Origin of the sequence: Muribaculum gordoncarteri, assembly GCF_004803695.1 — a bacterium.
Classification (GTDB): domain Bacteria; phylum Bacteroidota; class Bacteroidia; order Bacteroidales; family Muribaculaceae; genus Muribaculum; species Muribaculum gordoncarteri.
In genome coordinates, this window is sequence record NZ_CP039393.1 from 576,715 (window position 1) to 634,385 (window position 57,671).

Consider the following 57,671-nt stretch of genomic DNA (forward strand, 5'->3'; position numbering starts at 1 on the left):
TTCACAAGGAATATTTTACGAAGAATCCTGCATTTCCAGCAATATTAAAAGGAGCATCGATTCAACGTTACTACTATACTTTTAATATGAGTCAGGGTGTCATTGAATATGTGGATGAACCAAAATACTTATCTAGATTTGGCACTTCCGAGAAATCTCAACATCATACAAGTCCTCGTATAGTAATGCAAGGTATGACAGGTGCAAACGATAAAGTTAGACTCGTTAGTGCACTTGTGCCGAGTGGATATTACCTTGCTCATTCATGTAACTATATAGTCCCATGTGATGAGATTGATTTAGTTGCATTGCTAGCGATATTAAATTCAAAGGCAATGAATTGGTATTTCAGATGTTTCAGTACTAATAGCAACGTCAATAGTTATGAGGTTGAAAATCTCCCAATACCTAGATTAGATAGAAGACAAGAGGAATTACTCCATGATTTAGTAACCAATGTTACTGAAGAAAAACAAAAAAATCCCACAGTTGATACTTCATCCAACGAGTCATTAATAGATATCATTGTATATCATCTCTACAATTTGATCTACGATGAAGTCCTCATCATTGATCCACAAACACCAATCTCTCGTGAAGAGTATGAATTGTTTAATATAGACACTTATGGACAATCGTGATTATATGAAAGCATTTGGCGAATGGCTATGTTCCATCGCTCCGAACTCATTGGTTAAATCTCTGACACATGACTCTATAAGGTATATGTACGAGCGAGATTATGTAATTGTTACTAATTTATGCAATGGCTTTTGGAAAATTCCCACTATATCAATTAAGACAATAGATGGAGCAAAAGAACGCTATAAAGAAGTCAATAAGGCGTTGTTAGAAATCTCCCCTCTAGCCGAAGATGAGAAGGAAAAGGTATCAGTCCAAATCGATCTCAATGCTGAAGAACAAAAGAGGATATGGATAAATATTCTTCAAGTAAAATGTATAACAATAACTGAGTAATAAATTATATGTGTCCATATTGTAATGCAAACGCTGAAATGATACCGGTATCTACCGTCTGGTGGATTGTAGTAATATCTGTTTTAGCAACCTTCATAATTTCGTGGTTTCTATTCCATCACCTGTGGTTTAAGAAAACTTCATATCCGAAGTTTTGCAAACGTATAGAAAATGCAATAGAGTTTTTGGGGTATTGGTTGCAGCGTCTTTGGTATGCGATTCTATTTGTCGGTAGTTCAATCTATCTATTTATACATTTTGAAGAGTGCAGAGATTTGACTTTCACACCTAAATTTAATGGATTTAACGTCATCTTTGTGTTTTGGCTGATTCTTTTAATTCTTCCCCTTTTTGAGAAATTCGAGGGGTTCGGTGTAAATCTTAAATTGAATCGTCAGAATAAAATTTCAACAGATGCAGCCTCAAAAGCCATGGACTCTACAGATATAATGAGTGTTGAGGAATTAGATCAGATGCATCGGGAAGGAGGTAACAATGAATAATAATTATATACTTCTTGATGGCGTTATTAGGCAGGGGCTTGATTTAATGCGTCGAGGTAACAGTTTGCAGGAGAACCAATTTAGGTATTGGTTGGATTATTCTAGAAATACCTTAAGTATGATATCTAATAATCCATTTCTAATGACAAACTATATGAATGTCATTATAGCTGCATTGAGGCCCGGACTTCAGACGTATCAAAGGTTAAGTATGTGTCTACGTTATTTAATTGGTATCCAATCGGTAGTTTAGTTAGAACATGTCAACACTGAGCGAACTATATATCACAATGGAGAATCTGCGTAAGCTTAATCTCCCTATTGATGAGCGGCTTAAACAGGAAGCCGCGAAACTTGAAGAGGATCTCATTCGCACCGAGATTCTCCCGACTCTCACCGAAAAGATTGAACCGGCTTTAGCGCAAGTTCAGCGTGAACTGGTCTTAGTCGTTGACTATGTTCCCGGAACTCCTCTTAAAGTTAGCCTATCACGCAAGCGCAACATCTCCGATGTCCTCCCCGATGCTGTGGAAATTTCACCCAAAATACCTCATATAGTTACAGCTACGGGCATAAACAGAAGCGCAAGCACTCCTTTTCGTGTTGAATTTGCAGATGGCTATATATGCACCGGAAATGGCAAAGATACGTTCATTGATGCATTGAAGCATATGAAGCTACCTCGTGTAGCGACATTTGAGAATCGTATTTTTGCAGGTTTTCCCCTTGTAGGTCGAAAACAGCGTGTTACGGAAGATAATTACAAGTGGCAAGAAAATGTAGACGGTTGGTGGATTTATGTCAACATGAGCAACGATACTAAGATTGAAATGATTCGTCAAGTCGCAGACTATCTTGGCATAAGCGTAAAAGTTATGAATCAAGGACAATCGACATCTACGAGTCCAGTTGAGACAATGAAAGGAAAGCGTGCTATGTTCTCGCTGAATGGTGGTGTACCGATGAATAAACGAGCAACGGTTCTTACCGTTGTAAAGAATTATGTTTCAGAACATCCTCAGGCCACCTTCTCAAAAATTAAAGAGGTGTTTCCTGATTTACTACAAGGAAGCTATGGCGTTGTAAGACCCTTAGTAGAAATTCAAAACCGAATTGATGCGGGACAAGATGCAGAGCATCGTTATTACCTTGAACCGGAAAACATCCTGAAAAGTGCAGATGGGATAGTTTTTGCTGTAAGTCATCAGTGGGGTAATCAGTTCCCAGCTTTTCAGAAACACGTAAAGAATACACTTAATTGGGATATTGAAGAAATTTAAATATGGCCATCCTCTCCGATATAATTGGTCCATTAGGCCAAATGAGTGCTGCTCTCTTCCAGCAATTGGGAGATGAGCTATTAAGGGCTATTTATAAACCGATAAATATTGAATCTCGAGGAACAAAAGAAGGACAAGTCAAAACAGTAAAAGGAAGTCCCGATACTGTCTTTACGATGTCTGATGGAAAGGTTTTAATTGAATATACAACACAATCAAATCGTCCAAAGAACCAGTTTGTTGCTAAATTAAAAAACGATATTGATTCTTGTATTAATATCAAGAAAACAAGAATCCCTATTGATGAAATAAAAGAGATTGTATTGGTTTCTAATCAACGAATTGCGATAGATATTCAAGACAATCTAAGAACATACCTTTGGAAACAATATCCCGATATAAAATTAACGATATTCTCAATTGATGATATCGCTACTAAACTGCGGCAAGTCCCAAGAATACTGCAAGAGTATTTAGGGATTGTAACATTCCCCAATTTAGTAGAAATTGATTCTTTTATTAAGCGTTTCTCCTCTACAAAGTTTTCATACTTAACACCAATTAATAATCCATATTTTGAGATTGACGCACAGCCAATTTCAAAAGGATTAGAATTACTGAAAGCCAATGATTTTCTCATAATTTCTGGAGAGCCTGGGATGGGTAAAACACGCTATGCAATTGAAATTGCGAAAGCCTTTTCAGATATGACTGGGACGGAAGCTTTTGTTATTGAGGAAAAGAATCGTAATATAAGAGAAACGCTGGATAATGTTGATAAAAATGTCTCATACTTGTTCATTATAGATGATGCAAATAGAACTGCCATTTGGGATGAGGCAATCGAGTTTTATGAGCATACCCTCAATAGTAATGTTAAATTTATTGCGACAGTTCGCAGTTATGCTCTTGATTCCGTAATTACAAAATGTTCTAATTTGGTAAAAGTTGAGCAAATTGCAATGTCAGAATCTCCGGAAGATCTTGCATCAAAAATTCTTACATCGTTTGGTATTACTAATGCACTGTGGCACAAACGCATTAATAATATCACTGGTAAGAATATCAGATTAGCAGTGATGTGTGCTCAAATTGCTTTGGCTGGAAAAAAGTATAACGATTTAATTAATGTGGAAGGGGTTTATGACGCATATTACAAACCTTTCTTTGAGCGTTTAATTTCGGATTGTACGGATTGTAAGCTAATCAAGGTAGTTGCAATTATTTCTTTTTACAAAGTTGTTGATTTAGAGGAGACTTCATTATTAGATCAAATTGAACACGTTTTTGGTCTTGAATCGTCAGAGTTTAAATCTATATGTCGTAAGCTTGATGATTTGGAATGTATTAGTATAACAGATGATGATATTGCTACTATAGAGGATCAAAATTTTGGAACTTATGCATTCTATAAATGTTTCTATGTCCTTAAAGAACTAAGTTTGTCGAATCTAATTGAGAACCTGCATAATCGAAGAGAACGATTGAGAGATAGTATATTTTCCGTATGGAATTGTTTCCATAAAAAGGAGGTGATAGATTTCTCGCGAAGTTCTATCTCCGATGCATGGAAAAGTCTGTCTGTTTCTATCAAAGAAGAACGAGAAAAATGCGAGTTCTTAGAAGTATTTAGTGGTGCGATTCCTGCATTGACTTTTCTTTACATTAAGAATTTAATTAAAGAAAATAAATTTGATGATTTTAGTCATTCTTATGTAAATTCTGATATAATTCTTTCCATACTTTCTAATTTCTCTCATTCAGAGGAATCTGATACCGCCACGGCATTAGCTCTCATAGTTGAGTTTTTGAAAAGCCATCCTAATAAAATGGAAAGTGCCGTAAAAATAATATCAGAACATTGGATATATGATGATATTGACTATGCCAATTCATACAAACGTGAAACGAATATCATTGAAGTTCTCATAGATTTATCAAAGGAGAGTGAAACTGGCTTCATATTAGCTAGCTGCGTATTGCCATCATTTCTTAAGTTTTCATACCAATATTCACGCATAAAAGGAAGGAACTTCGTAATCGGACGTTATGCAGTAGTTATCACTGATGAACTGAAGACCAATCGTAAAAGAATATGGGAATGGATTAATAGCAATATCGTTAATTTAAATCAGTCAGTATTATTAAGTGATCTTTATGAAGATTTCTATGAAGTAAAATCTATTGCCCGAAAGCTAATAAGTGCTGAATTGGATTTTATAAACGATTGTGTTAGCAAACTTAATATCACAGAAGATTTCAATGTGTGTAAGAATCTGGAAACTCTTCGTCAGAGAATAAAAGCTATTATGGGGAAAGACCTACTTCAGATAGATTGGTCTAAGGCAAATAGGCATTATCTTCTGGACTGTCAGATAAGCAAGGTTAGAAAACAGAGATGTAATAGATTATATGATTTTGAACGAGAAAATATTGCTCAAATAATAAAAACAAAATCAGTCACCGAACTCATAAATTTTTGTAAAGATATTGCACATATCTCACATTACAAAAATATCGGAGATGACGTTAGGATATCATATGTAATTGAATGTGCTTTTGAACTAAGTCAGGAAAGTGGATTTGAACTTTGGCAATACTGTATTGATCAAGGATTGTATTTTATACCAACTCGAATTATTTCAACGTATTATAGTAAGGGACATGATTTAGCAGAGCTTGTTGGATTTATTGGGTCTCAAAGGCTTAATCTAAAATCAGACTTATTGTTGGCTTATATCGTTATTATTGATAATGCATCATCTCTGGTTTCTGCATCGGATTTTTGTAAAGCTATACGTCATCACTCTTTAGAGTGGTTTACCATAGATGGTTTATGTAATAGATATTTTTCCGCTGAGAGTTTTGATAATGGATGTCGCTCCATAATGGCTGCTCTGATATACAGAATTCGCAATGCTATGTCTATTGCTGGATCAGAAGAGTTTTTGTTGAAATTTTGCAAACGACATCAATCAAAAACAGATCTTGTCAAATATGCATACATCAGTGCTATTAAAAGTCAAGATAAATTTGATTATAACCATAAATTACTTAAGTATTTATTGCAAATATCACCGCAGTTTTGGGTCGAATGTTGTAAAGCCTTTCCAACATTTGTCACTAAGTATCAAATCCATCCCTATGAGTTTATATGGGATATTGAGAACTATTCCATAGTTATTGAGTCGACACTACAGTATTATGGTGCTATGGCCTATTTTCCATATAGCGAAAAAGAGAATTTATATTCGTTCTTTTGTAATCTAAAGGATGATACTGCTGCAAATTTCATAGATGATATGATATATAAATACTGCCAAAACAGTAATATTTCCAGTATTATTTTTGAGATAATATCGTCATATATGGGTTCTTTTAGAATCCGTCATTACATTACATTCATTTCTTCCAATACCAACCTCACCGATTTTCGGCAATTAGATTTATTCCCTCATTCAATGACTGGCGGAGATAGTTTTGCACCTGCCATAAAATGTAGGATTGAGTTTCTGGAATCGCTAATTGTAGAGATAAGAAAATTGAAAGATAAAATAAATTATCTTGAGCATATTCAATATCTTACAGAGGAAAAAGAGTCATTGGTACGAGAGTATGAATTCGAACTAAAACGCGGTCACAAACATAAACTATACGATTTGTAAATGGATAACGGACAGATAATATTATTCCAGACGCAGGGCGGAGAGACGAAGATTGAGGTTCGGCTCTCAAATGAGACTGTGTGGCTCACTGCAGACCAGATGGCGGAGTTGTTTCAGCGCGACCGCTCAACTATACAACGTCATATCAAAAGAATCTACGATGAAGGTGAGTTAACCGCCGATTCAACTTGTGCATTTTTTGCACAAGTTCAAACGGAAGGGAAACGGCAGGTTGAGCGTAAGATTCCCATTTATAATCTTGACATGATTATCAGCGTGGGTTATCGTGTCAACTCTCATCGTGGTGTGCAGTTCCGGCAGTGGGCTACTCAGGTGCTGAAGGAATATATGATAAAGGGGTTTGCGCTGAATGATGACCTGCTGAAAAATGCCGGACAAGGAAATTATTTTGATGAGCTGCTGGCGAGAATCCGAGATATACGCAGCTCTGAAAAGGTGTTCTATCGCAAGGTACTTGAAATTTACGCCCTCAGCATCGACTATGACCCTCGCACCGCCATCACCCAACAGTTCTTCAAGACTGTTCAGAACAAAATGCACTTTGCCGCACACGGACATACTGCCGCAGAGGTTATCTATGACCGTGCCAATGCCGAAAAGGATTTCATGGGTTTGACAACATGGCGAGGTGCCATGCCTACCAAACATGAGGCTGAGATTGCGAAGAATTATCTCGCAGAAGAGGAGGTAGATATGCTGAACCGAATCGTCAACCTATATCTTGACTTTGCCGAACTTCAGGCCAAGAGCCATGTGCCGATGTATATGAAAGACTGGATTCAGAAGCTCGACGATTTCCTGAAGCTGTCGGGTAAGGAATTACTGAACCATGCCGGATGCGTCTCGGCCGAAGTTGCCAAGCTGAAAGCCAATGAGGAATACGACAAATTCCGTGAGCGTACCCAGTATCAACTATCCCCGGTCGAAATCCACTTCCTCGAAGCCTTTGAAGCCGAACAAAAGCGACTCCGCTCCAAGAAATAAACAAAAGAAAAATGAATACATCTAAAGATATATCGCAATTGATTGCCCATGCGAACGAAGACGATTTGCGCGATATTGTTTCAGGATGGGCCAACAAACATTCTGATTTCAAGGATTATATCCGAAATTGCCTCTGCCCTTCGGTAGAAAATGTGGATTTCGCCCGCAAACTCAGTCAGGCCGTAAACCGCGAGACAAAAGAGTTCTTCTCGCGCCATGAAGTGAGAGAAGCGACTGACTGGAGCAATGTCTATAATGACTTGATAAAGCCATGGAGCGAAAACGCAGACTCGCTGTCTACCGAGAAGCTATATGACCTGTGTGACGTAATAGTCAAAGAGGTCGGTATGCAGGTGACTGATGAGGATTTTTACGGTGATGATTGGTATGGCGATGATTTTTCCGGCAGTATTCAGGATATAATGGATGTATTGGGAAACATTGTCGGACTTCTTATGATTCGCGAGGATGTCAGCCACGATATTCTGAATTCTTTAGAAAAACTCATTAAAGCTGCTAAAAAGAAGGATGTGATAGACGACTACATTGGTTCGCCATACGATTTTATTCTTGAACTTATCGCACTCAGACGCGACAACGATGAAGTTACGTGTGGAATATACGATGCTCTGATTGACGAGAATCTGGGTGATGAGGCAGGGACGTGGGTGTGCCGTAAAATTGATTTTATCCGTTCAATGGGTCTTGCAGATGAAGCTCGCCAATATATGGAGGATGAAATACAGTATCCTGAAGTCTGCCTGAAATATTATAATGAGTTGCTTGATGCCGACAACTGGCTTGAGGCTATCCTCCTGCTCGACAGGGCGCAGGCAATCAAGGACAATGGCTCTTACTTCTATTCGCCAAAGACTCCGAACTGGCTTGAACTTAAACAGCAACTTCTTGTGGAACATGGCACATTGGAAGAACGTATAGATAATCTCAAACGCCTGTTCTATAACAGCTACAACGATAAAGCAAAATTCTATCATCAACTCAAGGAACTTGTTGACGGGGACAAATGGAACGCATTCTACCATAATCTGCTCTCAAAGGCAACCGGTTATAATGTCATTGATGAAATCGCCCCATTCCTCATAGAGGAAGGTGAGTTTGACTGGTTATTCCGTCTCGTGTCGGAAGCAACGGCAAAGGATTCGACTGATTATCGGACTCCGTTAAAGTACGCCGGATCATTGCGTCAAACTCATTTTGAAGAAATGCAGGCGATCCTAATCCGTACAGTCCGTGCATACGCTGCCGACCGTTTCCCCCCAAAGAAAAAAGTCAATTCTTCCAAGTACTCATATTTCAGAGCAGACCTGGAATCGTTGTCAGAACTTGGGTATTCAAAAACGCAAAAGGAAATTGTCGAATTTCTATTGCAGGAATATAGGTTCCGTCCATCTCTCACTAAAGAATTGAAGTCTATAAAACTGGAAACAGACAATGAGTAAGAAGTCGATACGATTTTTCAATGATCGCGAGGTGAGGGCGGTTTGGGATGACGAGAATAACTGCTGGTGGTTCTCGGCTACGGATGTGGTGCGCGCTATCAATAATGAGCCGGACTATACAAAGGCCGGCAACTATTGGCGTTGGCTTAAACGTAAGCTGAAACAGGAAGGTGTTCAACTCGTGAGTCCCACTCACGGGTTCAAATTCGAGGCCCCGGATGGCAAACAGCGTATTGCTGATGTTCTGAATAGCGATGGCGTTATCCTTCTTGCCAAGCATTATCCCAATAACCGGGCGAGCGGGTTTCTCGACTGGTTTACCTATAGTGATAATACCATTGACGGTCAGAGCCGAAAGAAAGCATACACTTTGTTTGAAAGCGGACTGCTGAACTCTCTTGAACCGGGCAGTATGAAATGCCTGCAACAGATTCATGCCTACTTGTTCGGCGGCCTATATGAGTTTGCCGGACAAATCAGGAACAAGAATATATCAAAGGGAGGTTTCACTTTTGCGAATTGCCTCCATTTTCCGACCATCATACCGACCATTGAGGGAATGCCGGAAACGACGCTTGACGAAATTGCCGACAAGTATGTGGAGATGAACGTGGTACATCCGTTTATGGAGGGCAACGGGCGCAGCACACGCATCTGGCTCGACCTGATGCTCCGCCGCTCGCTCAAACGCTGCGTGGACTGGAGCCGGATTGATAAGAACGAATATCTGACAGCGATGCGAGAGAGCGTTGTCGACTCCACACATATAAAAACGCTGCTCGAAGGAGCCTTGACCGACAAAATCAACGACCGCGAAATGTTCATGAAAGGCATCGACTACTCTTACTATTACGAAGAAGAGTGAACCTAACTCAAAGTTGCGTGCAGGCCTTTTGCACGTAATATGCACGTAAAAATAAAAGAAAGCGACTTAACTTGGTGATATTCACTTTATTAAGTCGCTTTTGTGGTGCCCAGAACAGGACTCGAACCTGCACGCCTCGCAGCACTCGCACCTGAAACGAGCGCGTCTACCATTCCGCCACCTGGGCTTTTGCGACTGCAAAGATACGCTTTGTTTTTGTATTTTCAAAATATTGTAGCAGTGTTTTTCGGCCGAAAATAAAAATATACCCAATGGTGATTGGGTATATGTCGATCGATTCACATCCTCATGTATTGCACTTAATAGGGTGTCAGTTTTTGTGAAACCACCATTTGAGCTTTTCCCACACGGTGGGCGGGTTGGCTTTCAGGTGAACGTTTACTCCCATGTCGTTTTTGTTGAGGAATATGATTGAGCTGTGGAGCACAATCGCTATTGTTTCTTCAAATTGCGAGAAGCCGTGCACGCGTTCAAGCGCTATTTTGTGAAATGGCGACATGGGGTCAAGACTCCCGATTACGATGTGTCCCTCCTCGTCAATCTCGACATTGTGATGCTCCGACGCGTAGTCGAAGAGCAGCCCTATGTCAAGATGTTCAATGCCCGGGGGCAATTTGGCGTATTTCTTATATAGTTCGTCGATAACCTGTTTTGTAATCATAATTTCAGTACATACAAAATTCTGAAAATTTTTTGCATTAATAGTTAATATGCACTTATGCTTTGGAGGGAAACGCGGTAAACCTAAAATTGGTTTAAATTGAAGCGTTTATTAACATTTATTATCTGAAGACAATAGGTGACAAACATTGGTTGGGTAAACAATGCGGCGGAAACGCATTTAAGCAATAACCGCCGCATTGATATTTAGAAGTTTGTTATGCAAGGAATCCGAGGAGCACACCTGCTGCCACGGCCGAACCGATAACACCTGCAACGTTGGGGCCCATGGCGTGCATGAGCAGGTAGTTGCTGGGGTCATATTCAAGACCAAGGTTGTTGGAGATTCGGGCCGACATCGGAACTGCCGATACGCCGGCGTTACCGATAAGCGGGTTGAGCTTCTTGCCCTTGGGCAATACAAGATTGAACAGCTTTACGAACAGTACGCCCGATGCCGATGCAATGATGAATGCCATGAATCCAAGTGCAAAGATGAAGATTGTGTCGAGTGTGAGGAATTCCGACGCCTGGGTCGATGCACCTACGGTCATACCGAGAAGTATTGTAACGATGTCGGTGAGGGCGTTGCTTGCTGTCTTGGCAAGACGGTTGGTGACACCGCACTCACGGAGCAGGTTACCGAAGAAGAGCATACCGAGCAACGGAATACCCGAAGGCACTACGAAGCAGGTGAGCAGAAGTCCTACGATGGGGAAGATGATCTTCTCGTTCTGCGACACGGCGCGTGCGGGCTTCATCTTTATCAATCGCTCGTGCTTGGTTGTGAGCAGTCGCATGATTGGCGGCTGGATGAGCGGTACCAAGGCCATGTAGGAGTAGGCCGATACTGCGATTGCACCCATCAAGTTGGGGGCGAGCTTTGATGAAAGGAATATGGCGGTGGGGCCGTCGGCACCTCCGATGATTGCGATTGCACCTGCCTGGTCGGGGGCGAATCCCAATGCGAGAGCCACCATGTAGGCTCCGAAGATACCAAACTGTGCGGCTGCGCCTACGAGCATGAGCTTAGGATTGGCGATGAGGGCCGAGAAGTCGGTCATCGCACCGATTCCGAGGAAGATTAGCGGGGGATACCATCCGGCGCTTACGCCGTTGTAAAGGATGTTGAGCACTGAGCCTTCTTCGTAGATGCCGATTTCAAGTCCGGCTTCGGCGTTGAAGGGGATATTACCTATAAGTATACCAAATCCGATGGGCACCAGAAGCATGGGCTCGAAGTTCTTCTTGATGGCAAGCCAGATGAAGAACAGACCCACGACAAGCATCACCAGGTGTTGCCAGGTGGCATTGGCGAAGCCTGTCAGCTCCCAGAACTGATGGAAGTTGATAGCCATGAATTCGTGGAAAGTCATAATCTTGAGATTCTAATTGGATTGTAAATTCGTGATATTTGTTCTCTTCGGTTATGCTTAATCCAGAGTGATGAGCACGGCTCCTTCAAGCACTGAGTCGCCGGCGCTTACATTGACCGATGCCACCTTTCCGTCGCGGCCTGCATGGATGGCGTTTTCCATCTTCATGGCCTCAAGCATGAGCACTGTGTCGGATGCCGAAACGGTGTCGCCCACCTTTACGTTGATCGACAGGATGGTTCCGGGCAGGGGAGCTTTTATCTGGAAGCCTCCGGCGCTTACATTGGGCTTGCTTACTACCTTTTCGCCTGTAGCTGTGCGCGGGGCAGCCGAGGGACGCGGAGCCGATACGATGCTTACGGGGCCCTGCTTCTTTTCAAGCTCTACTTTGTAGGGCATTCCGTTTACGAGAACCTCGGCCACGTTGTCGACGATGTCGCCAATCCCCACGTTGTAAGTGTTACCGTTGATTTTATATTTATATTCTTTCATTTTGTGGTAATTGTTAAAACGAGTATTTAATGTATACTTTAATTATAGTGGAGAATTAACGACGGGGAATCTCGCGGAGTCCGTAGATCTTGGAGCTCCACGGCGAGTAGCTCTTTCTCACCTTGTTTATGGTGAGGATTGTGCTTTCCTTGTCGTGGGTGTTGAGGTGTTCGTGCAGTGCCATTACGATTGCGGCGATTTCCTCGCCCGAGTCGTGGGCCGGACGCTCTTCCTTGGCCAGAGCCTTGGTTTCGAGTCCTTGCGAACGTGCCTTGTTGGTCTGCGATATACGTGCTCCTATGCGGCTTATGCCGTAGAAGCAGAGGCTAAGGAGCAACAGGGCGCTGAACACGATGCACATCGCCATGATCGACAGTCCGAATCCGTGTCCGTCGGTTTCGGCAAACATTTCCACCTTTGAGTTGGTGTCGATGATGATGTTGTTGCTGCTCGGGGTTATGTAGAGCAGGTCGCTGCCGTCGCGCACTTCCCATGCCTCGGCGCCACTGCCTGCGCCGTCGACTTTGCGGGCGTAGGTTGTGTTGGCTTCAAGTGAGGCGGGGATGGTTATCGAGTCGATGAGTGTCACTCCGTTGGCGTCGTATATACCTATCCAGTTGTCCTGTCCGGGCTCAAGCTCGAAGCTGAGGTGGAAGGTGCCCTTGTTGGGCTCTCCGTCGGCCCAGAACACTACATGCTGGCGGGGAGGTATCTCGGTGTTGACATCGCCCAGGGGCACGGGGTACATCTTGGGCTTGTCGGGATTGTTGGTAAGATACACACTCGATATCTCCATCGGTGCATAAGTCGAGTTAAACAGCTCTATCCATGCATGGTGAAGGCCGTAGTCGTCGACATAGTTGCTGTCGTTCTGCACCATCACCTCGTTGATGCGCAATCCGCGTCGCCCTTGGGCGTAGGATGCGGCACTCAGGGTGATGACTGCAACGAGCAATAATAATATTCTCTTTTTCATTGCGTGTCGTTTATAGAGGAATATTGCCGTGCTTCTTGGCGGGGTTGGTCACTTTCTTGGTGGCGAGCTGCTGAAGAGCGCGGATTACGCGGAAACGAGTGTTGCGGGGTTCGATTACATCGTCGATGTAGCCGTACTTTGCTGCATTGTAGGGGTTGCAGAAGAGCTTGTTGTATTCGGCTTCCTTCTCGGCGAGAACCTTTGCGGGATCGTCCGATTCCTTGGCTTCACGGGCATAGAGCACCTCTACTGCACCTGCACCGCCCATAACGGCGATTTCGGCGGTAGGCCATGCGTAGTTCATGTCGCCGCGGAGCTGCTTACAGCTCATCACGATGTGGCTTCCTCCGTAGCTCTTGCGCAGTGTCACGGTTACCTTGGGCACTGTGGCTTCGCCGTAAGCGTAGAGAAGCTTGGCTCCATGCAGGATTACGCCGTTGTACTCCTGGCCTGTACCGGGAAGGAATCCGGGAACATCGACGAGTGTTACCAACGGAATGTTGAATGCGTCGCAGAAGCGAACGAAGCGTGCGCCCTTGCGTGAGGCGTTGCTGTCAAGCACGCCGGCGAGATATTTGGGCTGGTTGGCTACGATACCTACCGACTGGCCGTTCATGCGGGCAAAACCTACGATGATGTTCTTGGCGTAGTCGCGCTGGATTTCGAGGAATTCGCCGTTGTCGATGATTGCGCCGATTACCTCATACATGTCGTAGGGCTTGGTTGCACTGTCGGGGATTATGTCGTTGAGTGAATCCTCAAGACGGTCGATGGGATCGGTGCACTCAACCAACGGGGGCTCTTCAAGGTTGTTCTGCGGGATGAAGCTGAAGAGCTTGCGGATGATTTTGAGAGCCTCTTCGCCGTCTTCGGCTGCAAAGTGTGCAACACCGCTCTTGCAGGCGTGAACATTGGCGCCGCCGAGAGCTTCCTGAGTTACATCTTCGCCGGTAACGGTCTTCACTACCTTGGGACCGGTGAGGAACATGTAGGAGATGCCCTTGGTCATGATGGTGAAGTCGGTGAGGGCTGGAGAGTAAACTGCACCGCCGGCGCAGGGACCGAGAATACCTGAAATCTGAGGTATTACACCCGATGCCATGATGTTGCGCTGGAAAATTTCGGCATATCCGGCAAGCGCGTTGATGCCTTCCTGGATACGTGCACCTCCAGAGTCGTTAAGACCGATGACGGGAGCGCCCATCTTCATGGCCATGTCCATGATCTTGCATATCTTCAAGGCCATGGTTTCCGAGAGTGAGCCGCCGAATACGGTGAAGTCCTGTGCAAATACGTACACAAGACGGCCGTCGATTGTTCCGTAACCTGTCACCACGCCGTCGCCGAGGTAGCTTTTCTTCTCCTGGCCGAAGTTGGTGCAACGATGGCGAACAAACATATCGAGTTCCTCAAACGAACCTTCGTCGAGCAGCTGGGCAATGCGTTCACGTGCCGTGTACTTACCTTTATCGTGTTGTTTCTGGATGGCTTTTTCGCCGCCACCTAAACGAGCTTCGTTGCGTAATGCAATTAGCTCCTGAACTTTTTCGAGTTGATTGCTCATGTCTATTTCTTTCCTTTGGAAATGTTGTTATTTAGCCGGCATTGCGCCGACCTTGATTTTATTTGTTGGGGTCTTCGCAAAGCTCGATGAGCGCACCGCAGGTCGACTTCGGGTGGAGGAATGCGATGTTGAGGCCTTCGGCACCCTTGCGGGGAGCCTTGTCGATAAGGCGGCAGCCTTTTTCCTCAGCTTCGGCAAGAGCGTTGGCTACACCGTCCTCCATAGCGAATGCTATGTGCTGGATGCCGCCGCGACCGCCGTTGTTGGCGATGAACTTGGATATTGCACTGTCGTCGCTTGTGCCTTCAAGAAGCTCGATTTTGGTTTGTCCTACTTTGAAGAAGGCTGTACGCACTTTCTGGTCGGCAACTTCCTCAATGGCAAAGCATTTAAGGCCAAGAATGTTCTCGTAGAAAGGTATAGCTTCGTCCAAGCTGGGAACGGCTATGCCCACGTGTTCGATGTGAGAAATGTTCATTTTGAAAATGTTTTAAATATGGTTCATTATATAAGTTAACTTGAAAAAAGCCGAGTCGACATCGCATAAAACGCTGAAGCTACGGATTATTGTGCAAAATTAATAAATATTGTGGAACTTGCGATATTTTAGATATATTATTTGTGCCGATTATTTTAACATGAAAAATGTGAATTTTTGGCAGATTCAGGAAATTGTGTCACGGTAGTTTGACAGTTGCATTTTCATGAATCTTTTTTGCTGGCACGCTTGCACGTGTCAAATTTTATTACTATCTTTGTAGCACCGTGTAGCAATCAACGGCAGGGCGGCATAATATGAAGCTGAAAATAACCAAGACAAAAAAGACTTCCATCCTTTATGTACAGAAGGCATACAGGGACAAGAACGGCAAAAGTACCTCAAGAATCCATGAGCGCCTTGGAACGCTTGAGGAAGTTCGTCAGAGATGCGGAGACAGAGATCCTGTTGAATGGGCCAGGGAATATATCGCCAGGCTTACGGCACAGGAGAAGGAGGGCCGGCAGGTGATAATATCACGTCTGTCGCCCACAAAGCTTATTGAAAAAGGCGAGGCTCAGAGTTGCGAGAGCGGATATCTGTTTCTTAAACGGCTGTACCATAAGGTCGGGATGGACAGGATATGCGAGGCAATCTCACGTAAACATAAGTTCGACTTCGATTTCAACAAAGTTCTGGAGCTGATGGTCTACGAACGGCTTTTGAGACCGGCTTCAAAACTAGGTAATTATCGCAGGAGCGGAAGCTATATCGAGCCTTTTGATATAGAAAAACAGCATATCTACAGGAGTCTGGATATCCTGGACAGACACGGTGAATACATCCAGAAGAGACTTTTCCTTAATTCGTCAAAGGTTGTCGAACGGGATACGACCGTCATGTACTATGACTGCACCAACTATTTTTTCGAGAGAGAATCTGCCGATCCGGACTATGTGACAGACAAAAAAGGGAACGTTCATGAACGTATACGCAAGTACGGAGTCTCCAAGGAACATCGACCGAACCCCATCGTACAGATGGGTATGTTCATCGACAACTCCGGCATGCCGGTTGCGATGTGCATCAATCCCGGCAATGCCAACGAACAGACTACCTTGATTCCAACTGAAAAGATTATAGTTGAGAAGATGGGGGTCAGCAAGATTGTAGTCTGTACAGACGGAGGTCTCGGTAGTTTGACAGTTGCATTTTCATGAATCTTTTTTGCTGGCACGCTTGCACGTGTCAAATTTTATTACTATCTTTGTAGCACCGTGTAGCAATCAACGGCAGGGCGGCATAATATGAAGCTGAAAATAACCAAGACAAAAAAGACTTCCATCCTTTATGTACAGAAGGCATACAGGGACAAGAACGGCAAAAGTACCTCAAGAATCCATGAGCGCCTTGGAACGCTTGAGGAAGTTCGTCAGAGATGCGGAGACAGAGATCCTGTTGAATGGGCCAGGGAATATATCGCCAGGCTTACGGCACAGGAGAAGGAGGGCCGGCAGGTGATAATATCACGTCTGTCGCCCACAAAGCTTATTGAAAAAGGCGAGGCTCAGAGTTGCGAGAGCGGATATCTGTTTCTTAAACGGCTGTACCATAAGGTCGGGATGGACAGGATATGCGAGGCAATCTCACGTAAACATAAGTTCGACTTCGATTTCAACAAAGTTCTGGAGCTGATGGTCTACGAACGGCTTTTGAGACCGGCTTCAAAACTAGGTAATTATCGCAGGAGCGGAAGCTATATCGAGCCTTTTGATATAGAAAAACAGCATATCTACAGGAGTCTGGATATCCTGGACAGACACGGTGAATACATCCAGAAGAGACTTTTCCTTAATTCGTCAAAGGTTGTCGAACGGGATACGACCGTCATGTACTATGACTGCACCAACTATTTTTTCGAGAGAGAATCTGCCGATCCGGACTATGTGACAGACAAAAAAGGGAACGTTCATGAACGTATACGCAAGTACGGAGTCTCCAAGGAACATCGACCGAACCCCATCGTACAGATGGGTATGTTCATCGACAACTCCGGCATGCCGGTTGCGATGTGCATCAATCCCGGCAATGCCAACGAACAGACTACCTTGATTCCAACTGAAAAGATTATAGTTGAGAAGATGGGGGTCAGCAAGATTGTAGTCTGTACAGACGGAGGTCTCTCTTCTGAAGGCAACCGGTCATATAACTCCACAGCAGAAAGATCATTCATAACGGTGCAGTCAATAAAGAAACTGGAGGATAATCTCAGGGACTGGTGTCTGGAACCGACAGGATGGAAACTTGTAAAGTCCGACACGGTACAAAAAGACAAGCGGTACCGGGATGCAGACGAGGATGAACTGGAGTTTGACCTGACTGATGCCGATACTGCCCGTTATTACGGAGACCGCACTTTTTATCGCGAGCGTTGGATTGTCAATGAAAAGACAAAGTTCTCTCAAAGATTGATTGTGACATTTTCATACAAATACCGCGACTACCTCCGATTCCTGCGTCAACGCGAGATTGACAAGGCTGACAGCAATGCACGTGGAAACAGGACATTGACCAAATCTTATAAGAGCCCTGACAGGTTCCTTTCCGAGACCTACGCCACAGAAGACGGCGAGGTTGCGGTATTCAGAACCGTCTCCCTGAATCTTGACGCCATATCAGAAGAAGAAAAATATGACGGCTTCTATGCGATATGTACGGATCTGTCTGACAATGTGACGAAAATCATCGAACTGAACCATAACCGCTGGGAGTCGGAGGATGCCTTCAGGGTCATCAAGACTGACTTCAAGGGTCGACCCGTCTTCGTCTGGACGGCGGAACACATAAGGGCCCACTTCATTGTCTGCTTTATCACACTACTGCTCTTCAGAATAATGGAAAAGGAACTGAACTATAAATACACATCCTCCGCTATAATTGAGAAACTACGGTCAATGACTATGAACATAGTCAAGGGAGAAGGCTACAAGCCTAACTTCACACGGGATGATCTTACCGATGACCTACATGCCAAAGCCGGCTTCAGACTCGACACCGAGATTGTTACTCGTCAGAAAATCAAACAGATTATTGCTAATATTAAAAAAGGTTAAATATAGATAACCCCATTCCAGTGCTACATATATAGACCCTTTTGCACATGGCTTCACGCCAATGTACAAAAGGGTTTGCTCGTTTTTGGACTGTAAAAGATGGGAAATTAATAAATATTGTGGAACTTGCGATATTTTAGATATATTATTTGTGCCGATTATTTTAACATGAAAAATGTGAATTTTTGGCAGATTCAGGAAATTGTGTCAGTAGGCGTGTCAGTGCCTTGAAAAGCTTTAACTTTTTGTCACATATTAAAATAGGCAATGCACCAACCTTTTTGGCACATCATTTGTTTTTCCTATGAATGTCGCGGAAATCCCACCATGGGAAGTGTGACATGAAATTGTATTGAAATTTAAAAACAAACATAAAATTATAGAATTATGGGAAAGATTATTGGTATTGACTTGGGAACCACCAATTCCTGTGTAGCAGTACTTGAAGGAAATGACCCCGTTGTTATTCCTAACAGCGAAGGACGTAACACAACACCTTCCATCGTTGCATTCATTGCCGGTGGCGAGCGTAAGGTAGGTGACCCTGCAAAGCGTCAGGCAATCACCAACCCTGAAGGAACAATATACTCTATCAAGCGTTTCATGGGCGAGAAATTTGACGAAGTGTCTGAAGAAGTTAAGCGTGTGCCTTATGAAGTGGGCCGCGGCGATAACGGAACAGCACGTGTGCTTGTCGATGGACGTGAATACACTCCTCAGGAAATTTCGGCCATGATTCTTCAGAAGATGAAGAAGACTGCCGAGGATTATCTCGGACAGAGTGTCGACGAGGCTGTTATCACAGTGCCCGCCTACTTTAACGACTCTCAGCGTCAGGCCACCAAGGAAGCCGGTGAAATAGCCGGTCTTAAGGTGCGCCGTATCGTGAACGAGCCTACCGCAGCCGCACTTGCCTACGGTCTTGACAAGAGCAACAAGGATCAGAAGATTGCCGTGTTTGACCTCGGTGGCGGTACTTTCGATATCTCTATTCTTGAACTTGGCGACGGCGTGTTTGAGGTTAAGTCAACCAACGGTGATACCCACCTTGGCGGTGACGACTTCGACCATGTAATCATCGACTGGCTTGCCGATGACTTCCAGCAGGAGTACAATGTTGACCTCCGTAAGGATTCAATGGCCCTCCAGCGTCTTAAGGAAGCTGCCGAAAAGGCCAAGATCGAGCTTTCAAGCTCAACCACTACTGAAATCAACCTTCCTTATATAATGCCTGTCGACGGTGTTCCTCGTCACTTGGTAAAGACTCTTACCCGTGCAAAGTTTGAGCAGCTTGCCGACAAGCTCATCCAGGCAACTGTAAAGCCTTGTGAGCAGGCATTGAAGGATGCAGGCCTTTCGGCCAAGGACATTGATGAGGTAATCCTCGTCGGCGGTTCGACCCGTATACCTGCAATTCAGGAAATCGTTCAGAAGTTCTTCGGCAAGGCTCCTTCCAAGGGCGTAAACCCCGATGAGGTTGTTGCCGTAGGTGCTGCCATCCAGGGCGGTGTGCTTTCAGGCGATGTTAAGGATGTGCTTCTTCTTGATGTTGTGCCTCTGTCGGTTGGTATCGAAACCCTCGGTGGCGTGATGACCAAGCTTATCGAAGCCAACACTACCATTCCTACCCGTAAGAGCGAAACATTCTCAACTGCAGCCGACAACCAGCCTTCAGTTGAAATCCACGTTCTCCAGGGCGAGCGCCCCATGGCCAAGGATGACAAGACTCTTGGTAAGTTCCACCTTGACGGAATCGCTCCCGCACCCCGTGGCATACCTCAGATCGAAGTTACTTTTGAAATCGATGCCAACGGTATACTTAACGTTTCAGCCAAGGATAAGGCTACAGGCAAGGAGCAGAGCATACGTATCGAGGCTTCTTCGGGCTTGACCGATGCCGAAATCAAGCGTATGAAGGACGAGGCTGCAGCCAATGCCGCAGCCGATGAAGCTGAAAAGAAGCGTGTCGACACTCTTAACCAGGCCGATACAATTATCTTCCAGACCGAAAAGCAGCTCAACGAACTCGGCGATAAGATTCCTGCCGACAAGAAATCGGCAATCGAGTCAGCTCTACAGCGACTAAAGGATGCTCACAAGTCGCAGGATGTTGCCGCAATCGAATCGGCCATCAACGACATCCAGAAGGCATTCGGCGAAGCTCAGCAGGACATTCTCAATGCCCAGCAGCAGGCTCAGAACGCACAACCCGGTGCAGGCCAGCCCGGCGCAGGTCAGGCTCCCCATGCCGGCGGTGATGACCACGTAACCGATGTCGACTTCGAGGAAGTTAAATAAGCTCCCAAACCAACAATAAAAGAAGTAGGGTGCCGCTCAACGAGCAGCACCCTATTTCTTTTTACCTTTACCGAATGTTCATTAGTTTTGATCAAAAGTATTATTCCGAACAGGAAGAGTGACTTTTATATTTCAAAACTGAGGCGGTTCAGACTTTTTTCGTAAATTTGCGATAGGTTCAATTGCCTTTGGCTCCGCGAACCCACCTATGGCTGACATGCGTTATCGGCCTATGTGTGAGCTTTATAAAGGTTGGCGTTGAATAATAAAAGATTATAGATTATGTCGGAAGAGCAGATGAATAGTTATCGACTCACATCGATGGAAGAGCCTGGCGACGAACGCATGGCTCAGATTATGCGTGAGGTCGCCGAGGATGCACGCGAAAGCACTCGCCGGGCTGCCGAGCGTGTGGCTGCTGGTATCGAGTCTGCTACACACGAGGCTCGTGCAAGAGTTGAAGAAACTTTAAACAAGCTTCGCAATGGCAGCAAGTGAATTGCATTCCAATCTTGGCTGCACTCGGAATAGCAGAAACGAGTTTCGCTCTTCACTCGTTGGCACAAGAAGTGAACATCGCCCGGTACTGATTGTGATTGCCGGCCCTAATGGGTCGGGCAAAACTTCCGTGACTTCCAAAATTCTACATCATGATTGGCTGGAAGATTCTGAGTATATCAACCCGGACAATGTGGCTCGCGATGTGTTCGGCGACTGGAACAATCAGGAGTCTGTGCTGAAAGCCGCTAACTATTGCAATGAATGGCGTGAAAGGTGTCTTGCTGAACGCAAAAGTCATATCTTTGAAACCGTGATGTCGGCTACGGATAAGGTCGACTATATTCTTAGAGCGAAAGCCGCGGGATTTTTCATCCGTCTGTTTTTCGTTTCCACTGAATCTCCGACAATCAATGCAAAGCGCGTTGCTAACCGTGTGCTGAATGGTGGTCATGATGTGCCTATACCCAAAATCATATCTCGCTATGACAAGTCCATTGCCAACTGTATCGCGTTGGCACCTTACGTTGACCGATTATATGTCTATGACAACTCAATTGAGGATACAGAAGCACGGCTATTGTTCCGATTGAGTGACGGCGAGCTTGCGAAACGCTATGTAGAGGAGCTTCCCAACTGGGCTTCAACCATCTTCCCAATATAAAATTTATACCAACATTTCAGTCGTTAACGCGTCGGTTGTGGGGGATGGAGGGGATTATATTTTGTGCTGTGGGGAAGATGTTGTAATTTTACGAAAAACTGTGATGCACGATATGAAGGAGATTAAAGTCATAAAAGGCGACATAACCGCATTGGCGGTTGATGCGATAGTGAACGCTGCCAACAGGTCATTGCTCGGAGGCGGAGGTGTCGACGGTGCAATTCACCGTTCTGCCGGCCCTGAATTGTTGGCCGAATGTCGCACATTGAATGGTTGTGCAACCGGACAATGCAAAATCACCGATGCCTATCGTCTTCCCTGCAAGAAGGTTATCCACACAGTGGGTCCGGTGTGGAGCGGCGGTAAACGAAATGAGGACGAATTGTTGGCTTCATGCTATAATACGGCTCTTGACCTGGCGATGGAGAATGGGTTGCGCAGTGTTGCGTTTCCGTGTATCAGCACCGGGGTCTATCATTTCCCGCAGGAAAGGGCTGCGGCGATAGCAGTCGACACCGTGAAGTCGCATCCATACAATGGTGAGGTTGTCTTCTGCTGTTTCCTGGCTGAGGATTACGACCTCTACAACCGCATCCTATCTTAGGGGCTTCTTCTTGCGTGCCGTAATGGTACTGAAGTTTGATAGTGCCCAGTTGATCATGTCCCCGATTATGGGCATCAGGCTCCGCCCCACCGGCGTTAGCGAATATTCCACCCGGGGCGGTATCTCGGCATAAACCTTGCGGTTGATTAGGCCGTCGGCTTCAAGATTTTTCAATGTTTCGGTCAATACCTTGGGCGAAATGTCGGGCAGGGCTTTGCCAATGGCGTTGAACCGTGTGTCCTCATTTTCGGAAAGTATGCATAGTATCAACATGGCCCATTTGCCCGAAAATCGCGAGATGACATTGCGCACGGGACATTCATCTATTGATGCATATTTTTTTAGATTTTCTTGTAGTGGCAAACTGTTCATATTCAATTATCGTTACGTTGATGTAAGTGACTTGCTTTTGTGTAACCTATTGTTTTATAGGAATAAAGCTGCTAACTTTGCGCTATCGAAATGATAGTGAGTTTCGATTGCAAAGTTAATAAACAACATTAAAAGAAACAAAATCATGAACGAAATCAAGATTATTGAATCAGGTGAAAAATTTTCACATTCAACTGTAGGAAATCTGCACGGCTTCGAGGGGAAGCAGTTTGTCAAGGATGCTACCGGTGCTACCTCTTGTGAAATCTCATTCGGTACGCTTGCATCGGGCCAGTCGGTGCCATTTTTCCATAGTCATAGGGAAAATGAGGAGAATTACATTATACTTTCGGGAGCCGGGCGATTTCAAGTAGACGATGATGTGTTTGATATTGCTGAGGGGTCGGTGGTGCGTGTCGCTGTTAACTGTGACCGAAATCTTAAATGTACTTCCGATGTTCCCATGACCTACATCTGTATTCAGGCTAAGGAGGGTAGTCTTGGGGGATATACGATGACTGATGCTGAGATAACCGAGCGTGAGAGTCGGTTGTGATTACGAGCCTTTTTCATAGTTATTGTTTTTATGCAAATATAGCGCATCGAAAAGCCGGATTTCACCCCATAATGTCGCGAAGCGCGGATATGTGGGTGTGGTGTATGGTGTTGTGCAACCCGCAAGGGTTCTAGTGGTCGGAAGACACAGCAAAAAGTCGAGCCTGGTTGTTATATCAAAAAAACAGATATGACTACACAGCACCCAAAAGATAATGTAACAGCCATCGGGGTGATAAAAAACCTCCCATACGATAAAATCTCAGAGATAGCGGCCAAAACAAAGGTCGATTACAAAGCAAAAAAATTACGTGGAGTAGACATGATGGTCGACTGCATATTTGCAATGCTGTCTTCATCTCAGGTCAGTCAAAGGATTATATCGATAAAAAATGGCATCCCGCTGATGACGGACACAAATGGCACCTCTGACAGCAAGCGCACAGTGGTGGTTCATTCATCTTTCAGCGAGCGGCTGACCAGGATAAATATAGATTTTTTCAAAGAGGCATATGCACTGATATGCTCCAAATATCTTAAGTATGTACCCGATGCTGTACTGGATGACATGCAAATAATACGCGTTGACAGCACCATGGTCGCCGAGACCTCAAACAAACTTGTGGAGGGTTTCTCTACCGGCATGACAAAAAATACATCTTCAGACCGGAGACAACTCAAGTACACCATGGCTTATAACGGACTCAACGTTGTGGCGGCCAATGTCTTTACAGAAAGGACATATTCTGCCGACAATGCCCCGATAAGCAAGACTGTGGCACAATGTCTGCGTAAAAGGGCGGGGATGTCGAATGGATATGTCTTTGACAGAGGCTTGAAGGATGTGGATGATTTCAAATGTATCGCGAAACTGACAAAACAGAACCGGGCCTTCTTCGTCGGGAGGCTCAACCTAAACCGCTGCACACAACCCGTAGAAACGATGTTGCCCGAAGACTCTGTGCTGGCAGACAATGAAGTGGTAGTGACCGCGGATGACAAGGGTTATCTCAGAGCCAAACAATCCGACAAATGGGATACCTCATGCCTTTACAGGATTATACGGGTTAGATTCAAGACACCGCGTCCGGAATCTCCACGAAACACCAGACGCCACGCCCGACACTATGATGACGAGATGGTCTTGATTACCAATAACTTTGAGAAAGATGCCATCGAAATTGTCCAATATTACCGAAGGCGCTGGGATATTGAGGTATTCTTTAAATTTCTCAAACAGGATCTGAGCTTTTCACATTTTATATCAACAAATGTACACGGAATACAGGTAATGCTGTATATGACCCTGATTGTCGCCCTGCTGGTTAAAATATATTCCATTGCCCATAATATGGGGCCACGCATAGCCAAACAGGCCATCATGACAGAATTGATTAGATATCAGACAGAAACGATAAAAAGACTTGAGGCTCAAGTAAAATCAATGAAATCAGAGGTCAATAATCTAAAAATCAAAATACTATCGTTACAAACCTCTTCCGACCACTAGAACCGCAAGGGGTTGTGGGATGAGGGTCGCTACCTATCCACGGGTGGCGCTTCGCTTACCCGCGGTTAAGCACATGTAATGCCTTCGGCATAATACAGGGTTGCGGGGAGCGGTGTTTGAGGGAGTGTGGGTTATTGGGCAACTACGTAGCCCTCTTTTTTATATAATAGCTCTTTATACCCGTGCTGCGGACGCCTAACGGCGTCCTTGCGCGGGCCTAACATATTAAGCGGCTCTGCAGCTTTGCACTAACGCGGGGATTTGCGGGCGGCGTGCGCCCTTCGCTGCGCGTGGCGAATACGTTGGCATTTGCGGGTGCGCGGGGCGAAAGCGTGGACACATGCGGGCGTGTGGGATGATATGTCTGGCGGCATATACGGGATGGAGGAGGTTAGGCGCCGCAGGAGCCGTCGCGGAGGAGTTCTTCTCCTCGGTAGGGTTCAATGTGGGTGGTTATTATGGCTGACTCGTTGCCGAAATCGTTTTTGAGCTTGTTTTCAACTTCGGTTGCGATTGAGTGACCTTGTTCCACCGTTATGTCTGGGTCGACTTTCAGATGCACCTCGATTATGATTTTGGATCCGTTACGGCGTGTGCGGAGATGATGATAGGTTCTCACCCCTTCCGATTCGGCGATTATGTGGCGTATCTGGTCCTCCATTTTTTCGGGCAATGACACTTCAAGCAGTTCGTTTATTGCCGGAATTGCCATCTTTATGCCTACGATGATGATGAATATGGCCACGACCATTGCTGCGATGGGGTCGAGTATTCGTCCGTTCTCGCCAAGGAACATCGCTCCCGCCACACCGACGAGTGTTGCCACTGATGAAAATGCGTCAGACCTGTGATGCCAGGCATTTGCAATGACGGCTCCCGACTGGATCCTTACTCCCACGCGTCGCGTGTAGCGAAACAGCCACTCCTTGATTACTATCGAGGCGAAGCATATAATGAGTGCTATCCATCCCGGGCGTGCAAGAGCTTCGCCTTGCAGGGCAAGGATAACATGTTTTATTCCGTCGATGAATATGCCTATGCCTACGATAATCAAGGCGACAGCAATGAGCATCGTAGCGAATGTTTCGTATTTGCCGTGTCCGTATTGATAGCGGGCGTTGGGTCGTCGACGGGCAATGCCCACCATTACCAAAACTATTACATCGGTAATGAAATCGGAGAACGAGTGAATACCGTCGGCGACAAGAGCTCCCGAACGGCCCACGATACCGGCAATGACTTTGGCCGTGCCGAGCGCGGCGTTGCACCAAAATCCCACCCATGTCACATGGCGGGCTTCCTTTACAGCTTCTTCAGGCGTTACGGATGAATGCTTTATTGAATTTGAATTATCCATAATGTCGCAAATATAGACATTACTTATTAAAAATGGAATAATCGGTTGCTTTTTCATCGAATATTCTCGCTATATTTGTCAATTATTGATAAATATAGCATTCCCAATGGAAAATAGTGAGAAAATATTGCCCGACTGGGCCAAGGCGATGAATTGCGCGGTAACGGTGTGTGATGCCGATTGCAATATAATATATATGAATGACAAGGCTCGTGCCACATTTGCGTCACATGGCGACTTGATAGGCCGCAATCTGATGGATTGTCACAACGAGCGTTCCGTTGCCATAATAAAGGAGCTGCTGGCAACTGGAGGAGTCAATTGCTATACGATCGACAAAAAGGGCGTAAAGAAGATGATATATCAAACGGCATGGCGTGATAACGGCTCGGTCGCCGGCCTTGTTGAAATATCGATGGAGATACCTGAGGAAATGCCTCACTACATAAGGTGAATGTCGACGGATTGTCCGGGCTTCAGGCGTAGTTTCTTTGTGGTTCCGTTATAGTGCAGCTTTGTCGCGCCGCCGGAACGTGAAGTGACTGTGGCCGACTTTACTTTGCCGTCCTTCCACGCGAAGTCGACCGTGAATCCGCCACGGGCGCACAATCCTTTTACTTCGCCCTCGCTCCAGTCGTCGGGTATTGCCGGAAGCAATGTTATGCTTTCGGGTGTGGACTGAATCAGCATCTCGGCTACGCCGGCGCTGCCTCCGAAGTTGCCGTCGATTTGGAACGGAGAGTGAGCGTCGAGCAGATTGGGGTAGGTGCCGCCTCCACGGCGCGCGTCCTTGCCACGATAGTTGTCGGGCGATATGTAGTTAAGGAGTTTGCGGTAAATGTGATAGGCGTTTTTACCGTCGCGGAGCCTTGCATATAGGTTGACGCGCCAACCGGTGCTCCATCCGGTTGTTTCATCGCCTTTTATTTCGAGTGTACGAGCTGCTGCCGCTGCCAGTTGGGGAGTGTCGTCGACCGACAGGTGATGACCGGGATATAGCCCGAACAGATGGGACTGATGGCGATGTCGCGGATCCTGGTCGGGCCAGTCGTGATACCATTCCTGAAGGTTGCCGTTGTGGCCTATCTTGTAGGGCTGCAGGCGTGAAATGGTGGCCGACAGCTGCGATGCGAATTTCTTGTCGATGCCAAGCTCGCGTGTCGCAGCCAATGCGTCGAGCAGGCACTCGCGGGTCATTGCAATGTCGGAAGTGTTGCCGTAGGATGTCGCTCCGGCATATCCGTCGGGTGTCATAAACTTGTTTTCGGGAGAGGTTCCGGGCGAAGTCATCAGCTTGCCGTCCTTTTCAATAAGCCATTCTATGCAGAATTCAGCGGCACCCCTGAGCAGCGGATAGTTGCGCATGAGGAACTCCTTGTCCTTGGTGAACTGGTAGCGCTCCCAGATGTGTGTTGCCACCCATGCGCCGCCCATGTTCCATGAAGCCCATGACGGGTCGCCGCCGTTTAGCCCCACGGGGCAGGTCATGGCCCAGATGTCGGTGTTGTGCCCAAGACACCACCCGCTATCCACACCATAGTAGTTGCTTGCTGTCGTCCTACCGGTTTTGCTGAGATTTTCAATGAATCCTAACAATGGGTCATGCATTTCGCTCAGATTGGTGACTTCGGCACCCCAGTAGTTTTCCTGGAGATTGATGTTGCTTGTGTAGTTGCTGCTCCATGGCGGAAGCAGTTTCTCGTTCCACAGACCTTGCAGATTGGCCGGTACGCCGGGTGTGCGTGAGCATGATATGAGCAGATAGCGGCCAAACTGGAAATAGAGCGCTTCGAGTTCGGGATTGCGCTCGTTTAGTTCGGTGTATCGGCGAAGCTGAACATCGGTGGGTAGTGCGGCAATCTGAGGGTCGGTAGCTCCAAGGTCGAGGTTTACGCGGTCGAAGAAATGGCGATAGTCGGCGATGTGGGCCGAACGCATATCCTCGTAACTCTTTTTTGAGGCGAGATCCATGCGCCGATTGGCAATCGCTTTGTAGTCGCGACCTTCCTTGACAGGGTCCTTGTCAAAGCCGTTGAAGCTTGTAGCATCGGTAATCAGTATCGTGACTTCGCGAGGCCCGTCGATCTTGATGTCGCCGGTAGGATAGGCGGTTACACCTTTGCCGTCAGGCGTTATAGCTTTTATGACAGTAAGGAAGTGTATGCCTCGGGCCGGGTCATAGAGATGCTTGTCGGAATCCTTTAGCCCGTCGTAATAGTTGGGATAGGATTGGTAGGCGGCATATCCTTCAGCTTCGATGGCTTTTCCGTGTGCCCGGGTTGAATGGGGAAGCAGGGAGTCAAAGTAGAGGCGCGCCTTTATGCCGTCGGGATTATCGGTGGTAATCTTTAGGGCTATTACCGAGTCGGGAGCCGATGCCAGGTATTCGGTGCTGAAACTGTAGCCGTCGCGGGTGTATCGGGTAGCGGCTACCGCTTCGTTAAGGTCGAGAGTGCGTTTATAGCCCGAGATGTCCTTAGTGTTGTCATATTGAATCAGCAATCGGCCGAGGGGCTGATAGTTTTGGCTGTAGTGTCCTTGAATCTTGCGGTTGGCCATGTCGGCTTCGCGATATTTTGCGCTGTCGAGCAGCGAGCGTATTTCGGGCAAAGCCTTATAGGCGTCGGGCGTTGTGACACCATTTTCAGGCTCTCCGCTCCACAGTGTTATGTCGTTGAGGGATATTTGGTCGGATGATGTGCCTCCGTATATCGTAGCTCCCAATGTTCCGTTGCCTATGACAAGTGCTTCCTCGAAAAATTCGGCCGGCTTGTCGTAGTGCAGGGTGAGGTTGCGGGAGAGTGCCGATGCTGTAGTGAGGAGGACGGCGATGATTAGAAATGTGATGTGACGGTTGTGATTCATGACAATGACGATATATCCAATTTCAATTTTGAAGTTATAAGTTCCAAAGCCTGTTTATATGCGCTTTCTGGATTCAGTTTTATCAGGTCGGGGTCGCGTTGCAGCCATGTGAGCTGCTTCTTTGCGTAGACCCTCGTGTTCTTGGCGATGCGAGGAACAGCCACATCAAGGGTCATCGTGCCGTCGAAAAATGCAAACAACTCTTTGTAGCCTACTGTGTTGAGAGAGTTGAGGTGCTTGAGGTGATATACGCTCCGAGCCTCTTCGATGAGTCCCTCCGCAATCATGTTGTCGACGCGGCGGTTTATGCGGTCAAAGAGCGTAGGACGATCGTAATCAATCATCATCTTGATGGTGTTGAACGGTCGTTGCTTGACTTCGCCGGTGCGAAGTGATGAGTAGGGGACACCCGCTTCAAGGCAAATTTCCACGGCGTGAACGAGTCGGCGATGGTTGGCCGGGTCGGCTGTGCGCAGATATTCGGGGTCGAGGTTGCGTAATGTGGCTCTAACGCCTTCGATTCCTTGGCTTTCATAGAGCTGCATTACGTGGCGGCGGATGTCGTCGCTTATGGTGGGCAGTTGATCGATGCCGCGTGTCACGGCGTCGATATACATCATCGAGCCTCCGCACATTATAGCGATGTTGTCGTCGTTCCACACCTTAGGAAGAAGCTCCATCACATCGCTTTCGTAACGCGCCGCGCTGTAATAATCGTCAAGGGCAAGGGTGCCGATGAAGTGGTGGCGTGCCGATGCAAGCTGCTCGGGAGTGGGGGCTGCCGTGCCTATGGGAATATCGCGATAAAGCTGGCGCGAATCGGCTGAAATGATGTCGCATTTCAGGGTTTGCGCCAGCTTTATGGATAAATCGGTTTTCCCGGAGCCTGTGGGTCCGGTGATGATTATAAGGGTAGGGCGGGTGTCGGTTGACACTTGCATTAGCTTATCGCTGAGCTACAAGACGAGCTATTTCAACAATGACATCGGTGGCCTTCTCCATCGACTTGACTGGGATGTATTCATAGCGTCCGTGGAAATTCAGGCCGCCTGCGAATATGTTGGGGCAGGGCAGACCCTTGAACGACAGCTGTGCTCCGTCGGTGCCTCCGCGTATGGGCACAACGTGGGGCGTTACATCAACATTGCGCATGGCCTCTTCGGCGATGTCGATGATAAATTTCACCGGCTCGATTTTTTCGCGCATGTTGTAGTACTGGTCCTTGATTTCGATTGCAGTGCTGTTGGGGAACTCGTTGTTTACCTTTCTCACGAGGTGCTCAAGTTCCTTTTTGCGGCGTTCAAAGCGGTCGCGGTCGTGGTCGCGGATGATGTAGGTAATCGTAGTCTGCTCCACGTTGCCTTCGATTGATGTAAGGTGATAGAATCCTTCGTAGCCTTCAGTGTGTTCGGGAGTTTCCCAGCGAGGCAGCATGGCCATGAACTGGTTGGCGATTCGGATTGAGTTTATCATCTTGTGCTTGGCATATCCGGGATGCACGTTGCGGCCGGTGAACGTTATCTTGGCCTGTGCGGCATTGAAGTTCTCATATTCAAGTTCGCCGATTTCTCCGCCGTCCATAGTGTAGGCCCATTCGGCGCCAAACTGCTCGACATCGAATTTGTGGGCGCCTTGTCCTATCTCCTCATCGGGATTGAAGGCAATCCTTATCTTTCCGTGCTTTATTTCGGGATGCTTTATGAGGTAATCGACCGCAGTTATGATTTCGGCGATGCCGGCTTTGTCATCGGCTCCGAGCAGTGTGTTGCCGTCGGTCACGATGAGGTCCTGACCAACGTAATGGTCGAGTTCGGGAAATTCGCGCGGTGACAACACGATGTTTTTCTCTTCGTTGAGAACTATGTTGCCGCCCTTGTACTGCGTGACAATGCGTGGTGTCACATGACGGCCCGACATGTCGGGCGATGTGTCAAGGTGTGCGATGAAGCCTATAGTGGGAATGGGCTTGTCGGTGTTGGCCGGAAGGGATGCCATAAGGTATCCGTTTTCGTCCAGTGATATCTCCTTGAGCCCCATTGCCTGAAGTTCCTTCTCAAGATGTTGGGCGAATATCATCTGCCCCGGAGTCGAGGGCCAAAGGTTGGTAAGTTCGTCACTTTGAGTGTCAAACTTTACGTATTGCAAAAATCGGTCAACTACATTCATGGCTAAGTAAATTTTGATTATCCGTAATTACAATGTATTTATTTAGGTATATAATGACTACAAAGTTAAAAGAAATAACGCAATAAAAAAGTGTTTTGGCATAAAACATCTGCCGGCGGTCGCAATTTTTCGCTTTTGGATTTGTTTATTAGTGAAAAATCATATTAGTTTGCATAAATAATCTATTCATCTTTATTTAACTTAAATATTCTATATGGAAAGAATCTACAAAAGTCTTATTGAATTGATAGGTAACACCCCTTTGCTTGAGTTGAGCAACATCGAGCGCGAAGAGGCGTTGAAGGCGCGTCTGCTCGTTAAGGTGGAGGCGTTCAATCCCGGTGGCAGCGTTAAGGACCGTGCCGCTTACTACATGATCGAGGATGCCGAGAAGAGGGGAGTGCTGACTCCCGGGGTGTTGATTATAGAACCTACAAGCGGAAATACCGGAATAGGACTTGCCTGGGTCGCTTCGCTGAAGGGGTACAAACTGGTGCTGACGATGCCCGACACGATGAGCGTCGAGCGACGCAATCTGCTCAAGGCATTGGGCGCGTCCATCGTGTTGACTCCCGGAGCCGAGGGCATGTCGGGCGCAATACGTAAGGCGATGGAGTTGAAAAATGAGAATCCCGGTTCGGTTATATTGCAACAGTTTGACAATAAGGCCAATCCTGCTTCTCACGAGAATACTACCGCCGAGGAGATTTGGCGTGACACCGATGGCAAGGTGGATGTGTTTGTTTCTGCCGTAGGTACGGGTGGAACCGTAAGCGGAACCGGACGAGGTCTTAAAAAGCATAACCGTGACATCGAGGTGGTGGCCGTTGAGCCTGAGGGTTCGCCTGTGCTTGAGGGCGGTAAGCCGGGACCGCATAAGATTCAAGGAATCGGAGCGGGATTCATCCCCGAGAATTATGATGCCGAAGTGGTTGACCGCGTAATGGCGGTGTCGGATGACGATGCGATACGCGGCTCGCGCATTTTGGCGCAGCATGAGGGATTGTTGGCGGGTATCTCGTCGGGTGCCGCTTTCAGTGCCGCGCTTAAGCTTGCTAAAAAGCCTGAATACAGCGGGAAAACGATTGTAGCGTTACTGCCCGATACCGGCGAGCGTTATTTGTCGACCGTGCTTTATGCATTTGACACATATCCCCTTTAATGAATATATGGTTAATTTGTGTTAACGAGGCGAATATTTTATGTATATGATATGTTATTTATAATAGAAAAATGCATATCTTTGCAATAGTTTTTCATGGTATTAGATTTAAGGTAAAAAGATTATTCGTCGTGATGACGGGTAATTTTTTTTATGCCTTTACGGAAGCCCGGCCTGCTCACGCTTGGCAAAAACAAAATAAATTTTGCTTTTTGCTCTCAGCTTATTTGTATCTTTGTGGGCAAAACATTGAATCCAGATGACGACTTATAAGCCATTGCGCAAGATAGAGCTTCTTGCACCCGCCCGTAATTCCGATATAGCAATTGAGGCGATAAAGCATGGAGCCGATGCAGTGTACATGGGTGCCGATGCGTTCGGGGCTCGTGCGGCTGCCGGCAATTCGGTTGAGGATATAGCTAAGGTAGTCAACTTTGCCCACTCTTTCCTTGCCAAGGTCTACGTGACGGTCAATACTATTATATATAATGATGAGCTTCATCGTGTGGAGAATCTCATTAAGGATTTATATCGTATAGGTGTCGATGCCGTGATTGTGCAGGACATGGCCGTGCTGAGGCTCGATTTGCCTCCGATTGCTTTGCATGCAAGTACGCAGTGCGACACCCGCACTCCTGAAAAGGCTCGGTTCCTGCAGGATGTGGGATTTTCCCAAATTGTGCTGCCTCGCGAGATGTCGCTCGATGAAATACGTGCGGTCCATGAGGCTGTCGATGTGCCGTTGGAGTCGTTTGTACACGGGGCTCTTTGTGTGAGCTACAGCGGCGACTGTCAGGCGAGCTATTCGCTAAAAGGGCGCAGCGCCAACAGGGGGGAGTGCGCCCAGATATGTCGTTTGCCTTTTGACCTGTATGACGGAGCCGGAAATTGTCGTCGCCGCGGACAGCATCTGCTTTCGCTGCGTGACCTTAATCTGAGCGACCGAATCGAGAGTATGCTTGATGCGGGCGTTTCGTCGTTTAAGATAGAGGGTAGGCTGAAGGATGCGTCCTATGTGAAAAATGTAGTGGCCTATTATCACAGAAAGCTTAACGAGGTGATTGCGTCATCCGGCGGAAAATATGTCAGAAGTTCCGTGGGTGAGGTGCGTCACTCTTTTGCCCCTCAGCTCGACAAGAGTTTCAACCGTGGATTCACGCGTTACTTCATCGACGGAGCCAATTCCCGGCTGTCAATTGCCTCAATCTATACTCCAAAGTCGCAGGGTGAGCGTGTTGGTGTTGTCAAGGCGGTTAAACCCGGATGTCTGATTGCGTCGCTTGATTGCGCGTTGAGCAATGGTGACGGATTAGGGTATTTTGATTCGCGCAACAGCTTTGTTGGGTTCCGGCTTAACCGTGCCGAGGGCGAGAGGCTATTTCCGGCGTCGAAAGTTGATGTCACTCCCGGCACGGTGCTGTATCGCAACAGCGACAAGGCTTTTGATGATGTGCTTTCCCGTGACAGTGCCACGCGCAGTATCGGGGTGACGATGGCGTTGAGCCGCTCGTCACGCGGCATAGTGCTGAAGGTGGACGACGAGCGAGGCAACGGTGTCGCTGTGACGCTCGACATGGATGAGATGCAGCCCGCCAACACTCCCCAGGAGGCGGCGCGTCGCAATGCACTCGGAAAGTTGGGCGGTACTATATATGTATTGAAAGGGCTTGACGACTTGCTCGGTGATCTGTTTGTCCCCGTGTCAAAATTGGCCGAGCTGCGCCGCCGTGCGATTTCGATGCTCGATTCGGCCAATCGAATTCGATACGAGGTCGACCGAAGGCGCGATGAGATTCCTGATGCGAAGTTCCCCGGCAACGGAGTGCTCTCCTATCATGATAATGTGGCCAACGACAAGGCGCGTGACTTCTATGAGCAGCACGGTGCAAAGTTGGGCGAGCAGGCGTTGGAGGTGGGGAAGTCAAAGCCCGGCCGTCGCGTTGTCATGACTACGCGTTATTGTCTGCGCAGGGAGCTCGGATGCTGCCTGCGTGACAATGGTGAGTCGCGAATGCCTTCGCCGTTGACGCTGCGTAACGGCGGCTCTTGCCTCGAATTGGAATTTGATTGTCGCCAATGTATAATGAGGGTGATAAATGTTGGTGTGAATAAGAAATTTTCTTAATTTTGCATCGATCCAAATAATAAACCATGTAGACATTAACTTATACAATTTTATAATATACCTATCACAGTCATGAAGAAGGATATGATTTTGGTTACGGGTGGAACCGGATACATCGGTTCGCACACCGTAGTTGAGCTCCAGAAAGCGGGCTATCCTGTAGTTATAGTGGATAATCTGTCAAACTCCAACAAGGAGGTCCTTGACGGGATTGAGCGTATTACCGGCATCCGCCCTGAGTTTGTTGAGGCTGATTGCACCGACATGGCCGCTCTCACAGCTCTGTTTGACAAGTATCCCGGAATCAAGGGAATAATCAATTTTGCTGCAAGCAAGGCCGTGGGCGAATCCATGCAGAAGCCTATTCTCTACTATCGCAACAATCTTAACACGCTCATGAATCTGCTCGACCTTATGGGTGAGCGTGGCGTAAAGGGCATTGTATTCTCTTCGTCATGTACAGTGTACGGCGAGCCTGATGTTAATCCCGTGACCGAAGCCGCTCCCATCAAGAAGGCCACTTCGCCTTACGGCAACACAAAGCAGATTTCGGAGGAGATTATAACTGATGTAATCAACGCCGGAGCGCCTTTCAAGAGCATCATACTTCGTTACTTCAATCCGGTTGGAGCTCATCCGAGCGCCGAAATCGGCGAATTGCCTAACGGAGTTCCCCAGAATCTCATCCCTTATTTGACTCAGACCGCCATTGGCGTGCGCAAGGAGCTTAGCGTATTCGGCAATGACTACAATACCCGCGACGGTTATTGCATCCGTGACTTCATCGATGTTGTAGACCTTGCGCGTGCTCATGTCATCGCTGTAGAGCGTATGCTTGAGGACAAGAGCCCCGAAAAGATTGAGATATTCAACCTCGGAACCGGCAACGGCCTGTCGGTTATGGAGCTCATCAATGCTTTTGAACGTGCTACGGGCGTAAAGGTTCCTTATAAGATCGCTCCCCGTCGTGCCGGTGACATTGAGCAGGTGTGGGCTAATCCCGCCTATGCAAATGAGGTTCTTGGCTGGAAAGCTGAAACTCCGATTGAGGACACAATGCGTTCGGCATGGGCTTGGCAGCTTCGTCTTCGTGAGCGCGGAGTCATGTAATAGTACTTTATTTTATATACCGTTTTTTTTCAAGGTCGTTGTCATTGGATGGCGACCTTGATTTTTTTTGTGTTTTGCGGGTGTTGATTCACAGGTGGTTGTGAATTTGTTTGGGATTTCGGCTAAAAAAGTGGTGAAAAAATTTGGTGGTTACGGACAAAGGGCGTAACTTTGCACTCGCTTTTGAGAAAGCGGTCATCCGGCGGAGGCCGGGACGCTCCGGAAGGGCGGCAACAAAATTTTGAATAAAAAGTTTGCGGGAATGAAAAAAACGTTGTAACTTTGCAACGCTTTTCCCGGAAAGCCCGAGAGAGCGAGGACATTGAAATTATTACAATAGACAAGAAGTAGTACAAGAGAAGGGTCATGTTAAACATGATTGCCACTCTGTCAATTCTGCGATAGCACAACACTCCGGCCAGGGGGTCGAGATGGAAAGCGTTTCCGTCAAGACACAGAAAAAATAAAAAAAAAGATACAAACAACGAAGAGTTTGATCCTGGCTCAGGATGAACGCTAGCGACAGGCCTAACACATGCAAGTCGAGGGGCATCGGGGCGAGGAGCAATCCTTGCCGCCGGCGACCGGCGCACGGGTGAGTAACGCGTATGCGACCTGCCCGTTGCAGGGGGATAATCGGGAGAAATCCCGTCTAATACCGCGTAATGCCGCGGGGCTGCATGGCCCTGCGGCCAAAGGAAGCGATTCCGGCAACGGATGGGCATGCGTGACATTAGCTAGTTGGCGGGGCAACGGCCCACCAAGGCGACGATGTCTAGGGGTTCTGAGAGGAAGGTCCCCCACACTGGTACTGAGACACGGACCAGACTCCTACGGGAGGCAGCAGTGAGGAATATTGGTCAATGGGCGCGAGCCTGAACCAGCCAAGTCGCGTGAGGGATGACGGCCCTACGGGTTGTAAACCTCTTTTGTCGGGGAGCAAATTCCGCCACGCGTGGCGGGGTCGAGAGTACCCGAAGAAAAAGCATCGGCTAACTCCGTGCCAGCAGCCGCGGTAATACGGAGGATGCGAGCGTTATCCGGATTTATTGGGTTTAAAGGGTGCGTAGGCGGACTGTCAAGTCAGCGGTAAAATACGGGGGCTCAACCTCCGCCCGCCGTTGAAACTGACGGTCTTGAGTGGGCGAGAAGTATGCGGAATGCGTGGTGTAGCGGTGAAATGCATAGATATCACGCAGAACTCCGATTGCGAAGGCAGCATACCGGCGCCCAACTGACGCTGAAGCACGAAAGCGTGGGTATCGAACAGGATTAGATACCCTGGTAGTCCACGCAGTAAACGATGAATACTAGCTGTCCGGGGAGAATGAGCCCTGGGTGGCACAGCGAAAGCGTTAAGTATTCCACCTGGGGAGTACGCCGGCAACGGTGAAACTCAAAGGAATTGACGGGGGCCCGCACAAGCGGAGGAACATGTGGTTTAATTCGATGATACGCGAGGAACCTTACCCGGGCTCAAACGACACAGGAACGGTCCTGAAAGGGGTCGGCTCTACGGAGCCTGTGTCGAGGTGCTGCATGGTTGTCGTCAGCTCGTGCCGTGAGGTGTCGGCTTAAGTGCCATAACGAGCGCAACCCCCATCGACAGTTGCTAACAGGTTAGGCTGAGGACTCTGTCGAGACTGCCGGCGCAAGCTGCGAGGAAGGCGGGGATGACGTCAAATCAGCACGGCCCTTACGTCCGGGGCGACACACGTGTTACAATGGCAGGTACAGCGGGAAGCCACCTGGCGACAGGGAGCGGAACCCGAAAGCCTGTCTCAGTTCGGATTGGAGTCTGCAACCCGACTCCATGAAGCTGGATTCGCTAGTAATCGCGCATCAGCCACGGCGCGGTGAATACGTTCCCGGGCCTTGTACACACCGCCCGTCAAGCCATGGAAGCCGGGGGTGCCTGAAGTGCGCTGCCGCAAGGAGCGCCCTAGGGTAAAACCGGTGACTGGGGCTAAGTCGTAACAAGGTAGCCGTACCGGAAGGTGCGGCTGGAACACCTCCTTTCTGGAGCGGAGCGCGAGCTCGGTTCCCCTGGAGAAAACGGAGGCTAACGCACGACCGAGTGGACAATCCCTTCGGTACTGCTTCGTCTATTGTTTTATATAACGCATTATCCTCCTTGACGGAGGTTGAAGTGCAGTCCCTTAGCTCAGTTGGTTAGAGCGCTACACTGATAATGTAGAGGTCGGCAGTTCAACTCTGCCAGGGACTACGATAAAGGAAGAGGACATTGACATGCTGGAAGCGATTCTGAGTAATCAGAATCAAGATACGAGTGAAACAAATGACGAAATCAAAGCATTAGGTATGCATATACGATGCGACAGATTGAGTAGGCGAAAAAAATAAACTCTAAGGAAAGGAGACAAGGGCACATGAAGGATGCCTTGGCTCTCGGAGGCGAAGAAGGACGTGATAAGCTGCGATAAGCCGCGGGGAGGGGCAAATACCCATTGATCCGCGGATTTCCGAATGGGGCAACCCGCCGGAAGCGATTCCGGCACCCGGCTTCTGGCCGGGGGCGAACCCGGGGAACTGAAACATCTCAATACCCGGAGGAAGAGAAAATAACAATGATTCCGCAAGTAGTGGCGAGCGAACGCGGAGGAGCCCAAACCCGGGCCGTCGAGGCGGCACCGGGGGTTGTAGGACCGCCCGTCAAGGACGCGCGAACGCTAGGGGGACCGGCTGGAAAGCCGGGCCGGAGAGGGTGACAGCCCCGTACCCGAAAGCGTGAACGCGACAAGGGCGGCACCTGAGTAGCGCGGGACACGAGAAATCCTGCGTGAATCCGCGAGGACCATCTCGCAAGGCTAAACACTACCGAGAGACCGATAGCGAACCAGTACCGTGAGGGAAAGGTGAAAAGAACCTCGAACAGAGGAGTGAAACAGACCCTGAAATCATGTGCCTACAAGCGGTCGGAGCCACGTAATGTGGTGACGGCGTGCCTTTTGCATAATGAACCTACGAGTCACCGTCGCCGGCGAGGCTAAGTGCGAGGACGCACGGAGCCGAAGCGAAAGCGAGTCTTAACAGGGCGCTGAGTCGGCGGAGGTGGACGCGAAACCAAGTGATCTACCCTCGGGCAGGTTGAAGGATGGGTAACACCATCTGGAGGACCGAACCGGTAAGCGTTGAAAAGCTTTCGGATGACCTGAGGGTAGGAGTGAAAGGCCAATCAAACTTGGAGATAGCTCGTACTCCCCGAAATGCATTTAGGTGCAGCCTCGGGACATGTACCGCGGAGGTAGAGCGACTGATAGGATGCGAGGGCTTCACCGCCTATCAAGTCCTGACAAACTCCGAATGCCGCGGCACGAATCCCGGGAGTGAGGGCGCGGGTGCTAAGGTCCGCGTCCGAGAGAGGAACAACTCAGACCACCGGCCAAGGCCCCCAAATGCGGGCTAAGTTGAAGACCATAACGAGGTGGGATTGCCTTGACAGCTAGGATGTTGGCTTGGAAGCAGCCATTCATTTAAAGAGTGCGTAACAGCTCACTAGTCGAGTGATCCCGCGTGGATAATAATCGGGCATAAGCCCGCTGCCGAAGCCGTGGAATGTCGCTTAGAGCGGCATTGGTAGGGGAGCATTCCGTAGGCCCTTGAAGGTGCGTCGCAAGGCGTGCTGGAGGCATCGGAAAAGCAAATGTAGGTATAAGTAACGACAAGGGAGGCGAGAAACCTCCCCGCCGAAAGACCAAGGGTTCCTGAACAACGCTAATCGGTTCAGGCACAGTCGGGACCTAAGGGGCAGCCGAACGGCGGACCCGATGGACAGCCGGTCAACATTCCGGCACCCCGGCGCGGAGCGATGCGGCGACGGAGAAGTGACACACCCGCGCACTGACGGAATAGTGCGTTGAACCGCGTAGCTATAGGCGGCGTAGTAAAGTACGCGCCGCCTGGTGAAACGGGATAGTACCGCGAGCCCCCGGGCAAGCGGATAGCGGTGGTAACCATGCTCCCGAGAAAACCCGCTAAGCAATCCGTGACGGGCCCGTACCGCAAACCGACACAGGTGGTCGGGTAGAACATACTTAGGCGCTCGAGTGAATCATGGTTAAGGAACTAGGCAAATTGACCCCGTAACTTCGGGATAAGGGGTTCCCTCCCCCGGGAGGGGCGCAGAGAATAGGTCCAGGCAACTGTTTAACAAAAACACAGGGCCATGCAAAGTTTAAAGACGAAGAATATGGCCTGACACCTGCCCGGTGCCGGAAGGTTAAGAGGAGACGTCATCGCAAGAGAAGCGTTGAATTGAAGCCCCGGTAAACGGCGGCCGTAACTATAACGGTCCTAAGGTAGCGAAATTCCTTGTCGGGTAAGTTCCGACCTGCACGAATGGTGTAATGATCCGGACACTGTCTCAACCATGAGCTCGGTGAAATTGTAGTATCGGTGAAGATGCCGATTACCCGCAGCGGGACGAAAAGACCCCGTGAACCTTTACTGCAGCTTAGCACTGTGACCGGGTGTGCGATGTGTAGGATAGTCAGGAGGCAGCGAAGCAGGGACGCCAGTCCCTGTGGAGCCGACGTTGAAATACTGACCTTCGCACATTTGGTCTCTAACTCGGCAATCGAGGACACTGCTTGGTGGGTAGTTTGACTGGGGTGGTCGCCTCCAAAAGAGTAACGGAGGCTTCTAAAGGTACCCTCAGGCCGATTGGTAACCGGCCGCAGAGTGTAATGGCACAAGGGTGCTTGACTGGGAGACTCACAAGTCGCACAGGTAGGAAACTAGAGCATAGTGATCCGGTGGTTCCGCATGGAAGGGCCATCGCTCAAAGGATAAAAGGTACTCCGGGGATAACAGGCTGATCCCTCCCAAGAGCTCATATCGACGGAGTGGTTTGGCACCTCGATGTCGGCTCGTCACATCCCGGGGCTGGAGAAGGTCCCAAGGGTTAGGCTGTTCGCCTATTAAAGTGGCACGCGAGCTGGGTTCAGAACGTCGTGAGACAGTTCGGTCTCTATCTGCTGTGGGCGCAGGAAATTTGCGGGGCTCCGACACTAGTACGAGAGGACCGTGTTGGACAGACCTCCGGTTTACCGGTTGTACCGCCAGGTGCACCGCCGGGTATCCGCGTCTGGTCAGGATAAGTGCTGAAAGCATCTAAGCACGAAGCCCTCCCCAAGATAAGATTTCCACACAGGGCCGTCAAAGACGATGACGTAGATAGGTTGCAGGTGCAGGGGCGGCAACGTCCAGAGCCGAGCAATACTAATCGCCCGAACCCTTTCCGGGACGCAAGTCCCCGTGCTCAATGCAAAGGTTCCGCAGGCCACGCCGCCGCGGGACGGTCGCAGTGCACAGTCCGAGGCTTCGATTGAGTCGAAGACCCGTATCAGCTTTCAGGAAGTCCGCTTCCTCCACCACACCGGTCGCCTAAGAGATGGCGACGACAGGAAAAAGAGAAAAACTAAGGTGGTGACAGCGCGGGGGGTCCACCTCTTCCCATTCCGAACAGAGAAGTTAAACCCCGCCACGCCGATGGTACTGCGAAAGTGGGAGAGTAGGTAACCGCCCCCTTCACAATCAGGCCGACTGCACATCGCAGTCGGCCTGATTCTTTTTATCCCCATGCCATTACAGCAAACAGATTGCCATAAATAAGAAAAGCAACCGAGGTGGTTGCTTTGTCGTTTATAGATGTGCCCCGTTTTGGGGGTTAGAGTTATTCTTTTTCGCTAAGCTCGAAAGCCTTTCTTACATCATTTCGGGCATCGTCCTTACGGTAACGCAGCTTGTTAAGGTAACCGCGATAAAGATAAAGCTCTCCGTTGTCGGGATCAAGCTCAAGTCCTGCGGCTATATCGGCCGACGCTTCGTTTAGCTTTTGAGTCATAAGATAACACACCGCGCGTGCGCTGTACAGGTCGGCTGAAGGTTTCTTCTTTATAAGCTCGCTGTAGTAGGGAATCGCTTTTTCCCACTGCTCGGTTGCAGTGTACAATGCTCCATAAGCGGTGTTGGCCTCATCGCTGCCCGGTGACATGCGGTTCAGTGCGTCACAATCATTCTGTGCAGTTGCATAGTCGCCATATCGCAGTGACATCACCGCATGCATGTAACGCGGTTCTATCAGCGTGGTGTCAAGTGCTATTATTTTTGAATAGTCGTTATAGGCCAATGAGTCACGGCCGAGTGCGAGATACACTTCCGCTCTGTTTTTCAGCACCGTCACCGATACGGGTGCTCGCTTGTGAGCGTCACTTAATGTTGCTATGGCTGCGCTGTCCTGCCCGAGATAGAATTGAACGAGTCCGAGATTGGACATTAGCAGGATGTTTGACGGATTCTCGGGATCGAGTGCCATAGCGTCCTTCAGGCTCTTTTCGGCTTCCAGCCATTTACCTTCGGATATGGCTTTGTCGGCATCTCCCATAAGGTCGAAATAAGTGTCGGATAGAGCTGTTACAGGCACCGATACCATTGTGGCCGACAGCAATGTGGCTATGATTGATTTGCGCATATTATTGAGGTTTGACCTGCAAATATACGGCTATTTTTGTTTATAGATGGCTATTGTTTACATATTTAGTCATTTTTTAGAATTGCTAATAAAAAGAATTAGTAACTTTGTATATTATGAAATTGAAATTGCTATTATCATTAATCATTTCCTTTTGTTTGGTTTCTTGTAGTGATGATGACGGTCCCGAAGTGAAGAAAGAGAGCAGTCGCACTCTGCTTGTCTATATGGTTTCGGATAACAGTCTGTATTCTTTTGGAGAGAGTGATTTAAAGGAGATGCTGACTGCCGCACGTAACGGCGGATTGAAAAATGACGGACGACTTTTGGTTTACTATGCATCGGGCCTGACGCCTGAATTGCGCGAGATAACTCCCGACGGCATTGTCACGCTTAAAACCTACGATGATGTGACATCGTCGGTAACGGTGTCGACTATGCGTCGTGTCATGGCCGATATGCACCAACTTGCTCCGGCCAATGATTACGCTCTTGTCATGTGGAGCCATTCGAGCGGATGGCTTAAGCCTTCGGTGTCGGCTCCGCAGAATCGTTCATGGGGCGTTGAAAACAGTACCGGAGGTGCCGAGATGTCGATTCCCGAACTTGCCGATGCTTTGCGAGGCGAGCATTTCAGCTTCATGTACTTTGACTGCTGTTACATGGGAAATATCGAAACCCTCTATGAGCTGCGTGGAATCACCGACTATGTAGTAGCGTCACCTACCGAGATTCCGAGCGACGGAATGCCCTATAATCTTAATGTGGGATGCTTCTTTGAGCTTGTGCCTGATCTTAAGGGTGCGGCACGTAACACATTCGATTATTATGATGTCCAGAGCGGCAAATACCGCAGCTGTACGATTTCAGTGTATGACATGTCCAAGATTGACCGTGTGGCCAATGCTACGCGCAACATAATGCTTGAAAATCTTACATTGCCTGATGATTATACCCCGCAGGGCTACGGTGTGGGCAATAAATTCCGTGACAAATACTACGATTTGGGTTATTACGCGCTTTCACTCACTGATAATGCATCGCTTCAAAGCGAATTTCAGTCGGCCATGGATGATTTTGTAATATATAAAGAGGCCACCGATTACATGTGGAATTCACTGAAGCTTGAACATTGCAGCGGAGTGTCGAGTTATATAGTCAAAGCGGATGAAGAGGGAATCTCAAAGGCCGACAATTATGGCTATTTTGATTTGGAATGGAGTGACGATGTTGTCATCCCGGCTTTCTCGGCACACTCGCTGATGTAACATTGTTGAACGCAAAGTGACTGTATGATCGTAAATGTTGAAGATATGATGGCCGGCGGAATGGTTGCCGGCGGGGGAGTCACGCCTGCTCCTACCGATTCGATTTCCGGATTTGACAAAGGCATGAAGACGCTTGAAAGCATGTCGCTTGATGATTTAATCAATCGGCTTGTGAGCGGATTGGTCGATTTTGCCATACACCTGGCTATCGCCATACTCGTATTCTATGTAGGAAAGTTTATAATCACCAAGATTTATAACATAACATCGTCGGTGTTTATAAGGCGGCGGATTGACCGTTCGCTCGCCACGTTTGTCCTGAGCCTCATACGCATAGTGCTCTATTTCATTCTTGTGGTGACGGTGGTCGGCATCCTCGGCATCGAAACGAGCTCGTTCCTCGCGCTGTTTGCATCGGCCGGTGTTGCCGTGGGTTTGGCGTTAAGCGGAACATTGCAGAATTTTGCCGGAGGAGTGCTGATATTGCTCCTCAAGCCCTATAAAATCGGTGATTACATCGAGGCGCAGGGCTATTCGGGAATCGTCAAGGAGATTCAGATATTCAGCACCATAATCAACACGCCCGACAATAAGCAGATAATCATACCTAACGGCGGATTGTCGACAAGCTCAATCAACAACTACTCCAAGGAGGAGTATCGTCGTGTCGATTGGTCGGTGTCGATAGCTTACGGCGATGATGTGGATGTCGCAAAGGCTGCGATTCTCGATATGCTCAGGAGCGATGATCGCATTGTGGTTAAGTATGTCGAGGACGACCGCAAGATGCGTGCCGACCGTAAGGAGATCGAAGAAACATCCGACAATGGTGACGCGGAATCGGAGGCAGCTGTCGAGCCTGTTGAGAAGAAGAGCTGGATTAAGCGGGTTTTCAGCAGCCGTAAGAAAGTGACCGTCATCTCCGACAGGATCGATGCCGAGCATGCCAAGACTCTTGAGATGCTGCCCAAGGCCGACCGCTCGCCGTTTGTCGCACTTGGCGTATTGAACTCAAGCAGCATCGACATAACGGTGCGCGCCTGGACACGCTCCGAATTCTATTGGGGAGTCTTCTATGAGATGAATGAGCGCTTCTACAAGGAACTTCCTGAAAAGGGCCTCCACTTCCCATTCCCTCAAATGGATGTGCATCTCAACCATATCAATAGTTAGAATTTGAAAATATAAATTAATATAAAACAATGTCGATATAGCCATTTTTTAAAAAGAAATGGCTATATTTGCGTTATATCCCCAAGTCGGTTTTCGTGCCTCTCCTCATGCTCACGATGAACGGCCGGCTTCATTATATTATGCTCTCTCTTCTTGCAGCCGTTGTTTACAGCGGCCTCTTCTACGCCAAAAATAAATAACAACATAAATGATAAGTAAATGGAATTACTTACCCCTTACTACAGAAGAACAAAAATTAGAGACGGAATTGGCGTCGCGTTACGCCAACTGTCCTCCTATTAGCGAGCTTTTGGTTCAGCGTGGCATATCGTCGGTGGAAGAGGCTGAGCGTTTCTTTCATCCGTCGTTGAAAAATATGCACGATCCGTTCCTTATGCCCGATATGGATAAAGCTGTAAACAGGCTTAACAGAGCCATGGGGTCAAAGGAGAAGATTCTGGTGTTTGGCGACTATGATGTCGATGGCACAACATCGGTGGCATTGGTCTATAAATACCTTCAGAATTTTTACTCCAACATTGAGTATTACATACCCACTCGTTACGATGAAGGGTATGGAATTTCAATCAGGACTATTGACGAGGCCGCCGCTTCGGGGGTCAAGCTCATCATAATCCTCGATTGTGGAATAAAGGCGATAGAAGAGATCAAGTATGCGCGTGAACTCGGTATCGATTTCATAATATGCGACCATCACGTGCCCGACGAGGAACTGCCTCCTGCTGTGGCCATACTGAATCCCAAGCTTGAGGGGAGTACCTATCCGTGTCCCCATCTGTCGGGTTGCGGTGTGGGCTACAAGTTCATGCAGGCGTTTTCGATGAGCAACGGCATCAAGTCCAATGAACTTGAGGGCATGCTCGACCTTGTCGCAGTAAGTATTGCCGCCGACATAGTGCCCATGGTGGGCGAGAATCGCATAATGGCCTATTGGGGATTGAAGCGCCTCAGCTCAAATCCTAATGTGGGATTGCGTGCGATAATAAAGATATGTCAGCTCAACAACCGTGAAATCACCATCAGCGATGTAATCTTCAAGATAGGGCCGCGCATCAATGCCTCGGGTCGTATGCAGAGCGGTCGCGAGGCCGTGGAACTGCTTGTGTCGCGTGACTTCGCCGAGGCCTATCAGAAGGCCAAGAACATCGACCAGTATAATAAAGACCGTAAGGAACTTGACAAGCGCATAACCGAGGAGGCCAATGCCATAATCGAGAGTCACGACAAATTGCTGAATGACAAAAAATCGATAGTCATCTACAATAAGGACTGGCATAAGGGCATAATAGGCATCGTTGCGTCGCGACTTACCGAGCTTTACTATAAGCCATCGGTTGTGTTGACGCTCTCCAACGGTCTTGCCACCGGTTCTTCGCGTTCGGTTCAGGGATTTGATGTGTACAGCGCCATCGAAGCGTCACGTGACCTTCTTGAGAACTTCGGCGGACACACTTATGCCGTGGGACTGTCGATGAAGGAGGAGAACATCCCGGAATTCCGACGCCGTTTCGAGGAGTATGTCGCACAGAACATACTGCCTTCGCAGTTGACGCCTCAACTCGACATCGACGCTTACCTCACGTTTGCCGAGATAACGCCCGAATTCCTGGGACTGCTGCGTAAGTTCAATCCCTTCGGTCCCGGCAATCAGAAACCGGTGTTCTGCTCTCGCGGTGTACTCGATTTCGGAACAAGCAAGCTTGTAGGAAAGCACCTTGAGCACATCAAGCTTGAGCTTGTCGACAACACATCGGGAAAGGTCATGAACGGTATCGCGTTCAATATGGGCAAGTACTTTGAACATATCCATGCACGCAAGCCGTTTGACATCTGCTATACGATAGAGGAGAACAAGCATCAGAATTCCTCTAACTCGATTCAGCTTCAAGTAAAGGAGATAAGGGTAGTCACCGAGTGAAGCGGGCTCTCATCCATGACATCCTCAAGCGATATTGGGGTTACGACTCTTTCCGTCCAAGGCAGGAGGAGATAATCATGTCGGTCCTTGACGGGCGTGACACTCTCGGACTGCTGCCTACCGGAGGGGGAAAGTCGCTCACTTTTCAGGTGCCGGCAATGGTATTCGAGGGAATAACCGTTGTCGTCACCCCCCTTATATCGTTAATGAAGGATCAGGTCGACAACCTCAGGGCAGCGGGCATCCGAGCCGTGTGTCTACACTCGGGACTGTCACGTGCCGAGCACCGGCTGGCTCTTGACCGATGCCGTCTTGGCAAGGCCAAATTGATGTATGTGTCACCTGAGAAGCTGCAGTCGGCTACATTCATCGACCAGTTGCGTTCGATGGATGTAAGTTTCCTTGTTGTCGACGAGGCCCACTGTATATCGCAATGGGGCTATGATTTCCGTCCATCCTATCTGAAGATAAGTCTTATACGTGAGCTGTTCCCCGACATACCGGTTCTTGCGCTCACGGCGTCGGCTACACCTGTAGTGGTCGATGACATAATGGACAAACTCGGCTTCAAGGAGCGCAATGTCTACGCCCGCAGTTTTTCGCGTGACAATCTATCCTATATTGTGCGCAATGACTTTGACAAGGAGCGACGGCTGATCAATGTGCTTACCAATACATCGGGGAGTGCTATTGTATATGTGAGGTCACGCCGTCGCACAAGGGAGATTGCCGATATGCTTGTGCGTAACGGCATATCGGCCGACTACTACCATGCCGGACTTGACGCAACCGAAAAGAATGAAAAGCAGAACAATTGGAAGACCGACGGCGTGCGCGTTATGGTCGCCACAAATGCTTTCGGAATGGGCATCGACAAGCCCGATGTAAGAACCGTGGTTCATTACGACATACCATCGTCACTTGAGGAGTACTATCAGGAGGCTGGCCGAGCCGGGCGTGACGGCAAAGAGGCTTTTGCTGTTCTGCTTGTGTCACGTGCCGACAAAGGCAGGCTTACAAGGATGCTTTCCGAAATGTTTCCTCCGAAGGATTTCATACGCAGAGTGTATGAACTGGCGGGAAATTTCGTCAATGTAGCGGTTGGCGACGGTTATAATTCGGTGTACGAGTTCAATTTCGCACTGTTCCTGAAAACCTACGATTTGCCCCCGCTTACCACACGAAGTGCCATGCGCTTGCTCACCCAGGCCCAGTACTTTGAATTTGTCGAGGAGGTGACGATGCAGTCGCGCGTTATGATAACGGCCAATAAAAGCGAATTGTACTCCGTTAAGCTTGATGAAGCGGGCGAGCGCGTCTTTAATATGCTGTTGCGGAGTTACACGGGCTTGTTTGCCGACTTTGTCTACATAAATGAATCGGTTATCGCCCGTCGTGCTGATGTCGACGAACAGAAAGTGTATGAAACGATGCTTCAGCTTTCGCGCATGCACATATTGCAGTATGTGCCTCGCAAGAGCACTCCTTATTTATATTATACTACATCACGCGAGTTGCCAAAATATATCGATATGCCCCGAAGTGTCTATGAGGATCAGTACAAGCGCCTTAAGGAGCGCATTGAAGCGATGAAGCGGTTCTCGTTTGGTGACGATGACTGTCGAGTCAACGTTATGTTGCGTTACTTCGGCGAGAAACCCGAGGCACCCTGCGGAAAGTGTGATGTGTGCCGTTCCCGTAATCGTAACCGTTTGACAAAGGGTGACAAGCAGTCGATTAAGGATTCCATCATCTATATGGTAGGTAACGCTCCTCGTTCTCTCGACTATATCGTAGCCGAGTCGCGATATGCTGAAGATGATGTAATCGAAGCCGTTAGAGCGTTGTTGTCATCGCACATTCTGTCGATTGATGACAGTGATATGATTTCATTGACCCGCAAATAGGCGTAAGTGCGATTGCCCTATACGCCTCTTAAATCAATTAGCGGATATTTCCCTGTATTCTTTCGGAGTCCGGCCTGTGCGCCGTTTGAAAAAACGTACAAAGTGTTGTGGATACTCGAATCCGAGCCTGTCGCCGATTTGCGTGACGGAGAGCGTGAGGTCATTGAGCAGCTCTCTCGCCGCACCCGCAAGACGCTCCGCAATCATGTCCTTGGCGGTGTTCCCTGTACTTGTCTTAACCAGTTCGCCGAAATAGCCCGGCGACAGATTGAGTTTGTCGGCGAAATAAGCAACCGTGGGCAATCCATGCTCTTGTATGTCATCGGCAATATAGCTGTCAAGCATAGCGCTGAATTTTTCTATGACTGAATTGTTTATGATCTCGCGCGTATAGAACTGCCGCTCGTAGAAGCGCAGACAATAGTCAAGGAAAACCTCTATATGCGATATGATGATGGAGCGGGTGTGACGATCGATGCTGTGTTTCATCTCTCTTTCAATCAGCGAGAGAACGGTTCCCAATAGCTCCACCTCTTCCTTGGAGAGATGCAAAGCCTCGTTGCTACTGTATGAGAAAAATCCGTAAGACGACATTTTCCGACCCAACGGTGTGCGGGCTAAAAAGTCGGGATGGAAAGCCAGTACGCTCCAGCGGGGCTGTATCATGCCCTCTTCCATGATTGATGTGACCTTCTGGCCGGGGGCGAATGAGGTCACCGACATTTCGTCGAAATCATACTTCGTGAGGCCGTAATTTAGCTTGCAGCCTTTAGTTTCCTTGATATATATTGCATACACCCCAAATTCGTAAGTCGTGACACCCGGTTCCAGGACTCCTTTATAGTGCCCTACGGTGATCATGGGATTCAGATGCTCAAACTCATAGTATTCATTGAGGCGCTTTATTGAGTCAATCTTTATCTCGTTTGTCATAATGCTTTAATTTACAAGTGCAAAATTACTAATAAACACCGTCTTATAAAAATCTGCTTTCGGGGTAAAGTAACCAATTTTTCGGAATTGTCGCAGAACCGGAAAAATGGTCATAAAACCCATAATTATGGTTTTCATTACAGTTTCAACGGGGCTAATTTTGCATCATGAAAATAAGACTCACAATTATTGCTGTCATATTATTGTCGCTGTGTGGCACTGTGACAGCAAAAGAAATCGAAAATAACGATATGGATAATCTGAAACTTACGCAAGTATGGGACAAGAAGTTCCCGAAGATAGACAAGGTCAATCATCGTAAAGTCACATTCACCAACCGTTTCGGCATAGAACTGGCTGCCGACCTTTATGAACCTGAGGACATGAGTGGCAAGCTGTCGGCGTTGGCTGTTGCCGGTCCTTTTGGCGCGGTCAAGGAACAGGTGTCGGGACGATATGCGCAGGCTATGGCTGAGCGCGGTTTTGTGACTATGGCCTTCGACCCTTCGTTTACGGGAGAGAGCGGCGGCGAGCCCCGCAACACGGCTTCGCCCGACATAAACACCGAGGATTTTTCGGCCGCTATAGATTATCTCGCGACATTGCCGGAGGTTGATGCCGATAGGATTGGTGTAATCGGTATTTGCGGATGGGGAGGCATGGCTCTAAATGCGGCCGCTATCGACACCCGCATCAAGGCCACCGTGACATCGACAATGTATAATATGAGTGAGCAGATGCACAATGGTTATCAGTTTGCCCCCATGTCTGCCGCCGATCTGCACAAGACCAAGGTTGCTATTAACGCGCAGCGTACAGCCGATGCCATCGCCGGAAAGCCGGAATATGTAGGCGGTTTCCCAAAAGAGTGTCCTGTCGATGTACCGCAGTTTATGCTTGATTACTGGGACTTTTACATGTCACCCGAAAGAGGATATATCGACCGTGCTCCGGCTTGTTCCACAGGATGGACTAAGACAACGCCGCTGTCATTTATCAACACGCCCCTCGATACATTCATCGGAGATATCATCACACCGGTGCTGCTTATTCACGGCGAGAAAGCTCATTCCCGTTACTTCAGCGAGGAGGCATTCGTAAGACTTAAAGGCGACAACAAGCATCTTATGATTATCCCCGGTGCTAATCACACCGACCTCTATGACAACCTCGATGTCATACCTTACGACGATATAGAGCAGTTTTTCAAGAGTAATCTGAAATAATTGATAGTGCGATTAAAACCCGGTTTAGATGATTAACTTTGTAACCCGACAATGAATAATCGTATATTTTTTACAATCGTTTCTATATTAATGACATTAACATCCGTTATGGCACAACAGAAAATAGTTCAACCCTCAGCTCGCGGCACGAAGGTGACGCAAACGGCAGGTCACCAGCAGCTTGGTGACTTCGCCCCGGAGTTCGCCCACCTCAACGACGACATCCTTTTCGGCGAAGTGTGGAGCCGCAACGACCTCCTTTCGCTGCGCGACCGCAGCCTCGTGACAATAACCTCGCTCATATCGATGGGCATAACCGACAATTCACTCAAATATCACCTGACGACAGCGAAACAGAACGGCATAACCCGCACCGAGATTGCTGAAATCATCACTCACATAGCCTTTTACGCCGGTTGGCCTAAGGCGTGGGCGGCGTTCAACCTCGCCAAGGAGGTATGGAACGATGACATTAAGGGCGAAGATGCCAAAACCGCCTTTGCCCGCACAATGATATTTCCTATTGGCGAACCTAACACCGCATACGCCAAATATTTCACAGGCAACAGCTATCTTGCTCCCATATCCACTGAACAGATTCCGTTTTTCAATGTCACTTTTGAGCCGGGGTGCCGCAACAACTGGCATATACACAAAGCAGAGAAGGGCGGAGGCCAGATGCTTGTTGGTGTTGCCGGTCGCGGCTGGTATCAGGAGGAAGGCAAACCCGCAGTGGAGATACTCCCCGGCACCGTAGTCCACATTCCCGCCAACGTGAAGCACTGGCACGGAGCAGCAAAAGACTCATGGTTTGCTCATCTTGCTTTTGAAATACCCGGCGAAAAGACTGAAAACGTATGGCTTGAACCGGTCAACGACGAAGAATACAACAAACTTGAATCACGATGAACCGACTTATTTGCGCGTTACTGATGATTGGATCAATATTTCTCAGCTCATGCGCCCAAAACAACAATATATCTGATATGGATAAGGAAAATACTAAAGCCTTGATAGTTTATTACTCTGAAACGGGTACTACCGAGGCTATTGCAAAAAAGATATCGCAGGCCACCGGCGCCGACCTATATCGTATAGAGCCGGAACAACCCTATACCTCGGCCGACCTTGACTGGCAGGACAATAATTCCCGCTCTTCCAAAGAGATGAATGACCGATCAGCGCGTCCGGCAATTAAGGACGGCAAGGTAAATCTTGACAATGTTGCCACTGTTTACCTCGGCTATCCGATATGGTGGGATCAGGCTCCTCACGTCGTCAATACATTCATTGAATCCAACGACCTCTCAGGCAAGAAAATCATAACTTTCTGCACTTCAGGCGAAACCTCTATTGACGGAAGCGTGCGACAACTCAAATCGGCATATCCTGCACTCGACTTCGTTAAAGGCAGACGCCTTAACGGAGCATCTGTCAACGAAATCGAAAAATGGATTTCATCATTGAAAAAATAGTAGAAGCACGACATACCTTTTGCAAAGAATCAGCCGACCATTACGGGAACACCGAGGCCGGCTGATTTAAGTATTTACCGAGTGCAACAATATTTACAGTTTCCAGTAAACAAGGAAATTACGCTATCCGGAATTTCCTTAGCTCATTAGGGAATTTTCCGAGCTGCATTTTCAAGTCAATGCTGAAAGTATCTCTAATGATTCAAAGGTCAACCTTTGGAATATGGTAAATACGGTTTACTTACACAATACTTAAAATCCTTAAAATGGTTAAGGATTTGTGTTATAAACTGTGCATTGTATGTAAAATTCCTGCAATTATTAGCTTGATGAGTTGTGTTAAACTGATTATCGTTTAATTGTGAAATAGGAACATTTATAAAAAACCGCTTTTTTGTCCGTACATCAATTTTATTTGTTGGTAATTTTATTACACAAGAATTATAATTACGACATATTCTGCAGTTTTGGATATTTATACCTTCTTTAATGGCAAAAGAAATGCCAAAATACCAAATATGATATTTATACCTTTTCGTAAGATTTGAATCATCAAATTGAATCTCAAATAGCGAGGCTTTATTATATTGCCCAATTACAGTGTTACATAAGCCAATGCATTTCTCTATTCCACCCCGAATGTAATCGTTGCTGTCTTTGTAGATTATAAAACGAGAAAGTTGTTTACATGGATAAATAATCCTATCGAAATTATAAAACTTGATTTTTTCTTCAATATACTGTGGGTTAGACAAAGTTATATGTTGATGTAATAGAGGTTCGGTCGTTTTCTGCTCTATTAAAGGGTGTAATACATCTCGTTCATTCGTAACCGAGATTTCGACTATAGGCACTCCCGATGATATTTTTTCAGGGGAACATTTATGAGTAACTGCAACTTCTATAAACAGTGGAGTTGCTTCGGGTTTATCTGAATTTGATAATTTAATATCGGCTCTAAAGCCACTATAAGCCCCTTCTATTTCGCAAATATTATAGCAATCCTTAAGGTTGATTATATGTAATTCTTTAATATTGGTATTGCAGTTTGAATCTCTTAAGCAGCAGTCTGTATTAGGACAGTTTTGGGTTACATAATAAGCAATTTCAAACTTATAATTATTGTCAAACCGCCATTTAAGTAGCAATTTACTAATCTTATGAAGATAACTTTCATAACTACACGAATCCCCCTTATGTCTAAAATGGTGTTCTCGCTTATTCCCAAGAACCGCACTCATTTCTATGCCGCATGACGGGCAATAGTATCTTTCCCTATTTTCATGTGTGACATTAGAGATGTCGACTAATGAGCCATTTATATTATTAGCATATAAATATTGAACCATTTGGTATGTGTTATTTCTTCTTTTTTTCTATATCCCATAGATATGAGAATGTATTATCTCCAATATTCAATGCTATAAGCAATCTTTTCCCTTTCTTATGCTTTATATTCATGTATCCAACAATTGCATCTCCTGGATGAACAGTATTAAGTTTTAAGTATCCTTGTTCCTTTACTGCTCTATCGTTGTCCATCATCTTTCCCAATGTCAGTATTTGCATATCCGCTGCTATATTTGCGTGGTATGCGGCTTTTGCGTCATATGTACGATTGATGGATGTATATGCGTATCCATTAGGAGAATATGAGGTGGTATAAGTTGTTGAATAACCAGCCGAGGCTGCATTTATCCCTGCTGAAAGCCCATACAATACCATTGCCCATGTTTGATCCTTTTTTATTTTCTTCTGAAATTTCTCATTGGTATATACTTCCAAACAGATTGTATCTCCTTTATTTGACAACAAATTTGCGAAAACTTCTTCTGGATTAAAAGTCAAAGTTGAATCTCGGTTATTGCTTATGAAAAAGTAGACCTGATAATATTTCCCATAATCATCTTTAAATTCTTCATTAGCCATTCCCACAGTAAGCCCATCAATAATTCGATAAACCCATTGTTTGCCATCATTATACTCAACAAATGCTGTAGTATCATTTTCAGATATAAATGTCTGTGCCCATATAACATATGGACTTACAAGGAATGATATTATCAAAAATAATCGGTTCATAACTATTATATAATTAAAAACGTGGGCAACTATACTACATCAAAATTGAAGATTGTAGGAAATTAATTGATGCAGATGTAACAATAGTAACCAACGTGATATGTGTGAGAGCCATTGTGCTATCTCTTGCATCCTTTTGAAAAGTCCTACGTTTTTCAGTTTACAATAAGAGCATAACGCTTCTTTTCTTCAGAATGTCGTGATGTAACTTCTTTCAATCAATTGCAAATATACATTTTTTTAGGGCTTATGTCAATATGTAATATGAAAACGGTTTGGTTCAGCCTTAGATATATACATCTAAACTGGTCCCAACCAATAATATAGGCCTGACTTCTATTTATCTTCTATCTCAATCTCATTGTCGACCACTGAAAAAAGAAAATAAACGCAAAAGAATATAACCATGAATAATTAACGCCTGCAACTTAAATGGCTGTTTTATGGTACTTAAACTATCTATTTGTTATATTGTCAGTACAATTATATGTCGGGCTTGCTTGTCGAGCACAGCTATGAGCCGATTGCGGTTGATAAAATGGAGGCTGTAAAAGACGAGGTGGAGAACCTGCCACCGGGAATTAACCGGCGGCACCGCGCAGTGGAAGTTCCTTGAGCAGTGGTACTAAAAATGAACCGGTAGAGGGGTGCGGACAACAAGTAGCCTGTCATTGCCGGAGCGGGCAACGATGCAGAAGGGGCGGAGGTGCCGTCAATATGGGTAGGGGGCGGAGCTGTAGGGTATTACTGCATATTCGCTTTGCGGGCGAGTTCAAACAGCTCGGGATGGATGTGACAATATCCGTTGGGGTTCTTGTCGAGATAGTCCTGATGATACTCTTCGGCAGGATAGAAGTTCTTGAGCTGCATTATCTCCACGACTACCGGGCGGTCGTAATCCTTGGCAAGACGGTTTACCGTGTCGATTATGATGTGTTGCTGCTCGGCGTTAGTGTAGTATATGCCGGTGCGGTACTGTGTGCCTTTGTCGCCGCCCTGGCGGTTGAGCGATGTAGGATCAATCGACTTGAAGTATAGCTCGATTAGGAATTCGAGGCTCACGACGGCAGGATCGTATTGAACTTCTACACCTTCGACGGCCATGGTCATGCCCGTGCACACTTCGTGATAGGTGGGATGGGGGATAGTGCTGTTGGCATATCCTACGCAGGTGTTGACAACTCCTTTTATCTGTTTGAAATAGTGCTGGGTGCCCCAAAAGCATCCTCCGGCAAAGTATACGGTAAGCATTTGTTTATATATTAAGGGTTGAGGGGATGCAGATTCATTTTTGCGGCTACTTGGTGCATATATTCAAGGGCCGCGTCACGCTCGTTGGGGATTACTCCGTCGAGTATGGCATTTTTGATGCTCTCTTTTATTTGTCCTACTTCGCGTGAAGGCGACAGGCCGTATATCTCCATGATCTCCTCGCCCGATACCGGCGGCTGGAAATTGCGGATGCGGTCTTTTTCCTCCAACTCCACCATCTTGCGCCTTACGAGTGCGAAATTGTCGAGAAACTGTCGCACCTTGACCTGATTTTTGGAGGTTATGTCGGCTTCGCACAGAGTCATGAGCTCGTCGATGTCATCGCCTGCATCAAAGAGCAATCGCCTTACGGCCGAATCGGTTACTTCGTCTTCGACCAATGCAATGGGACGCATGTGCAGCTCTACGAGTTTCTGCACATATTTCATCTTCTCGTTGAGCGGAAGTCGCAGATTCCTGAATATGCGCGGAACCATCTTGGCTCCGATGAAGTTGTGGTTGTGGAAAGTCCATCCCGATTTTCCGTCCCAGCGCTTTGTCACGGGTTTGGCGATGTCATGCAACAGGGCACCCCAACGGAGCCATACATTGTCGCTCTTGCGTGCCACGTTGTCGAGTACGGTAAGAGTGTGGTAGAAGTTGTCCTTGTGTCCGCGGCCGTTGACCGTTTCAACTCCCTTCATCGCTTCAAGTTCGGGCAGAATGTAGGAGAGAAGTCCGCAGTTCATAAGTAGCGTCCAGCCTATCGAGGGGACAGGCGACGACATTATCTTCATAAGCTCGTCGGCGATGCGCTCGTGGGATATAATCTTGATGCGTGACGCATTGCGGCTTATCGCCTCGAATGTTTCATCGTAGATAGTGAATCCAAGCTGAGTGGCGAAGCGTATAGCGCGCATCATGCGCAGAGGGTCGTCGCTGAAGGTTATGTCGGGGTCAAGGGGCGTGCGTATCAGCTGACGGTCGAGGTCGCCGACTCCGTCATAGGGGTCGATAAGCTCACCGAAGTTGTCACGATTTACGCTCATGGCCATGGCGTTTATAGTGAAGTCACGCCTTGACAGGTCGTCGTCGAGAGTACCGTCCTCAACTACGGGTTTACGGCTGTCGTGACTGTAGGACTCGCGACGCGCTCCAACAAATTCAAGCTCCGTGTCCCTGAATTTCACTTGCGCCGTTCCGAAATTCTTGAACACGTTACATCGCGCTCCCCGTCCGAGATGCTTGGCTACAGCCTCGGCCACCTCGATTCCGCTGCCTACGGTCACAAAGTCGATGTCCTTGGAGTGTCGACATAGGAACAGGTCGCGTACATAGCCGCCGACGACATAGCATTGGCGGTTCATGGAATCGGCAATAGAGCCTACTGAGTGAAAGAGAGGTGTATCTATCTTCTGTGACGGGGTCATTTACTGAATGGTGATGTTAGTCAAGACTTATTATGTGCTCGGGAGCATTGGTTATGCGCTCAAGCCCGTTTGCGGTGACGATGTAGGTGTTCTCGATGCCTACGGCTCCAATCTGCGGGATTACAAACTTTGGCTCAAGGGCAATCACGTTGTTGAGCTGCAGGATGTCCTTGGAGCGTGGAGCTATTACCGGGAGCTCGTTTATCTCGATGCCTACGCCGTGACCTATGAATCCTGCTTTCTGGGCATGGCCCATGAAGTAGTGTTCAAGGCCGTGTTGTGTCACAATCTCGATTGCGCGTTCATACAGTTGTGATGCCGGAGTGCCGGGAGTGCCGAGCTTTTCAAGTTCGCGACATATCTTTATCGAGCATTCATGGGCCTCGTATGCGAGAGGCTCTACATTGCCGAGCGAGAACACGCGGGTCATGTCGGTCATGTAGCCGGTGAAGTTACCGTTGGCATCGACCATGACGGTCATGCCGGGCTTTATTATCGTGCCGTTGGCACCTACGGGCAGTGACGGGTCAAGACCTCCGCCTCCCATTGCAAAGTCATAGGGGGTGGGGGTGTCGGCATTCTCACCGGTGAGGATGTTGCACATGAAAAGCTCCATCGACCCACCGCTTATGCGGAATTGTCCGAGGCATCCTTCAAGACGCGATGCTCGCTCAATCTCTATCTGCAGCTCTATGTCGCTCATGCCGTCCTGATAGAGGTTGGGGATGTGCCTGTAGACCATGGCGTGTTTCACGCCCGAACGGCGCAGCAT

Annotated in this window: 44 protein-coding genes, 2 tRNA genes, 3 rRNA genes and 1 pseudogene (2 of these 50 only partly in view); 31 read left to right on the plus strand and 19 right to left on the minus strand. The window is 47.6% G+C overall.

Annotated features, from left to right (window positions below; all coding sequences use genetic code 11):
* From E7746_RS02480 to fic, 8 genes are all read left to right on the plus strand, one after another.
* Positions 1-641: the 3' portion of an Eco57I restriction-modification methylase domain-containing protein gene (locus E7746_RS02480; RefSeq protein ID WP_136409726.1), read on the plus strand. It extends 2,671 nt beyond the left edge of the window; the window shows 641 of its 3,312 coding nt (coding positions 2,672-3,312); its start codon lies off the left edge, out of view; its stop codon occupies positions 639-641.
* The gene (locus E7746_RS02485) at positions 628-978 is read left to right on the plus strand and encodes a hypothetical protein (RefSeq protein ID WP_068960302.1); all 351 of its coding nucleotides are present in this window, start codon (positions 628-630) and stop codon (positions 976-978) included. The genes E7746_RS02480 and E7746_RS02485 overlap by 14 nt, the downstream gene beginning before the upstream one ends.
* 38 nt (positions 979-1,016) lie before the next feature.
* Complete coding sequence (locus tag E7746_RS02490; protein WP_068960303.1) at positions 1,017-1,481, plus strand: hypothetical protein; 465 nt, start codon at positions 1,017-1,019, stop codon at positions 1,479-1,481.
* 290 nt (positions 1,482-1,771) lie between these two features.
* Positions 1,772-2,761 (plus strand): hypothetical protein, encoded by a 990-nt coding sequence (locus tag E7746_RS02495; protein WP_136409728.1) that lies wholly within the window; start codon positions 1,772-1,774, stop codon positions 2,759-2,761.
* A gap of 2 nt (positions 2,762-2,763) precedes the next feature.
* Positions 2,764-6,426, plus strand: a complete 3,663-nt coding sequence (locus E7746_RS02500) for an nSTAND3 domain-containing NTPase (RefSeq protein WP_136409729.1) — start codon at positions 2,764-2,766, stop codon at positions 6,424-6,426.
* A complete protein-coding gene (rhuM, locus tag E7746_RS02505; protein ID WP_136409406.1) occupies positions 6,427-7,431 on the plus strand; it encodes a virulence RhuM family protein in 1,005 nt (334 codons plus the stop codon).
* Between the two features lie 11 nt (positions 7,432-7,442).
* Positions 7,443-8,891 carry a hypothetical protein gene (locus E7746_RS02510; protein WP_136409730.1) on the plus strand — a complete coding sequence of 483 codons (1,449 nt, stop codon included), beginning with the start codon at positions 7,443-7,445 and terminating at the stop codon, positions 8,889-8,891.
* Complete coding sequence (gene fic, locus E7746_RS02515) at positions 8,884-9,756, plus strand: protein adenylyltransferase Fic (RefSeq protein ID WP_136409408.1); 873 nt, start codon at positions 8,884-8,886, stop codon at positions 9,754-9,756. Before E7746_RS02510 ends, fic begins: the two co-directional genes overlap by 8 nt.
* Before the next feature lie 103 nt (positions 9,757-9,859).
* Here fic and E7746_RS02520 read toward each other — a convergent pair.
* The 7 genes from E7746_RS02520 to mce form a co-directional block, all read right to left on the minus strand.
* Positions 9,860-9,943, minus strand: a tRNA-Leu gene (locus E7746_RS02520).
* A 144-nt stretch (positions 9,944-10,087) separates the two neighbouring features.
* A complete protein-coding gene (locus E7746_RS02525) occupies positions 10,088-10,438 on the minus strand; it encodes a hypothetical protein (RefSeq protein WP_123397228.1) in 351 nt (116 codons plus the stop codon).
* Between the two features lie 217 nt (positions 10,439-10,655).
* Positions 10,656-11,813 (minus strand): sodium ion-translocating decarboxylase subunit beta, encoded by a 1,158-nt coding sequence (locus E7746_RS02530; protein ID WP_136409409.1) that lies wholly within the window; start codon positions 11,811-11,813, stop codon positions 10,656-10,658.
* A 57-nt stretch (positions 11,814-11,870) separates the two neighbouring features.
* Positions 11,871-12,305: an acetyl-CoA carboxylase biotin carboxyl carrier protein gene (locus tag E7746_RS02535; protein ID WP_123397226.1), complete on the minus strand. Its 435-nt coding sequence runs from the start codon at positions 12,303-12,305 to the stop codon at positions 11,871-11,873.
* A gap of 55 nt (positions 12,306-12,360) precedes the next feature.
* Positions 12,361-13,281, minus strand: coding sequence for an OadG family transporter subunit (locus tag E7746_RS02540; protein WP_135947737.1), 921 nt, complete (start codon positions 13,279-13,281; stop codon positions 12,361-12,363).
* 10 nt (positions 13,282-13,291) lie between these two features.
* Complete coding sequence (locus E7746_RS02545; protein WP_123397224.1) at positions 13,292-14,845, minus strand: acyl-CoA carboxylase subunit beta; 1,554 nt, start codon at positions 14,843-14,845, stop codon at positions 13,292-13,294.
* A gap of 58 nt (positions 14,846-14,903) precedes the next feature.
* On the minus strand, positions 14,904-15,323 hold the full coding sequence (gene mce, locus E7746_RS02550; RefSeq protein ID WP_123397223.1) for a methylmalonyl-CoA epimerase: 420 nt from the start codon (positions 15,321-15,323) through the stop codon (positions 14,904-14,906).
* 317 nt (positions 15,324-15,640) lie between these two features.
* Here mce and E7746_RS02555 point away from each other — a divergent pair, with 317 nt between their 5' ends.
* From E7746_RS02555 to E7746_RS02580, 6 genes and pseudogenes are all read left to right on the plus strand, one after another.
* Positions 15,641-16,543 (plus strand): IS1634 family transposase, encoded by a 903-nt coding sequence (locus E7746_RS02555; protein WP_136409410.1) that lies wholly within the window; start codon positions 15,641-15,643, stop codon positions 16,541-16,543.
* A gap of 87 nt (positions 16,544-16,630) precedes the next feature.
* Complete coding sequence (locus tag E7746_RS02560; protein ID WP_107681949.1) at positions 16,631-18,436, plus strand: IS1634 family transposase; 1,806 nt, start codon at positions 16,631-16,633, stop codon at positions 18,434-18,436.
* Positions 18,437-18,823: 387 nt separating this feature from the next.
* Positions 18,824-20,734 carry a molecular chaperone DnaK gene (gene dnaK, locus E7746_RS02565; RefSeq protein ID WP_123397222.1) on the plus strand — a complete coding sequence of 637 codons (1,911 nt, stop codon included), beginning with the start codon at positions 18,824-18,826 and terminating at the stop codon, positions 20,732-20,734.
* A 297-nt stretch (positions 20,735-21,031) separates the two neighbouring features.
* Positions 21,032-21,232, plus strand: coding sequence for a hypothetical protein (locus E7746_RS02570; RefSeq protein ID WP_238337308.1), 201 nt, complete (start codon positions 21,032-21,034; stop codon positions 21,230-21,232).
* Between the two features lie 76 nt (positions 21,233-21,308).
* A pseudogene (locus E7746_RS02575) lies at positions 21,309-21,896 on the plus strand (zeta toxin family protein); the annotation flags it as partial.
* 112 nt (positions 21,897-22,008) lie between these two features.
* Positions 22,009-22,500 carry an O-acetyl-ADP-ribose deacetylase gene (locus tag E7746_RS02580; protein WP_136409733.1) on the plus strand — a complete coding sequence of 164 codons (492 nt, stop codon included), beginning with the start codon at positions 22,009-22,011 and terminating at the stop codon, positions 22,498-22,500.
* Here the strand turns inward: E7746_RS02580 and E7746_RS02585 are convergent.
* A complete protein-coding gene (locus E7746_RS02585; protein WP_136409734.1) occupies positions 22,492-22,872 on the minus strand; it encodes a winged helix-turn-helix transcriptional regulator in 381 nt (126 codons plus the stop codon). The two genes, E7746_RS02580 and E7746_RS02585, sit on opposite strands and share 9 nt — an antisense overlap.
* Positions 22,873-23,017: 145 nt before the next feature.
* Here E7746_RS02585 and E7746_RS02590 point away from each other — a divergent pair, with 145 nt between their 5' ends.
* Together E7746_RS02590 and E7746_RS02595 are read left to right on the plus strand one after the other, a co-directional pair.
* Positions 23,018-23,428: a cupin domain-containing protein gene (locus E7746_RS02590; RefSeq protein WP_136409735.1), complete on the plus strand. Its 411-nt coding sequence runs from the start codon at positions 23,018-23,020 to the stop codon at positions 23,426-23,428.
* Between the two features lie 189 nt (positions 23,429-23,617).
* Positions 23,618-24,937 (plus strand): transposase, encoded by a 1,320-nt coding sequence (locus E7746_RS02595; RefSeq protein WP_136409415.1) that lies wholly within the window; start codon positions 23,618-23,620, stop codon positions 24,935-24,937.
* A gap of 391 nt (positions 24,938-25,328) precedes the next feature.
* Here E7746_RS02595 and E7746_RS02600 read toward each other — a convergent pair whose 3' ends face one another.
* Positions 25,329-26,294 carry a cation diffusion facilitator family transporter gene (locus E7746_RS02600; RefSeq protein ID WP_123397273.1) on the minus strand — a complete coding sequence of 322 codons (966 nt, stop codon included), beginning with the start codon at positions 26,292-26,294 and terminating at the stop codon, positions 25,329-25,331.
* A gap of 106 nt (positions 26,295-26,400) precedes the next feature.
* Here E7746_RS02600 and E7746_RS02605 point away from each other — a divergent pair, with 106 nt between their 5' ends.
* Positions 26,401-26,748 (plus strand): PAS domain-containing protein, encoded by a 348-nt coding sequence (locus E7746_RS02605; RefSeq protein ID WP_136409736.1) that lies wholly within the window; start codon positions 26,401-26,403, stop codon positions 26,746-26,748.
* Here E7746_RS02605 and E7746_RS02610 read toward each other — a convergent pair.
* Genes E7746_RS02610 through pepT form a run of 3 tightly spaced genes read right to left on the minus strand, consistent with a single transcriptional unit; the run spans position 26,736 to position 31,325 of the window.
* A complete protein-coding gene (locus E7746_RS02610; protein ID WP_136409737.1) occupies positions 26,736-29,159 on the minus strand; it encodes a glycoside hydrolase family 95 protein in 2,424 nt (807 codons plus the stop codon). The two genes, E7746_RS02605 and E7746_RS02610, sit on opposite strands and share 13 nt — an antisense overlap.
* Positions 29,156-30,100: a tRNA (adenosine(37)-N6)-dimethylallyltransferase MiaA gene (gene miaA / locus E7746_RS02615; protein WP_136409738.1), complete on the minus strand. Its 945-nt coding sequence runs from the start codon at positions 30,098-30,100 to the stop codon at positions 29,156-29,158. Before miaA ends, E7746_RS02610 begins: the two co-directional genes overlap by 4 nt.
* 4 nt (positions 30,101-30,104) lie before the next feature.
* A complete protein-coding gene (gene pepT / locus E7746_RS02620) occupies positions 30,105-31,325 on the minus strand; it encodes a peptidase T (protein ID WP_136409739.1) in 1,221 nt (406 codons plus the stop codon).
* Between the two features lie 214 nt (positions 31,326-31,539).
* Here pepT and cysK point away from each other — a divergent pair, with 214 nt between their 5' ends.
* The 7 genes from cysK to rrf all read left to right on the plus strand — a co-directional run bounded on the left by cysK (position 31,540) and on the right by rrf (position 41,272).
* Complete coding sequence (cysK, locus tag E7746_RS02625) at positions 31,540-32,487, plus strand: cysteine synthase A (protein WP_136409740.1); 948 nt, start codon at positions 31,540-31,542, stop codon at positions 32,485-32,487.
* A gap of 259 nt (positions 32,488-32,746) precedes the next feature.
* Positions 32,747-34,612, plus strand: coding sequence for a peptidase U32 family protein (locus tag E7746_RS02630; protein WP_136409741.1), 1,866 nt, complete (start codon positions 32,747-32,749; stop codon positions 34,610-34,612).
* A 72-nt stretch (positions 34,613-34,684) separates the two neighbouring features.
* Positions 34,685-35,722: a UDP-glucose 4-epimerase GalE gene (galE, locus tag E7746_RS02635; RefSeq protein WP_136409742.1), complete on the plus strand. Its 1,038-nt coding sequence runs from the start codon at positions 34,685-34,687 to the stop codon at positions 35,720-35,722.
* A gap of 481 nt (positions 35,723-36,203) precedes the next feature.
* Positions 36,204-37,741: ribosomal RNA gene (locus tag E7746_RS02640) — 16S ribosomal RNA — on the plus strand.
* A gap of 134 nt (positions 37,742-37,875) precedes the next feature.
* A tRNA-Ile gene (locus E7746_RS02645) sits at positions 37,876-37,949 on the plus strand.
* Between the two features lie 143 nt (positions 37,950-38,092).
* Positions 38,093-40,987, plus strand: a 23S ribosomal RNA gene (locus tag E7746_RS02650).
* A 176-nt stretch (positions 40,988-41,163) separates the two neighbouring features.
* Positions 41,164-41,272 (plus strand): 5S ribosomal RNA (rrf, locus tag E7746_RS02655).
* The 16S, 23S and 5S rRNA genes sit together here with 1 tRNA gene alongside, the layout of an rRNA operon.
* Positions 41,273-41,417: 145 nt before the next feature.
* Here the strand turns inward: rrf and E7746_RS02660 are convergent.
* Positions 41,418-42,215: a tetratricopeptide repeat protein gene (locus tag E7746_RS02660; protein ID WP_136409743.1), complete on the minus strand. Its 798-nt coding sequence runs from the start codon at positions 42,213-42,215 to the stop codon at positions 41,418-41,420.
* Positions 42,216-42,373: 158 nt separating this feature from the next.
* Here E7746_RS02660 and E7746_RS02665 point away from each other — a divergent pair, with 158 nt between their 5' ends.
* The 4 genes from E7746_RS02665 (at position 42,374) to E7746_RS02680 (ending at position 48,502) form a co-directional block, all read left to right on the plus strand.
* Positions 42,374-43,483: a clostripain-related cysteine peptidase gene (locus E7746_RS02665; protein WP_168184279.1), complete on the plus strand. Its 1,110-nt coding sequence runs from the start codon at positions 42,374-42,376 to the stop codon at positions 43,481-43,483.
* A 24-nt stretch (positions 43,484-43,507) separates the two neighbouring features.
* Positions 43,508-44,656, plus strand: a complete 1,149-nt coding sequence (locus tag E7746_RS02670; protein WP_136409745.1) for a mechanosensitive ion channel family protein — start codon at positions 43,508-43,510, stop codon at positions 44,654-44,656.
* Between the two features lie 208 nt (positions 44,657-44,864).
* Complete coding sequence (recJ, locus tag E7746_RS02675) at positions 44,865-46,595, plus strand: single-stranded-DNA-specific exonuclease RecJ (protein ID WP_136409746.1); 1,731 nt, start codon at positions 44,865-44,867, stop codon at positions 46,593-46,595.
* Entirely contained in the window at positions 46,592-48,502 is a 1,911-nt protein-coding gene (locus tag E7746_RS02680) for a RecQ family ATP-dependent DNA helicase (protein ID WP_238337309.1), read from the plus strand. The genes recJ and E7746_RS02680 overlap by 4 nt, the downstream gene beginning before the upstream one ends.
* 33 nt (positions 48,503-48,535) lie before the next feature.
* Here E7746_RS02680 and E7746_RS02685 read toward each other — a convergent pair whose 3' ends face one another.
* Positions 48,536-49,435 carry a helix-turn-helix domain-containing protein gene (locus E7746_RS02685; protein ID WP_136409747.1) on the minus strand — a complete coding sequence of 300 codons (900 nt, stop codon included), beginning with the start codon at positions 49,433-49,435 and terminating at the stop codon, positions 48,536-48,538.
* 167 nt (positions 49,436-49,602) lie between these two features.
* Between E7746_RS02685 and E7746_RS02690 the strand changes: the two genes are divergently transcribed.
* The 3 genes from E7746_RS02690 (at position 49,603) to E7746_RS02700 (ending at position 52,136) form a co-directional block, all read left to right on the plus strand.
* Positions 49,603-50,661 carry an alpha/beta hydrolase gene (locus E7746_RS02690; protein WP_136409748.1) on the plus strand — a complete coding sequence of 353 codons (1,059 nt, stop codon included), beginning with the start codon at positions 49,603-49,605 and terminating at the stop codon, positions 50,659-50,661.
* A gap of 51 nt (positions 50,662-50,712) precedes the next feature.
* On the plus strand, positions 50,713-51,570 hold the full coding sequence (locus tag E7746_RS02695; protein WP_136409749.1) for a carboxymuconolactone decarboxylase family protein: 858 nt from the start codon (positions 50,713-50,715) through the stop codon (positions 51,568-51,570).
* Positions 51,571-51,647: 77 nt separating this feature from the next.
* Positions 51,648-52,136, plus strand: coding sequence for a flavodoxin (locus tag E7746_RS02700; RefSeq protein ID WP_238337310.1), 489 nt, complete (start codon positions 51,648-51,650; stop codon positions 52,134-52,136).
* A 209-nt stretch (positions 52,137-52,345) separates the two neighbouring features.
* Here the strand turns inward: E7746_RS02700 and E7746_RS02705 are convergent, their stop codons facing one another.
* The 5 genes from E7746_RS02705 to E7746_RS02725 form a co-directional block, all read right to left on the minus strand.
* Complete coding sequence (locus E7746_RS02705; RefSeq protein WP_136409751.1) at positions 52,346-53,485, minus strand: competence protein CoiA family protein; 1,140 nt, start codon at positions 53,483-53,485, stop codon at positions 52,346-52,348.
* Positions 53,486-53,495: 10 nt separating this feature from the next.
* Complete coding sequence (locus tag E7746_RS02710) at positions 53,496-54,218, minus strand: hypothetical protein (protein WP_136409752.1); 723 nt, start codon at positions 54,216-54,218, stop codon at positions 53,496-53,498.
* Between the two features lie 744 nt (positions 54,219-54,962).
* Positions 54,963-55,469, minus strand: a complete 507-nt coding sequence (gene msrA, locus E7746_RS02715) for a peptide-methionine (S)-S-oxide reductase MsrA (protein ID WP_136409753.1) — start codon at positions 55,467-55,469, stop codon at positions 54,963-54,965.
* Between the two features lie 11 nt (positions 55,470-55,480).
* Positions 55,481-56,899 carry a CCA tRNA nucleotidyltransferase gene (locus tag E7746_RS02720; protein WP_136409754.1) on the minus strand — a complete coding sequence of 473 codons (1,419 nt, stop codon included), beginning with the start codon at positions 56,897-56,899 and terminating at the stop codon, positions 55,481-55,483.
* Between the two features lie 16 nt (positions 56,900-56,915).
* Positions 56,916-57,671 carry the 3' portion of a M24 family metallopeptidase gene (locus tag E7746_RS02725; RefSeq protein WP_136409755.1) on the minus strand. 426 nt of this gene lie beyond the right edge of the window, so only the last 756 of its 1,182 coding nucleotides appear in the window; the start codon falls outside the window, past its right edge; its stop codon occupies positions 56,916-56,918.

Bases quoted from the DNA above. Each gene is read 5' to 3' on its own strand.
- E7746_RS02670 (WP_136409745.1), top strand. From the start codon at position 43,508: ATGATCGTAAATGTTGAAGATATGATGGCCGGCGGAATGGTTGCCGGC.
- rhuM (WP_136409406.1), top strand. From the start codon at position 6,427: ATGGATAACGGACAGATAATATTATTCCAGACGCAGGGCGGAGAGACG.
- E7746_RS02610 (WP_136409737.1), bottom strand. From the start codon at position 29,159: ATGAATCACAACCGTCACATCACATTTCTAATCATCGCCGTCCTCCTC.
- E7746_RS02485 (WP_068960302.1), top strand. From the start codon at position 628: ATGGACAATCGTGATTATATGAAAGCATTTGGCGAATGGCTATGTTCC.
- E7746_RS02700 (WP_238337310.1), top strand. From the start codon at position 51,648: ATGGATAAGGAAAATACTAAAGCCTTGATAGTTTATTACTCTGAAACG.
- E7746_RS02595 (WP_136409415.1), top strand. From the start codon at position 23,618: ATGACTACACAGCACCCAAAAGATAATGTAACAGCCATCGGGGTGATA.
- pepT (WP_136409739.1), bottom strand. From the start codon at position 31,325: ATGAATGTAGTTGACCGATTTTTGCAATACGTAAAGTTTGACACTCAA.
- E7746_RS02660 (WP_136409743.1), bottom strand. From the start codon at position 42,215: ATGCGCAAATCAATCATAGCCACATTGCTGTCGGCCACAATGGTATCG.
- E7746_RS02685 (WP_136409747.1), bottom strand. From the start codon at position 49,435: ATGACAAACGAGATAAAGATTGACTCAATAAAGCGCCTCAATGAATAC.
- E7746_RS02525 (WP_123397228.1), bottom strand. From the start codon at position 10,438: ATGATTACAAAACAGGTTATCGACGAACTATATAAGAAATACGCCAAA.
- mce (WP_123397223.1), bottom strand. From the start codon at position 15,323: ATGAACATTTCTCACATCGAACACGTGGGCATAGCCGTTCCCAGCTTG.
- cysK (WP_136409740.1), top strand. From the start codon at position 31,540: ATGGAAAGAATCTACAAAAGTCTTATTGAATTGATAGGTAACACCCCT.
- E7746_RS02720 (WP_136409754.1), bottom strand. From the start codon at position 56,899: ATGACCCCGTCACAGAAGATAGATACACCTCTCTTTCACTCAGTAGGC.
- E7746_RS02555 (WP_136409410.1), top strand. From the start codon at position 15,641: ATGAAGCTGAAAATAACCAAGACAAAAAAGACTTCCATCCTTTATGTA.
- E7746_RS02510 (WP_136409730.1), top strand. From the start codon at position 7,443: ATGAATACATCTAAAGATATATCGCAATTGATTGCCCATGCGAACGAA.
- E7746_RS02495 (WP_136409728.1), top strand. From the start codon at position 1,772: ATGGAGAATCTGCGTAAGCTTAATCTCCCTATTGATGAGCGGCTTAAA.
- E7746_RS02500 (WP_136409729.1), top strand. From the start codon at position 2,764: ATGGCCATCCTCTCCGATATAATTGGTCCATTAGGCCAAATGAGTGCT.
- E7746_RS02580 (WP_136409733.1), top strand. From the start codon at position 22,009: ATGAAGGAGATTAAAGTCATAAAAGGCGACATAACCGCATTGGCGGTT.
- E7746_RS02590 (WP_136409735.1), top strand. From the start codon at position 23,018: ATGAACGAAATCAAGATTATTGAATCAGGTGAAAAATTTTCACATTCA.
- dnaK (WP_123397222.1), top strand. From the start codon at position 18,824: ATGGGAAAGATTATTGGTATTGACTTGGGAACCACCAATTCCTGTGTA.
- miaA (WP_136409738.1), bottom strand. From the start codon at position 30,100: ATGCAAGTGTCAACCGACACCCGCCCTACCCTTATAATCATCACCGGA.
- fic (WP_136409408.1), top strand. From the start codon at position 8,884: ATGAGTAAGAAGTCGATACGATTTTTCAATGATCGCGAGGTGAGGGCG.
- E7746_RS02540 (WP_135947737.1), bottom strand. From the start codon at position 13,281: ATGAAAAAGAGAATATTATTATTGCTCGTTGCAGTCATCACCCTGAGT.
- E7746_RS02535 (WP_123397226.1), bottom strand. From the start codon at position 12,305: ATGAAAGAATATAAATATAAAATCAACGGTAACACTTACAACGTGGGG.
- msrA (WP_136409753.1), bottom strand. From the start codon at position 55,469: ATGCTTACCGTATACTTTGCCGGAGGATGCTTTTGGGGCACCCAGCAC.
- E7746_RS02710 (WP_136409752.1), bottom strand. From the start codon at position 54,218: ATGAACCGATTATTTTTGATAATATCATTCCTTGTAAGTCCATATGTT.
- E7746_RS02690 (WP_136409748.1), top strand. From the start codon at position 49,603: ATGAAAATAAGACTCACAATTATTGCTGTCATATTATTGTCGCTGTGT.
- E7746_RS02560 (WP_107681949.1), top strand. From the start codon at position 16,631: ATGAAGCTGAAAATAACCAAGACAAAAAAGACTTCCATCCTTTATGTA.
- E7746_RS02570 (WP_238337308.1), top strand. From the start codon at position 21,032: ATGAATAGTTATCGACTCACATCGATGGAAGAGCCTGGCGACGAACGC.
- E7746_RS02585 (WP_136409734.1), bottom strand. From the start codon at position 22,872: ATGAACAGTTTGCCACTACAAGAAAATCTAAAAAAATATGCATCAATA.
- galE (WP_136409742.1), top strand. From the start codon at position 34,685: ATGAAGAAGGATATGATTTTGGTTACGGGTGGAACCGGATACATCGGT.
- E7746_RS02695 (WP_136409749.1), top strand. From the start codon at position 50,713: ATGAATAATCGTATATTTTTTACAATCGTTTCTATATTAATGACATTA.
- E7746_RS02530 (WP_136409409.1), bottom strand. From the start codon at position 11,813: ATGACTTTCCACGAATTCATGGCTATCAACTTCCATCAGTTCTGGGAG.
- E7746_RS02490 (WP_068960303.1), top strand. From the start codon at position 1,017: ATGATACCGGTATCTACCGTCTGGTGGATTGTAGTAATATCTGTTTTA.
- E7746_RS02605 (WP_136409736.1), top strand. From the start codon at position 26,401: ATGGAAAATAGTGAGAAAATATTGCCCGACTGGGCCAAGGCGATGAAT.
- E7746_RS02630 (WP_136409741.1), top strand. From the start codon at position 32,747: ATGACGACTTATAAGCCATTGCGCAAGATAGAGCTTCTTGCACCCGCC.
- E7746_RS02600 (WP_123397273.1), bottom strand. From the start codon at position 26,294: ATGGATAATTCAAATTCAATAAAGCATTCATCCGTAACGCCTGAAGAA.
- E7746_RS02705 (WP_136409751.1), bottom strand. From the start codon at position 53,485: ATGGTTCAATATTTATATGCTAATAATATAAATGGCTCATTAGTCGAC.
- recJ (WP_136409746.1), top strand. From the start codon at position 44,865: ATGATAAGTAAATGGAATTACTTACCCCTTACTACAGAAGAACAAAAA.
- E7746_RS02545 (WP_123397224.1), bottom strand. From the start codon at position 14,845: ATGAGCAATCAACTCGAAAAAGTTCAGGAGCTAATTGCATTACGCAAC.